This window comes from Kitasatospora sp. NPDC023176, assembly GCF_055560495.1.
The window spans coordinates 304,041-360,365 of record NZ_JBVHIP010000002.1; the positions used below are offsets into that span (position 1 = coordinate 304,041).

At 74.8% G+C, this 56,325-nt stretch carries 48 protein-coding genes (2 of these 48 running past the window's edge); 23 read left to right on the plus strand and 25 right to left on the minus strand.

What is annotated here, in order from left to right:
* A protein-coding gene (locus tag ACZ3YL_RS05520) for a MupA/Atu3671 family FMN-dependent luciferase-like monooxygenase (protein ID WP_465655604.1) crosses the window boundary here: on the minus strand, nt 1-7,506 show its 5' portion. It extends 5,727 nt beyond the left edge of the window; 7,506 of the gene's 13,233 nt are visible here — the first part of the coding sequence; its start codon is at nt 7,504-7,506; its stop codon lies off the left edge, out of view.
* 201 nt (nt 7,507-7,707) lie between these two features.
* Complete coding sequence (locus ACZ3YL_RS05525; RefSeq protein ID WP_465655606.1) at nt 7,708-8,988, minus strand: MFS transporter; 1,281 nt, start codon at nt 8,986-8,988, stop codon at nt 7,708-7,710.
* 259 nt (nt 8,989-9,247) lie between these two features.
* On the opposite strand from ACZ3YL_RS05525, the gene ACZ3YL_RS05530 reads away from it, so the two are divergent.
* Nucleotides 9,248-9,988 (plus strand): hypothetical protein, encoded by a 741-nt coding sequence (locus tag ACZ3YL_RS05530; RefSeq protein ID WP_465655608.1) that lies wholly within the window; start codon nt 9,248-9,250, stop codon nt 9,986-9,988.
* 275 nt (nt 9,989-10,263) lie between these two features.
* Here the strand turns inward: ACZ3YL_RS05530 and ACZ3YL_RS05535 are convergent, their stop codons facing one another.
* Nucleotides 10,264-11,673: a DUF4190 domain-containing protein gene (locus ACZ3YL_RS05535; protein ID WP_465655610.1), complete on the minus strand. Its 1,410-nt coding sequence runs from the start codon at nt 11,671-11,673 to the stop codon at nt 10,264-10,266.
* Nucleotides 11,674-12,076: 403 nt separating this feature from the next.
* Between ACZ3YL_RS05535 and ACZ3YL_RS05540 the strand changes: the two genes are divergently transcribed.
* Complete coding sequence (locus ACZ3YL_RS05540; RefSeq protein ID WP_465655612.1) at nt 12,077-13,189, plus strand: ABC transporter substrate-binding protein; 1,113 nt, start codon at nt 12,077-12,079, stop codon at nt 13,187-13,189.
* 40 nt (nt 13,190-13,229) lie between these two features.
* On the opposite strand, the gene ACZ3YL_RS05545 is transcribed toward ACZ3YL_RS05540, so the two are convergent.
* Nucleotides 13,230-14,489: an acetylxylan esterase family protein gene (locus ACZ3YL_RS05545; protein ID WP_465655614.1), complete on the minus strand. Its 1,260-nt coding sequence runs from the start codon at nt 14,487-14,489 to the stop codon at nt 13,230-13,232.
* Between the two features lie 257 nt (nt 14,490-14,746).
* Here ACZ3YL_RS05545 and ACZ3YL_RS05550 point away from each other — a divergent pair, with 257 nt between their 5' ends.
* The gene (locus ACZ3YL_RS05550) at nt 14,747-15,190 is read left to right on the plus strand and encodes a hypothetical protein (RefSeq protein WP_317620956.1); all 444 of its coding nucleotides are present in this window, start codon (nt 14,747-14,749) and stop codon (nt 15,188-15,190) included.
* A 32-nt stretch (nt 15,191-15,222) separates the two neighbouring features.
* Here the strand turns inward: ACZ3YL_RS05550 and ACZ3YL_RS05555 are convergent, their stop codons facing one another.
* Entirely contained in the window at nt 15,223-15,675 is a 453-nt protein-coding gene (locus tag ACZ3YL_RS05555; RefSeq protein WP_188303641.1) for a VOC family protein, read from the minus strand.
* Nucleotides 15,676-15,815: 140 nt separating this feature from the next.
* Here ACZ3YL_RS05555 and ACZ3YL_RS05560 point away from each other — a divergent pair, with 140 nt between their 5' ends.
* On the plus strand, nt 15,816-16,052 hold the full coding sequence (locus tag ACZ3YL_RS05560; RefSeq protein ID WP_465655617.1) for a hypothetical protein: 237 nt from the start codon (nt 15,816-15,818) through the stop codon (nt 16,050-16,052).
* Between the two features lie 139 nt (nt 16,053-16,191).
* Here ACZ3YL_RS05560 and ACZ3YL_RS05565 read toward each other — a convergent pair whose 3' ends face one another.
* Genes ACZ3YL_RS05565 through ACZ3YL_RS05575 form a run of 3 tightly spaced genes read right to left on the minus strand, consistent with a single transcriptional unit; the run spans nt 16,192 to nt 18,452 of the window.
* Nucleotides 16,192-16,800 carry a response regulator gene (locus ACZ3YL_RS05565; protein ID WP_465655619.1) on the minus strand — a complete coding sequence of 203 codons (609 nt, stop codon included), beginning with the start codon at nt 16,798-16,800 and terminating at the stop codon, nt 16,192-16,194.
* Nucleotides 16,797-18,020, minus strand: coding sequence for a sensor histidine kinase (locus ACZ3YL_RS05570; protein WP_465655621.1), 1,224 nt, complete (start codon nt 18,018-18,020; stop codon nt 16,797-16,799). Before ACZ3YL_RS05570 ends, ACZ3YL_RS05565 begins: the two co-directional genes overlap by 4 nt.
* A 15-nt stretch (nt 18,021-18,035) precedes the next feature.
* Nucleotides 18,036-18,452 (minus strand): hypothetical protein, encoded by a 417-nt coding sequence (locus tag ACZ3YL_RS05575; protein ID WP_465655623.1) that lies wholly within the window; start codon nt 18,450-18,452, stop codon nt 18,036-18,038.
* Nucleotides 18,453-18,697: 245 nt separating this feature from the next.
* Here ACZ3YL_RS05575 and ACZ3YL_RS05580 point away from each other — a divergent pair, with 245 nt between their 5' ends.
* Both ACZ3YL_RS05580 and ACZ3YL_RS05585 read left to right on the plus strand, forming a co-directional pair.
* Entirely contained in the window at nt 18,698-19,426 is a 729-nt protein-coding gene (locus ACZ3YL_RS05580) for an ABC transporter ATP-binding protein (protein ID WP_465655625.1), read from the plus strand.
* A complete protein-coding gene (locus tag ACZ3YL_RS05585; RefSeq protein WP_188303649.1) occupies nt 19,423-20,214 on the plus strand; it encodes an ABC transporter permease in 792 nt (263 codons plus the stop codon). Before ACZ3YL_RS05580 ends, ACZ3YL_RS05585 begins: the two co-directional genes overlap by 4 nt.
* On the opposite strand, the gene ACZ3YL_RS05590 is transcribed toward ACZ3YL_RS05585, so the two are convergent.
* On the minus strand, nt 20,173-21,132 hold the full coding sequence (locus ACZ3YL_RS05590) for a TauD/TfdA dioxygenase family protein (protein ID WP_465655628.1): 960 nt from the start codon (nt 21,130-21,132) through the stop codon (nt 20,173-20,175). The two genes, ACZ3YL_RS05585 and ACZ3YL_RS05590, sit on opposite strands and share 42 nt — an antisense overlap.
* Nucleotides 21,133-21,236: 104 nt before the next feature.
* Nucleotides 21,237-22,766, minus strand: coding sequence for an IucA/IucC family protein (locus ACZ3YL_RS05595; protein WP_465655630.1), 1,530 nt, complete (start codon nt 22,764-22,766; stop codon nt 21,237-21,239).
* Between the two features lie 70 nt (nt 22,767-22,836).
* Between ACZ3YL_RS05595 and ACZ3YL_RS05600 the strand changes: the two genes are divergently transcribed.
* Nucleotides 22,837-24,363: an IucA/IucC family protein gene (locus ACZ3YL_RS05600; protein ID WP_465655632.1), complete on the plus strand. Its 1,527-nt coding sequence runs from the start codon at nt 22,837-22,839 to the stop codon at nt 24,361-24,363.
* A gap of 100 nt (nt 24,364-24,463) precedes the next feature.
* Here the strand turns inward: ACZ3YL_RS05600 and ACZ3YL_RS05605 are convergent, their stop codons facing one another.
* Together ACZ3YL_RS05605 and ACZ3YL_RS05610 are read right to left on the minus strand one after the other, a co-directional pair.
* A complete protein-coding gene (locus ACZ3YL_RS05605) occupies nt 24,464-24,682 on the minus strand; it encodes a hypothetical protein (protein ID WP_465655634.1) in 219 nt (72 codons plus the stop codon).
* Nucleotides 24,666-25,601, minus strand: coding sequence for a class I SAM-dependent methyltransferase (locus ACZ3YL_RS05610; protein WP_223241952.1), 936 nt, complete (start codon nt 25,599-25,601; stop codon nt 24,666-24,668). Before ACZ3YL_RS05610 ends, ACZ3YL_RS05605 begins: the two co-directional genes overlap by 17 nt.
* Nucleotides 25,602-26,039: 438 nt before the next feature.
* Between ACZ3YL_RS05610 and ACZ3YL_RS05615 the strand changes: the two genes are divergently transcribed.
* The 7 genes from ACZ3YL_RS05615 (at nt 26,040) to ACZ3YL_RS05645 (ending at nt 31,817) form a co-directional block, all read left to right on the plus strand.
* Nucleotides 26,040-27,797, plus strand: coding sequence for a sensor histidine kinase (locus ACZ3YL_RS05615; protein WP_465655636.1), 1,758 nt, complete (start codon nt 26,040-26,042; stop codon nt 27,795-27,797).
* 17 nt (nt 27,798-27,814) lie between these two features.
* Complete coding sequence (locus tag ACZ3YL_RS05620) at nt 27,815-28,201, plus strand: roadblock/LC7 domain-containing protein (protein WP_188307139.1); 387 nt, start codon at nt 27,815-27,817, stop codon at nt 28,199-28,201.
* A 63-nt stretch (nt 28,202-28,264) separates the two neighbouring features.
* On the plus strand, nt 28,265-28,624 hold the full coding sequence (locus tag ACZ3YL_RS05625; protein WP_188307133.1) for a DUF742 domain-containing protein: 360 nt from the start codon (nt 28,265-28,267) through the stop codon (nt 28,622-28,624).
* Nucleotides 28,605-29,222, plus strand: a complete 618-nt coding sequence (locus ACZ3YL_RS05630; protein ID WP_188307134.1) for a GTP-binding protein — start codon at nt 28,605-28,607, stop codon at nt 29,220-29,222. Before ACZ3YL_RS05625 ends, ACZ3YL_RS05630 begins: the two co-directional genes overlap by 20 nt.
* A gap of 77 nt (nt 29,223-29,299) precedes the next feature.
* Nucleotides 29,300-30,766 carry a cytochrome P450 gene (locus ACZ3YL_RS05635; protein ID WP_188307135.1) on the plus strand — a complete coding sequence of 489 codons (1,467 nt, stop codon included), beginning with the start codon at nt 29,300-29,302 and terminating at the stop codon, nt 30,764-30,766.
* A gap of 146 nt (nt 30,767-30,912) precedes the next feature.
* Nucleotides 30,913-31,248 (plus strand): hypothetical protein, encoded by a 336-nt coding sequence (locus ACZ3YL_RS05640; RefSeq protein WP_465655640.1) that lies wholly within the window; start codon nt 30,913-30,915, stop codon nt 31,246-31,248.
* 284 nt (nt 31,249-31,532) lie between these two features.
* Nucleotides 31,533-31,817 carry a hypothetical protein gene (locus tag ACZ3YL_RS05645; protein WP_188307137.1) on the plus strand — a complete coding sequence of 95 codons (285 nt, stop codon included), beginning with the start codon at nt 31,533-31,535 and terminating at the stop codon, nt 31,815-31,817.
* Nucleotides 31,818-31,865: 48 nt separating this feature from the next.
* Here the strand turns inward: ACZ3YL_RS05645 and ACZ3YL_RS05650 are convergent, their stop codons facing one another.
* Together ACZ3YL_RS05650 and ACZ3YL_RS05655 are read right to left on the minus strand one after the other, a co-directional pair.
* Nucleotides 31,866-33,497, minus strand: a complete 1,632-nt coding sequence (locus ACZ3YL_RS05650; protein WP_465655642.1) for a purple acid phosphatase family protein — start codon at nt 33,495-33,497, stop codon at nt 31,866-31,868.
* A 179-nt stretch (nt 33,498-33,676) separates the two neighbouring features.
* The gene (locus ACZ3YL_RS05655) at nt 33,677-34,516 is read right to left on the minus strand and encodes an SDR family oxidoreductase (RefSeq protein WP_465655644.1); all 840 of its coding nucleotides are present in this window, start codon (nt 34,514-34,516) and stop codon (nt 33,677-33,679) included.
* A gap of 96 nt (nt 34,517-34,612) precedes the next feature.
* Between ACZ3YL_RS05655 and ACZ3YL_RS05660 the strand changes: the two genes are divergently transcribed.
* Nucleotides 34,613-34,984 carry a winged helix-turn-helix transcriptional regulator gene (locus tag ACZ3YL_RS05660; protein ID WP_188305293.1) on the plus strand — a complete coding sequence of 124 codons (372 nt, stop codon included), beginning with the start codon at nt 34,613-34,615 and terminating at the stop codon, nt 34,982-34,984.
* 76 nt (nt 34,985-35,060) lie between these two features.
* On the opposite strand, the gene ACZ3YL_RS05665 is transcribed toward ACZ3YL_RS05660, so the two are convergent.
* Entirely contained in the window at nt 35,061-35,702 is a 642-nt protein-coding gene (locus ACZ3YL_RS05665) for a DUF4360 domain-containing protein (protein ID WP_188305292.1), read from the minus strand.
* A gap of 259 nt (nt 35,703-35,961) precedes the next feature.
* Between ACZ3YL_RS05665 and ACZ3YL_RS05670 the strand changes: the two genes are divergently transcribed.
* Entirely contained in the window at nt 35,962-37,143 is a 1,182-nt protein-coding gene (locus ACZ3YL_RS05670) for a CapA family protein (RefSeq protein WP_465655647.1), read from the plus strand.
* Nucleotides 37,144-37,173: 30 nt separating this feature from the next.
* Here the strand turns inward: ACZ3YL_RS05670 and ACZ3YL_RS05675 are convergent, their stop codons facing one another.
* Nucleotides 37,174-38,067, minus strand: coding sequence for an NADP-dependent oxidoreductase (locus ACZ3YL_RS05675; RefSeq protein ID WP_465655649.1), 894 nt, complete (start codon nt 38,065-38,067; stop codon nt 37,174-37,176).
* 70 nt (nt 38,068-38,137) lie between these two features.
* Here ACZ3YL_RS05675 and ACZ3YL_RS05680 point away from each other — a divergent pair, with 70 nt between their 5' ends.
* A complete protein-coding gene (locus tag ACZ3YL_RS05680; protein ID WP_465655651.1) occupies nt 38,138-38,716 on the plus strand; it encodes a TetR/AcrR family transcriptional regulator in 579 nt (192 codons plus the stop codon).
* A gap of 76 nt (nt 38,717-38,792) precedes the next feature.
* On the opposite strand, the gene ACZ3YL_RS05685 is transcribed toward ACZ3YL_RS05680, so the two are convergent.
* From ACZ3YL_RS05685 to ACZ3YL_RS05695, 3 genes are all read right to left on the minus strand, one after another.
* Nucleotides 38,793-39,641, minus strand: a complete 849-nt coding sequence (locus tag ACZ3YL_RS05685; protein ID WP_411292967.1) for an SAM-dependent methyltransferase — start codon at nt 39,639-39,641, stop codon at nt 38,793-38,795.
* 62 nt (nt 39,642-39,703) lie between these two features.
* Nucleotides 39,704-41,056, minus strand: coding sequence for an MFS transporter (locus tag ACZ3YL_RS05690; RefSeq protein ID WP_465655653.1), 1,353 nt, complete (start codon nt 41,054-41,056; stop codon nt 39,704-39,706).
* A gap of 115 nt (nt 41,057-41,171) precedes the next feature.
* Nucleotides 41,172-41,702 (minus strand): hypothetical protein, encoded by a 531-nt coding sequence (locus ACZ3YL_RS05695; RefSeq protein ID WP_188305287.1) that lies wholly within the window; start codon nt 41,700-41,702, stop codon nt 41,172-41,174.
* A 180-nt stretch (nt 41,703-41,882) separates the two neighbouring features.
* On the opposite strand from ACZ3YL_RS05695, the gene ACZ3YL_RS05700 reads away from it, so the two are divergent.
* On the plus strand, nt 41,883-44,249 hold the full coding sequence (locus tag ACZ3YL_RS05700; protein ID WP_465655656.1) for an ATP-binding protein: 2,367 nt from the start codon (nt 41,883-41,885) through the stop codon (nt 44,247-44,249).
* Nucleotides 44,250-44,262: 13 nt separating this feature from the next.
* On the opposite strand, the gene ACZ3YL_RS05705 is transcribed toward ACZ3YL_RS05700, so the two are convergent.
* Entirely contained in the window at nt 44,263-45,117 is an 855-nt protein-coding gene (locus tag ACZ3YL_RS05705) for an alpha/beta fold hydrolase (protein WP_188305285.1), read from the minus strand.
* A gap of 76 nt (nt 45,118-45,193) precedes the next feature.
* Here ACZ3YL_RS05705 and ACZ3YL_RS05710 point away from each other — a divergent pair, with 76 nt between their 5' ends.
* Nucleotides 45,194-46,159, plus strand: coding sequence for an ArsR/SmtB family transcription factor (locus ACZ3YL_RS05710; protein WP_465655658.1), 966 nt, complete (start codon nt 45,194-45,196; stop codon nt 46,157-46,159).
* 42 nt (nt 46,160-46,201) lie between these two features.
* Here the strand turns inward: ACZ3YL_RS05710 and ACZ3YL_RS05715 are convergent, their stop codons facing one another.
* The gene (locus ACZ3YL_RS05715) at nt 46,202-46,984 is read right to left on the minus strand and encodes a YcnI family copper-binding membrane protein (protein ID WP_188305284.1); all 783 of its coding nucleotides are present in this window, start codon (nt 46,982-46,984) and stop codon (nt 46,202-46,204) included.
* 144 nt (nt 46,985-47,128) lie between these two features.
* Nucleotides 47,129-47,881 carry a hypothetical protein gene (locus ACZ3YL_RS05720; protein ID WP_465655661.1) on the minus strand — a complete coding sequence of 251 codons (753 nt, stop codon included), beginning with the start codon at nt 47,879-47,881 and terminating at the stop codon, nt 47,129-47,131.
* Nucleotides 47,882-48,129: 248 nt separating this feature from the next.
* Between ACZ3YL_RS05720 and ACZ3YL_RS05725 the strand changes: the two genes are divergently transcribed.
* Together ACZ3YL_RS05725 and ACZ3YL_RS05730 are read left to right on the plus strand one after the other, a co-directional pair.
* Nucleotides 48,130-50,007 (plus strand): MGDG synthase family glycosyltransferase, encoded by a 1,878-nt coding sequence (locus tag ACZ3YL_RS05725; RefSeq protein WP_465655663.1) that lies wholly within the window; start codon nt 48,130-48,132, stop codon nt 50,005-50,007.
* 8 nt (nt 50,008-50,015) lie between these two features.
* The gene (locus tag ACZ3YL_RS05730) at nt 50,016-50,849 is read left to right on the plus strand and encodes a polysaccharide deacetylase family protein (protein WP_465655665.1); all 834 of its coding nucleotides are present in this window, start codon (nt 50,016-50,018) and stop codon (nt 50,847-50,849) included.
* Here ACZ3YL_RS05730 and ACZ3YL_RS05735 read toward each other — a convergent pair.
* Entirely contained in the window at nt 50,734-51,570 is an 837-nt protein-coding gene (locus ACZ3YL_RS05735; protein WP_188307344.1) for a helix-turn-helix domain-containing protein, read from the minus strand. The two genes, ACZ3YL_RS05730 and ACZ3YL_RS05735, sit on opposite strands and share 116 nt — an antisense overlap.
* A gap of 129 nt (nt 51,571-51,699) precedes the next feature.
* Here ACZ3YL_RS05735 and ACZ3YL_RS05740 point away from each other — a divergent pair, with 129 nt between their 5' ends.
* Both ACZ3YL_RS05740 and ACZ3YL_RS05745 read left to right on the plus strand, forming a co-directional pair.
* Nucleotides 51,700-52,764, plus strand: coding sequence for an aldo/keto reductase (locus ACZ3YL_RS05740; RefSeq protein ID WP_188307343.1), 1,065 nt, complete (start codon nt 51,700-51,702; stop codon nt 52,762-52,764).
* A 196-nt stretch (nt 52,765-52,960) separates the two neighbouring features.
* Nucleotides 52,961-54,475, plus strand: a complete 1,515-nt coding sequence (locus tag ACZ3YL_RS05745; protein ID WP_223242886.1) for a tyrosinase family protein — start codon at nt 52,961-52,963, stop codon at nt 54,473-54,475.
* A 314-nt stretch (nt 54,476-54,789) separates the two neighbouring features.
* On the opposite strand, the gene ACZ3YL_RS05750 is transcribed toward ACZ3YL_RS05745, so the two are convergent.
* Entirely contained in the window at nt 54,790-55,770 is a 981-nt protein-coding gene (locus tag ACZ3YL_RS05750) for an AraC family transcriptional regulator (protein ID WP_465655667.1), read from the minus strand.
* A gap of 547 nt (nt 55,771-56,317) precedes the next feature.
* Nucleotides 56,318-56,325, minus strand: partial view of a YhjD/YihY/BrkB family envelope integrity protein gene (locus tag ACZ3YL_RS05755; protein ID WP_465655669.1) — the final stretch only. The gene runs 838 nt beyond the window's last position; only the last 8 of its 846 coding nucleotides appear in the window; its start codon lies off the right edge, out of view; it ends in the stop codon at nt 56,318-56,320.

Below are 56,325 nucleotides of genomic sequence, written 5' to 3' on the forward strand. Positions count from 1 at the left end.
GGCGGTCGCGACGGCCGGTGGCAGGGCGACGGGAGCCGCCGCCGGGACGGGCGCGGGCGGCGCCGTCCCGGTCCCGGCCAGCAGGCCGAGCTGGTCGCGCATCAGGTCGGAGAACTGGCCGAGCAGCGCGAGCTGGCGCTCGATCAGGCCGGTGCCGTCGGTCACCGGGCCGGACACGGCCGGCGGCGGGAGCGTGACCGGGGCGGCGGGTACGGGCGCGGCGGGGAGGACGGGCACGGGCGGCGCGGGGAGGACGGGCACGGCCGCCTGGGGTGCCGGGGCCGTCACCGGGGCCGCAGACGGCGAAGGGACCGCGACCGGCTGAGGGACCGCAGCCGGCTGAGGGACCGCCACCGGCTGAGGGACCGCAGCCGGCGCGGGGACCGCGACCGGCTCGGGCACGGCCGCCGGCAGCAGCCCGTCCCGGACGGCGGGCTCCAGCCGGCCGGCGATCAGCCCCGCCAGCCGGGCCGGCGTGTCCGCCGCCTCGAACAGTTCGCGCATCGAGATCCGCACCCGGAACGCGCGCTCCAGGTCCCGGATCATGTTGATCATCCCGAGCGAGTCGGCGCCCAGGTCGAAGAAGGGGTCGTCGGCGCCGACCGCCTCCTCGTCATGGCCCAGCTGCCGGGCCGTCTGTTCCAGTACCCGGCGCAGCACGGCCTCCTCGGCGAGCTGTTCGGGGCTCGCGACGGGTACCGGGGCGACGGGTACCGGGGCGACGGGCTCCGGAGCGGCCGGTGCCGGGGCGGTCTGCTGGGGCGGCGGTGCCTGGTGCATGGCGGGGTCCTCGGTGGTCGGCCGGTCGGGGGCGGTGAACCAGTGGCGGCGGCGCTGGAAGACGGTGGTCGGCAGGGGCACCCGGCGGGCCGGGCCGTCCGGCCAGTCGCGGGCGGCGGCGAAGCGCGCCCAGTCGATCGGGACGCCGTGGGACCACAGCGCGGCGGCCGCGGCGTCGAACTGCGGCTCCTGGGGTGCGCCGCGTCGGGCGCCGGCCACGAAGTGGCGGTGCGGCAGCTCCCGGCGGCCCATGCCGGTGAGCGTCGGGTGCGGGCCGAGCTCCAGGAAGAGCTCGTGGCCCTGGCCGTCCAGGGCGGCCAGCACCAGGTCGAAGCGCGCGCACTCCCTGGTCTGCCGGACGAAGTAGTCGGGCGTGGGCACCGTGCCGGGGGCCAGCACCTCGCCGCCCAGGTTGCTCACCAGCGGTACGGTCAGCGGCCGCAGGCGCAGCCGGGCGAGCTGCTCGCGGAACGGTTCGAGCACCGGGTCGAGCAGTCGGGAGTGGAACGCCCGGTCGGTGGTGAGGCGTTCGGTGCGCACGCCCTCGGCGGCCAGGGCGGTCTCCGCGGCCGCGATCTCCTCCGGCGGGCCGGCCAGCACGCACTGGCCGGCGCCGTTGACCACGGCCGGCTCCACCCCGGGCAGCCGGTCGGCGAGTGCGGCGAGCCGCTGCGGACCGGCCATCACCGCCGTCATGGCGCCGGGCCCGGTCGCCCGGTGCATCAGCCGGCCGCGCAGCGCGGTGAGGAACATCCCGTCGGCGAGGTCGAGTGCGCCGGCCGCGTGGAAGGCCGCGTACTCGCCGGCGCTGTGCCCGGCGACCGCGGCCGGGCGGAGCCCGAGTTCCTGCCAGAGCCTCAGGTAGGCCGCTTGCAGGGCGAACAGCGCGGGCTGCGCGGCCTCGGTGGTCCAGGCGTCGTCGGCGCCCTGGGGCACGGCGTCGAGCAGCAGCGGCAGCAGCGGTTCGTCCCAGGCCTCGCGGTGCAGCCGGTCGCACTCCTCCAGGACGGCCCGGAACACCGGGAAGGCGCGGTGGAGTTCGGCGGCCATGCCCCGGTACTGGGCGCCCTGGCCGGTGAAGAGCAGCACCGGCTGGACGTCGCCGCGCCGGGCCTCGCGGCGGACCGGTACGGCTCCGGTGGTGCGGCCCGCCGGGGCCGGGCCCACGTGGGCTTCCAGGCCGCGGCGCAGCTCCTGGGGGCCGGCTCCGGTGACGGCGAGGCGGTGGCGCAGCGCCCGGCGGCCGCCGCCCAGGGTGAGCGGCAGGTCGCCGGGGGCGGGCGCGGGCCCGGTGGCGAGGCGGTCGCGGAGCAGGCGGGCCAGGTCGGCCAGGCCCTGCTCGGTGCGGGCGGACAGCGGCAGCACGGTCGGAGCCTGCCGGGGGCCGGGGCCGTCGATGCCACGGGGTGCGGCCGTCGCGGGCGCCTCCTCCAGCACCAGGTGGGCGTTGGTGCCGCCGACGCCCAGCGCGCTGACCCCGGCCCGGCGCGGGGTGGGGCCGGCCGGCCAGTCGTGGCGCTGGGCGGAGAGCCGGAACGGGCTTCCGGTCAGCTCCAGCGCGGGGTTGGGGCGGCTGAAGCCGACCAGCGGCGGGATGGTGCCGTGCCGGAGCACCAGCAGGGCCTTGATCAGCCCGGCCATTCCGGCGCAGGTGTCCAGGTGGCCGATGTTGGGCTTGACCGAGCCGAGCGAGCAGAAGTCGGCGGCCTGGGTCCGGGCGCGGAACGCCTGGGCCAGCGCCCGGAACTCGATCGGGTCGCCCAGCGGGGTGCCGGTGCCGTGCGCCTCGATGTAGCCGACGCTCTCGGCCGGCACCCCGGCGAGGTCGAGGGCCCGGCCGACCACCGCCGCCTGGCCGTCCACGCTGGGCGCGGTGTAGCCGACCTTCTGCCCGCCGTCGTTGTTGACGGCCGAGGCGAGGATCACGCCGTGCACGGTGTCGCCGTCCGCCAGTGCCCGGTCCAGGCGCTTGAGCAGGACGGCCGCGACCCCGTTGCCGCCGACGGTGCCGGCGGCCGCCGCGTCGAAGGCCCGGCAGACGCCGTCGGGGGCGAGGATCGACCCCTCCTGGTAGCGGTAGCCGGCGGCCTGCGGGATGTGCAGGGCGGCGGCCCCGGCCAGGGCCAGGTCGCAGTCCCCGGCCAGCAGCGACTGCGCCGCCAGGTGCACCGCGACCAGCGAGGTGGAGCAGGCGGTCTGCACGCCGATCGCCGGGCCGGTCAGGCCCAGCCGGTAGGCGACCCGGGTGGCGGCGAAGTCGGCCTGGTTGCCGATCGCGGTCTGCAGCGCGGGCACCGGCTCGGCCGGGTCGACGGTGGCGGCCAGGGTGTGCTGGTAGTAGGTGCGCAGCGCGTACAGGGTCATCCCGGTGCCCGCGAAGACGCCGACCCGGCGGTGCGGGTCGGGCGCGTCGTAGCCGCCGTCCTCCAGGGCCTGCCGGCAGATCTCCAGCAGCAGGCGCTGCTGGGGGTCCATCAGCGCGGCCTCGGTGCCGCTGATGCCGAAGGCCTCGGCGTCGAACCGGTCGGTGTCGGGCAGCGCCCCGGTCACCGGGACGTAGTCGGGGTGGCGGTACTCCTCGGGGCGCAGGCCGGCCGCCGCCAGCTCCTCCTCGGTGAACCGGGTGGTGCTGCGGACCCCGTCGACGATGTTGCGCCAGTACTGCTCGGGGGTGTCGGCGCCGGGGAAGCGCAGGGCCAGGCCGACGATGGCCACCCGGCGGTCGTCGGGGCTGCCGGCCACGGGGGCGGCCGTGGGCGCGGCGGACACGGCGGGTGCCTCGGCCAGGTGGGCGATCAGGGCGTCCACGGTGGGGTGCCGGAACAGTTCGGTGGGCGAAGGGGGCGTCGGCAGCACCGCGCTCAGCGCGCCGTGCACCCGCATCAACTGCAGTGACCCGATGCCGAGTTCGACCAGCGGGTGGGCCGGGTCGAGCGGGGCGTCGAGGACCGCCTCGAAGGCGTCCAGGACGGTCCGGCGCAGCTCCGCGACGGCGGGGGCGGCGGCTCCGGCCGGTTCACCAGGGGCGGGCGCGGGCCGCCCCTCGGCCGGACGGCCGGCGGCCACCTCCGGGACCGGCCGTGGCGCGGTGGCCAGCAGGCGGCGGCGCGCGGCGGGAGCGCTCGGATCGGGCCCGGCGTACCAGCGGCCCGGGGGGCCGGCCAGCAGCAGCGTCGCCAGCCGGCGGCCGTGCGCGGCGCTCAGCACGGCGATGCCCCGGGCGGCGGAGGCCTGCTCGTGGTCGGTGGCGCGGTTCATGCCGACCCGGCTCCACAGGCCCCAGGCGATGCTCCAGGCCGGGGTGCCGGTCTCCCGGTGCAGCCGCTCGACCGCGCTCTCCAGGTAGCGGTTGGCGGCGGCGTACGCGGTGGAGCCGACGGCCTCCTGGAAGCCGACCATCGAGGAGAAGCCGACGAACTGGGCGCCGGGCCGCCGGCGGACGAGCTCGATCAGGTGGTCCGTACCGGTCGTCTTGGCGCGCACCGCCGCGCGCCAGCTGTCGCGGTCCGTGCCGGAGAGCAGGGCGATCCGGTAGGCGCCGGCCAGGTGGAGCACGCCGTCCAGCGGTGCCTGCCAGTCCCGTTCGGCCTCGGCGACCACCGCGGCCAGCTGCTCGCGGTCGGTCACGTCGGCGCGGCGGTAGTCGACCCGGCCGCCGTACGCGGACAGCCGGTGCAGCGCGGCGCGGCGTTCGGCCGCCTCGGCGGTCGGCGCGTCCAGGTCGGTGCGGCCGATCACCAGCAGCCGGGAGCCGTGGTCGCGCAGCAGGCCGGGCAGCAGCTCGGCGGCGATCCCGCCGAGGCCGCCGGTGACCAGGTAGCGGGCGCCGGGAGCGAGCAGCGAGCAGCCTTCGGCATCGGTCGCGGGCCCGGCCGGGCCGAGCCGGGGCACCCATGGGCGGCCCGCGCGCCAGGCGCACTCGGGCTCCGGCCGGGGCTCGGCCAGCAGGGCGAGCAGCGCGGCGGCCTGCTCGGCGGGTGGCAGTCCGGTCGCCAGGTCGATGTGCCGGGCGGCCGGCACCAGCTGCTCGGCGCCGGCGCCGGCGGTCAGCGCCGCCGTCAACGCCGGTGCCGGATCCGGGAGTTCGCCGGGCAGTACGGCGTGCAGTCCGGCGCTGACGGTGACCAGCTCGCCGGTCGGCGGCCGGTCGGCGAGGGCCCGCAGCAGGGCGAGCAGCGCTTCGTCCGGCGGTGCGGCGTCCGCGGGCCACGCCGCGCCGCCGCAGGCCGCGCCCCACAGGTGCACCACCCGCCCGGGGCGCTCCTCGCCGAGCGCCCGCAGCCACTGCCCGGGGTCGGCGGTCGGCGGCTCGTCCACCACCACGGCCCCCGGCAGGGCGGCGCGCAGCGCCTCGACGAGGGTGCCGGGCCCGGCGGGGCCGAGCAGCAGGGTCGGCCCGGTCGGGTCGCCGTCGGCCGGGGTCGTCGGGGCTGCCGGGGTCGTCGGGGCTGCCGGGGTCGTGAGGTCGGCGGGGGCCTCCGGTGCCGGGCGGGGTTCCCAGGCGATCCGGCGCACGCAGTCCGGCAGGGTACGGGAGTTGGCCTCCGCCAGGTCCAGCGCCACGATGTGCTCGTCGAGTTCGCCGTCGAGCAGGCGCCCGCGCAGGGCGGTGCGCTGGATCTTGCCGCTGGTGGTGCGTGGGAAGTCGGCCACCGGTACCGGCAGCACCAGGGCGGGGGCGGGCTGGCGGCGGGCGGCCAGCAGCCGGCGGACCTCGGCGGTCACCGGGGGTGCGGGGGCGTCCGGGTCGTTCGGCACGTAGGCGATCACCAGTTGCTCGGTGCCGGTGCGTTCGTCCGGGACCCCGAAGGCGGCGACGTGCCCGGACCGCACTCCCGCCACCGAGGCGACCACGTCCTCCAGCTCGTGGCAGAAGTGGTGCACCCCGTTGACGATGATGATCTCCTTGCGACGGCCGGTGAGCACCACCTCTCCGTCGGCCAGGAAGGCGAGGTCCCCGGTGTCGAACCAGCCGTCGCCGACGAAGGACTCGCGGTCGGCGGCCGGGTTGTTCAGGTAACCGGGCGTCACCCGGCCGGAGTTGACCTGGAGTCGGCCGACCCGGTGCTCGGGCAGGGCGCGGCCGTCCTCGCCCGCCACCCGGATCCGGGTGCCGGGTGCGGGGCGCCCCATGCTGAGGAAGGCGGTGCCGCGCTCCGGGGAGTCCGGGTCGGCGGGCGCCAGCCGGCCGGTCAGCGAGTCGGTGCGCACCAGGCGGCGGGCTCCGTCCTCGTGGTAGCGCTTGTAGGTGATGGCGGTGCAGGTCTCGGCCATGCCCCAGCCCAGCAGCACGTGCTCCGCCCGTACGCCGAACGGCCCGGTGGCGGCCAGGAACTCGTCCAGCACCGCCGCGGTGCACTGCTCTCCCGCGTTGATCAGGGACTTGACCGAGGAGAGGTCCCAGTGCCGGCCCGGACCGGCCGCCCGCACGGCCTCGGCGACCAGCCGGTAGCCGAAGTTGGGCGACCAGGAGTGCGCGCCCCGGTAGCGCTCCAGCGTGTCCAGCCAGAGCAGCGGATCGGCGAGCACCAGCTCGGTGGGCACCTGCACCTGGTCGGCGGCGAGCGCCACGTCGCGCAGGTGGAACATCAGCAGCCCGGCGACGTGGTCCAGCGGCAGCCAGTTGACGGTGACGTCCTCGGGCGCGGTGCCCTGGGCGACGGCGCCCGCCACGTACTCCAGGATGCCGCGATGGGTGATCTGCACCGCCTTGGAGCGGCCGGTGCTGCCGGACGAGAGCTGGAGGATCGCGACGTCGCCCGGGTCCGGGGCGTGCTCGGCGCCGGTGCGGGCGGGTGCCGTGCCGTCAGCGGCGGGCCGGTCGACCGCGATGACCCGCAGGCCGGGCGCCGGGTAGAGCTCCCCGAGCCGTGCCAGGCCCGCCACCGCCGGGCCGGCGGCGAGCACCGGCGGCTGCTCCAGGGTCTGCCAGGCGTGCCAGAGTTTCTCCAGGACGGGGTTGTGCTGGTCGTACGCCGGCGGGCGGGCCACCGTGACCGGCTGCACCCCGCCCAGCAGGCAGGCCCACAGGGTGGTGAAGTAGTCCTCCGGCTCCGGCAGTTGGAGGAGGACTCGGTCTCCTGGCCGCAGTCCGGCGGCGGTCAGCAGGGCGAGGGTCCCCCGGGCCCGCTCCAGCAGTCGGCGGTAGGTCAGCCTGGTCGCCCCGCCGTCGGCCCGGACCAGGTGCAGGCCGCGCCCGGGGTGCTGCTCGGCGGCGCGCAGCAGGGCCTCGGGCAGCGTCCGGGGCGCGTCCGGCGGCGGCTCGGGCAGCGGGGCACCGACCGCCTCGGTCCCGGCCTCGTCTGTTTCCGCGTCGTCCGGAGCGGCAGGCGTGTGGGCAGCCGTGGAGGCTTCCGTGGCCGCGCCGAACGGCCGCCAGTGCGCGGTGAGTTCGCGCAGGTGGCGCAGGGCGGGACCGGGCTCGGCCGGCGGCCGGGCCGCGGCGGCGGCGAGGGCGGCGCGGTCGGGCTCGCCCTCCGGAGTGCGGACGATGCCGTCCAGCAGGTGCACCTCGGTGCCCGGGTCGGCGTCCAGCAGGGCCGCGGTGGCCCGGCGGCGCAGGGCGGCGGGGTCGGTGTCGACGGCGGGCACCAGGTAGGCCAGCAGGCCGCGGCGGCCGTCGGCGCGCTCGACCGGCAGCAGTGCGCAGTCGGCGACCTCGGGACGCAGCAGCAGCCGGGCCTCCAGAGCGCGCAGCCGGGCGCGGTCGGAACCGGTGGGGCTCATCAGCGACGGCACCTTTCGGATCGGTGCGGGGCGCGCGCGGGTGGGGCGGCCCCGGGGTGCGGAGGGTGGGCGGATCGGGGTGGCCTGCGGCCTTGTGGGCGTCGGCGGATCCGGTGGCGCGGTACGTGTGGGTGCGGTCACGGGCGGTACGGCGACGGGCTGTGCGGCGGTGACGGGCGGTACGGTGCCGGGCTGTGCGTTTCAGTGCCTGCGGGAGCGGGAGCGGGTGACCAGGACCAGGAAGCCGAGCGCCAGCACGATCGGGACGGCGTGCGAGACGCCGACCACGGTCAGCGGGCTGAGCAGCGCCAGCAGGGATCCGCTCAGCAGCATGCCGGTGCCCATGCCGACGTTCTCGGCGGAGGCGAGCAACCCGAAGGCCTGCCCGCGCCGTTCGTCGGCGAGGGCCTGGATCCGGGTGGTGTACGAGATCTCGGTGAAGCCGTCGCCGAGCCCCGCGCCGATCGCCACCAGCAGGAACAGCGGGGTCGGCAGCCCGGTGAAGACCAGGATGAAGCAGCCGGACATCAGGCAGGTGCCCAGGGCGAAGGCGCGTTCGCCCGGTTCGATGCCCCGGCGCAGCAGGAGCCGGGAGACCAGTTGCTGGGCGCCGAGGTTGCCCACCGCCCAGGTGGCCCAGAACATGCCCAGCACCGCGGCGGGGTTGCCGGGGTCGTGCTGGTTGGCGAAGACGGGCAGGCTGATGTTGTGCGCGGCCGAGCCGAAGGCGTCCAGTAGCCGGATCCCGGCCATCGCACCGACCACCGGGGCGGCCCGCAGGACGATTAGGGCCTGCCACTGACTGCCGAATCGTTTCCTCGCTCCAGCGGCGTCGCCGGTGTCACCGGCGGGATCCACCGCGGACTGCTCGACCGGCTCGGGCCGGGTGCGCAGCGGCAGCCGGAACACCACGGCGGCGAACACCAGGAAGCTGGCCGCGTCGATGAGCAGGGCCGCCCGGAACCCGGCCCAGGCGACCACCACGCCCGCGGAGGCGAAACCGAGCACCATGGCGGCCGAACGGCAGCTCGCCATCAGGCTGTTGGCGCGGGCCCGGCGCTCGGAGCCGACCATCTCCGGGATGCTGGTGCGCAGCGCGACGGCGCACACCGCGGCCGCGCCGCCGAAGACCAGCGCGAGCGGGTAGAGCACCGGGATGCGTGCGGAGGGCGGCACGAGGGCGACCACCACCAGCGCCACCGCCTGGGCCAGCGCACAGCCCGTCATCAGCCGCCGCCGGTCGGTCCGGGCCACCAGCCGCCCGGCGAGCATTCCACCGGCGAAACCGCCGGTCAGCCGCAGGATCAGGTACCCCGCCGTGCCGAGCGCGTTCCCGGCCGCCTCGTACGCGAACAGGCTGAGCGCCACCAGGTCGAGCTGGCTCCCGTAGGTGGACAGGGCATCGCCCAGCGCCAGCCGGTAGAACACCCGGGGCAGCTTCTCGGCGGCCTGGCGCGGTACTTGCTGTGCGGTGTCCGGCACCGGTCCCCCAGGCACGCCGTTTCGGTCGCTTCAGTGTCACATTGCACGGCAATGTAGAAGTCACCCGACGGTAGATCAAGAGCTTGATCGTCCGCTGTCCAAAAGACCGTGTGTTCGGCCGATCCGGAACCATCATTCCGGCCAGCCTGGCGAGTTGGTGCCCGTACGCCCCGTCCCCGACCCCGGCCCGAACTGCCGCCTGAGCGGGGGCCGTGCGAACTCACATGACAGCTGCGGCCGGCTCCGCGATCATTGGCCGATGACCACCGAACCGGACCTTCTCGGCCTGAGCATCGTCTGCCCGCCGTCCGGCGAGGGCGGCACCGAGATCCGCCCGGTCGTCAACGGCCGGGATCTCCTGGCCGACCTGTCCCCACGTGGCGGGGAAGGAGGCCCCTGGTATGTGGGAGCGGGCCCCCGGTACCTGTTGCGCCGGGCCAGGCCGTTGCGTGCCGCTGCCACGCCCCACGAGGTCCGTCTCGGTGTGGCCGGGTGCGGCCTGGAGCGGTGCTGCGGTTCCCTGTACGTGACGGTCAGGCGTGCCGGGGAGCATGTCGTCTGGGCGGGCTGGCGCGATCCGGCCGATCAGGACCTCGACCTGCCGGAGTTCCGGTTCGCCGCGGATCAGTACGAGGCCGAGGTCCTGCGAGCCGAAGAGGACCGCGGCTGGGAGTGGCCGGCAGCGGTGGTCGCGACGCTGCTCGAAGCGGGGCTGAGTGAACGTGAGGACTGGCTCGCCAGGTGGGAGTGCGAGTTGGAAGCCGTCTGGGCCTCGCGCGCGGAACCCGATCGGATCGAGGTCGTCCTGCGGCATCCTCCTGGCCGGGAGGAAACGGATCTGCCCTGGGCCCAGTTCCTGATGACCCTCCCGATCTCCGCAGCCGACCCGTCGGCCCAGGCCGAGCGCCTCGAAGCGCAGCTGACGGCGGGCGATCCCCGTGCCACCGCCGAGCTCTGCGGAGGTGACAACCCCGAGCAACTGGGCTACCCGTGGCCCTAGGGTCCGCCGTTCAGGTGAACGGCGGGGAGAGGTAGGTCGGACCGCCTCTCCCCGACCTACCCCCGTCCCGGCGAACGAGCCGACCCCGGCGCCGACCGGCGCGTGGGCCCTCACGCGGGCCACTCATCGCTCGACGGCCGGGAATCCCGGACGGGTCGGTAGGTCAGGTCGACGCAGTCGCAGGGCGCTGCCGACCGGGTCGGCCTCGCACACGCCTCCTGACACCCGATGGACCCCCGAGCGGCCTCCGCCCGGGGGTCCATCGGTGTCCGGGGTCAGCTGGGAGAGCCGGTCCAGGTGACGGTCTTCATGCCCCCGGCGCCGTAGTAGGTGAACTGGACGGAGAACGGGTCGGCCGCGCTGTTCGGCAGGGCGTACGCGGACACGCCGGTGGCCTGCTCCCCCGGGGCCAGCGAGCCCTTGAGGATCTTCATCCGGCCGCTGCCGTCGATCAGCGTGGTGACGAGGCCTCCGTTGCTGTCCTTGACGGAGGGCAGCCCCGATGCGGTGAGCGAGACGTCCTTGGAGCCGGTGTTGACGACGGTGATCTTCAGCTGAATGATCTTGGAGTTCTTCGGCGCCTGGAACACGGTCTCGTCCGGGACGTACGGCTCCGGCGCGGCCGCCGCGACCTTCAGCCCGTCCGCGAAGGTGTAGGACTGGCCGAACGACAGGTGCCGGGCCTTCTCGTCGGCGGCCCGCGCCTGCTGCTCCTCCTCGATCTTCTTCTTCGCGGCGTCGAGCCGTTCCTTCGCCTTCGCCTGCCGCTCCGCGGCGGCCCGCTCCTCCTCGTCCGCCCGGGTCTGGGCGGCCCTCGCCGCCGCCTTGCGGTCCTCGTTCGCCGCGTGCACCCCCACCGCGACGAACACTCCGCCGCCCACCGAGACGAGCAGGCCGGCGACGCCCAGGATGACGCCGGCGAGCGCCATTCCCCGGTTGGTCGCCTGGCGCTTGCGCGCGTAGCCCAGGCCGATGATGCCGAAGATCAGCGCGAGCAGGGACGGCAGCCAGGACAGCCAGAAGAAGACCACCAGCAAGCCGAGGACGACGCCCACGATCCCGAGCACCATCGCCGCGGTGCCCAGGCCGTTGCGGGGCTGCGGCGCGGCTATCGGGTACTGCGGCCAGTACGGCGCACCCGGGTACCCGCCGGGGCCGCCGGCCGGGGCCGCGAACGGCGAAGGGGCTGCGGCAGGCGGGTCACCGGCCGGAGGCGCGAACGGCGAGGGGGCTCCGACCGCAGCGGGAACGCCGACCGCAGCGGGAACGCCAGCAGGGGCGGGAGCGCCGGCAGGGGCGGGCCCGGGAGCCGGGGCAGGAGCCGGGGCCTCGCCCTGCTCCTGGGTCAGCGGCGTCTCCGGCTCGGCATCGGCGGGAGCGTCGACAGCCACAGCGGACTTGACGAACGAGACGGCATCAGCAGGCACGGACTCCACGGCGGAACCCGGGGCCCCGCCCTCCTCCGGAGTCAGCGGCCTCTCCGGCCCGGCATCGGCGGGAGCGTCGACAGCCACAGCGGACTTGACGAACGAAACGGCATCAGCAGGCACGGACTCCACGGCGGAACCCGGGGCCCCGCCCTCCTCCGGAGCCTCGCTCTGCCCCGGGGTCAGCGGCGCCCCCGGATCGGCGTCGGCGGGCGCCTTCCCGGACTGCGGGCTGTCGGGCGGGACAGGAACGGTCATACGGAATCCTTCGGGAACGTCGGGACGTCGAGCGGCTTTCCGCCCCGGGCCGAGGTCCCTCCGCAGTTCCCCCCGCACCGACGGCCCGACCTCCGCGAGACGCGCACCGGTCCGGGCCGGACCCGGGCGTCGGCTTCCCGGGACGGGAGCGCGGCAGGGTCGGCGACTGATCAACATACAGGTGCCCGGCGACAGCTCCGACACCGCGGGGGCCGCCATGGCCAGGGACCGGCCGCCGTCCTTCGTCCGCGGAGTGCTCCGCCGAGAATTCGCTTGCCATCGGCCCCCGCACCGGGTGCAATGTCCGCGTGATCACGCAGGTCTGCCCGCCGCGCCGGTCGGCGCTCCGGTCGGCGCTCCGGGCCGCCCTGCCACCGGACCGTCAGGCGGGAGACGCCAGCCCATGAGTACGCCTCGACCGTCCTCCGGCGCGGAGCGGACCAGCGGGTCGTCCGTGCCGATCGGCGCGCTCGTCCCGCTGAGCCGGCCGGGCTGGGCCGAGGCGGGCCGGCACCTGCTCGCCGGGCTGGAGACGGGCGTCCGCGACGTCAACGCCGCCGGCGGGATCGCCGGCCGGCCGCTCGAACTGCTGGTCCGGGACACCGCGGCCGATCCCCAGCGGGCCGCGGACGCCGTGGACGAGCTGGCCGGTCTGGGCGTGGCCGCGATCGCCGGGGAGTACCACAGCGTCGTCGCCCGGGCCGTGGCCGCCCGGGCGGACGCCCTCGGGCTGCCGTTCCTCTGCTCCTCGGCCGTCCTCGACGCGCTCACCGACGCGCCGACGGACCGGGTCGCCCGGCTGTGCCCGGCGCAGTCCCACGGCTGGCGGATCTACGCGGACTTCCTCCTCGGCGCGGGCCACCGCCGCATCGCCGTGGCGACCCAGTCGAGCGTCTACTGGGCCGCCGGCGCCCGCATCCTGCGGGAGCACCTCGCGCCGCGCGGCGGCACGGTGGTCGAACTCGACACCGGGGCGTTCGCCCCCGCCGAGCTGTGCGAGGAACTCGTCCGGCACGGCGCGACGGCCCTGCTCCTGCTGGTCGGCCAGCCGGAGCCGGCCGTGCCGATCGTCCGGGCCGTCCGCCGTGACCAGCGCCTCGCCGAGGTCCTGATCGGTGCCCCGGCGGGGCAGCCGGAGTTCGCCGAGTGGCGGGCGCTGTTGGGCGAGGAGGGCGCGGCCGTCCCGTTCCTGCGCTACCTGCCCGAGCGGCTCGGCCCGCTCGGCGAGCGCGTGGCGACGGCCCTTCGGGAGCGGCTGGGCGAGACGCCGTCCTTCGTCGGCTTCGAGGGCTACGACACCGTCACCGTCCTCGCCGAGGTGCTGCGTGCCGCCGGTACGGACCGCGAGCGGATCACCGGGGCCTGGCCGCATGTCGACGCCGAGGGCACCCGGGGGCGGATCCGCTTCACCCGCTCGCCCGGCACCGGTGTGTGGCAGTGGGCCTGGCCGCCGGTCCAGGTCGCCGACCGGGATCCGGCGGCCCCCGACCGCTTCCGGGTCCTGCGCACCGGCTGAGCGCACCCGGCGTCCCGGGGCGTCAGCGTCCCGGCGCCGCTCAGCCCAGCGCGCTGAACCAGCGCACCACGGCCGCCGTGGCGGCGACGTTGGAGCCCAGGTGCCGGGAGCCCGCGAAGTCCGGCGTCCCGAGGTCGACGACCTCCGGGTCCGTACCGTGCGAGCGCAACGCGGCCTCGCAGTGGCCGGTGTTGGCGTCGGCGGCCTGCTCGTCCGCCTCGGCCGCGTAGAGGCGGACCGGGACGCGCGGCGCCCAGTCGCAGGTGCCGTCGGCCACCCGGAGCGCCTCGCCGAAGCGGCCGGTCGGGTGGCGCAGCATCGCGAGGCCGCGCGGGGTGAGCAGTTCGCCGATGGTGCCGGGGGTGCCGGCGAACAGTTCCGGGCCGGTGTGCGAGCCGTCGAACAGCGCCTCGACGGTGGTGTCGTACGGCGCCCGGAAGACCTCTCCGGGGGCGTCGTACAGGTGGTGCAGCCGGTTCCAGGCGACGAGCAGGTACGCGGCGTACAGCGCACTGGACTTGGGCTCCAGGGAGCCGTCGAGCAGGGCCGGCAGTTCGGCGTCCCGGAAGGCGTAGCCGCCGCTGACCGGGGCGAGGGCCCGGAGCCGGAACCACCGGTCGTCACCCGCCTGCAAGGCGCGGGCCAGCCCCATGGCCGCCGAGGCGCCCTGGGAGAAGCCGGTGACCAGGACGTCGTGGCCGAGCGTCCGGCCGGTGCCCGGGACGAAGGCGCGGGCCGCCCGGAGCATGTCCAGGGCGGCGGTCGTCTCGGACGGCACGTCCATCCAGGGGTGGGTCCCGGGGCCGGTGCCCAGGCCCAGGTAGTCGGGGGCGACGGCGGCGAACCCGGCGGAGGCGTAGCTGAGGGCGGGCCCGGTGACGAAGCCGGGCTTGGCCGTGGCGGAGGGGGCGTCGCCGCGGTAGCTGGCGGTGCCGTGGGTGAAGGAGACCGTCCGCAGCCCATGGGCGCCGCCGCGCGGCAGCACCAGCAGGCCGCTGGCGGTGATCGGCCGGCCGGCCGGGTCGACGGTCCGGTACTCCAGCCGGTAGGAGTCGACGCCGTACCGGACGGCGCCCGCGTCGTAGCGGGCGGCGGTCAGGGCCGTGGCGACGTCCTGCTCGGTGTCGAGGGTGGCCGTCAGCTGTGCGGAGACCAGCCGTCCGCGCTCGCCCCGGTGCGCTGTGCCGGCCGACGCGGCGCCGGCCGGCACGGTCGCGGTGGCCAGGGCGGCGAGCACCGCCACGGCACCGAGCCGAAGCGGCGCGGAGTGTGATCTGCCGTTCGAGTGTGGGGAGTTCATGCCCCCGACGCTACGGAGGTCCGCCGCCGGGCAGCAGTCCGGCCAGCGGGGGTATCCGTCCGGTGGTTATCCCCACCACGCCCAGGAGCACGGGCATGACAACGAACTGACAGATCGTTTTCGGTCAGGTGCATCGATCATTCGATCAGGATCTACCGGCGGACTGATCACCGCCGCTAGGGTGCGGCGCATTCCCGCTGTTACGCCCTCCCGCGCCGCCCGACGGCGCGGGGACGACCGATCGGACCGGTGTCGCCGTGACCAGGACCTTCCGCCAGCTGATGACCCGCGCGGGAAGGGCGGCCGCCACGGTCGCCGTGCTCGCCGCCGCCCTCACCGGCACGACGGCGGCCGGCACCGCCTCCGCCACCGGCGGCTGGAGCTGCTCCGGGGCCCCCGTCCCGAGCGGCTACGTCATCACCATGTACGACGCCAGCGGCTGCAACAACCACGGCGCGTGGTTCCAGCGGCCCGCCCAGAACCGCCTGTGGACCTGCTCCGGCTCCCCGATCGTCTCCGGCTACGTGCTGACGAACTACGACGTCAAGGGCTGCAGCGGCGTCGGCGCCTGGTTCCACGAGCAGGTCCGCAACGGCATCTGGACCTGCCCGTACTCGCCGATCCCGGCCGGCTACCGCAGCACCACCTACGACGCCCGCGGCTGCGCCGGCCTCGGCGCCTGGCTCACCCTCAAGGCCTGAGCCACCCGGGGGGGCTGGCCGGAGAAGCCCGGTCAGCCCCCGGCCGGACCGGCGGCCGGACCGGCGGCGACGCAGAACTCGTTGCCCTCCGGATCCGCCATCACCACATGGTGCCCGTCGACCTCCGCCAGCACCCGCCCGCCCGCCGCCACCAACCGGGCGGCCTCCGCCCCGATCCGCGCCCAGCGCTCCGCCGCACTGCCGTGGCCCGGCACCCGGATGTCGATGTGCAGCCGGTTCTTCGCGCTCTTCGGCTCGGGAACCTTGAGGATCGACAACCGGGGCCCGACCCCCTGCGGGTCGCAGAGCCAGGCGCCGTCGTCCGCCGAGTCGTCCTCCGGCAGGTCGAACTGCGCGAGCCACTCCTCCCGCGTCCGGAACGGGGCGGGCGGCGGCTCGTCCACGTACCCCAGCGCCGTCTTCCAGAATCCGGCGAGCAGCGTCGCGTCCGCGCAGTCGAGGGTCAGATCGATTCCGATGGCCATGGCAGGACGGTACTGCGCACCTGCGACAACCACCTCCGGGCGGGTTCTTACCCACCTTTCTCATCGCTCTGCCGAACGCCTGACGGACCCCCGGCAAGGTCGTGCCCACACCGACCGCAGGACGCCAGGAGGGCACAGCGATGACGACCGACACGATCACCACCAGCACCGCCACGAACCGGACCCGCCGGGGCAGGACGGCCGCCGCGGCGCTGGCGGTCCTGGCGGCGGCGCTGCCGCTCACCGCCGTCTCCCCCGCCCAGGCCGCGCCCGCCCGGCGCGCACGGCCGGCCCGCCTGGTGCCCCGATCCGGGCCGGTGCTTCCGTTCGGATGCACTGCTTGTGAGGTCGCGCGTTGGCTGGCTTCGGCTGCGTAGGCGGCCCGTTCTCCGGCGGCGGCCCGCTGCCGTCTGACGGCGACGGTGAGGTCGATGCCGAGGGTGCGGGCCGGCTTGCCCGCATCAGTGAGTCCCTGCCGACAGGGCCCGGCAGGCGGCCTCGGCCGGTCGACCCGCCCTACAGCCAGCCGCGCTCGTCGGCGGTCCGCAGGGCCTCGGAGCGGTTGCGGGAGCCGGTCTTGGCGATGGCCGCGGAGAAGTAGTTGCGGACGGTGCCCTCGGAGAGGTAGAGCTTCCCGGCGATCTCGGCGACTCCGGCGCCGGAGCGGGAGGCGTTGAGGACGTCGCGTTCGCGGGCGGTGAGCGGGGACGCACCCGCGGCGAGGGTGGCGGCGGCGAGGTCCGGGTCGACCACCCGTTCCCCGGCCGCGACCCGGCGGATGGCGTCGGCCAGCACCTCCGCCGGGGCGTCCTTGACCACGAAGCCGAGCGCGCCCGCCTCCATGGCCCGGCGCAGGTAGCCGGCCCGGCCGAAGGTGGTGAGGATCACCACCTGGCAGTCGGGCACCTCCTGGGCGAGGACGGCGGCGGCGGCCAGGCCGTCCAGTCCGGGCATCTCGATGTCGAGCAGGGCGACGTCCGGCCGGTGCTCGCGGGCGGCCTCGACCACCTGGTCGCCGCGTCCGACGGCGGCCACCACCCGGAAGTCGTCCTCCAGGTCGAGCAGGGCGCGCAGCGCGGTGCGGACCAGTTCCTGGTCCTCCGCGAGCAGCAGTCGGATCGTCATGTCGTCCCTTCGGGGCGGGTTCCGGGGCGGGAGCCGGGGCGGGGAGCGGGCGGCCGGACGGTGACCAGCAGTCGCCATCCGCGCGGGTCGAGCGGGCCGGCCTCGACCGTACCGCCCGCCGCCGCGACCCGTTCCCGCAGCCCGGTCAGTCCCTTGCCGCTGCCGACCAGGCCGCCGCCGGGGCCGCTGCCCGGGCCGTCGTCGCGGATCTCCACCGAGGTGGCGGTCAGCAGCACCGAGCAGCGGGCGGCGCGGGCGTGCCGGACGACGTTGGTGATGCCCTCGCGCAGCACCCAGCCGAAGAGTTCGCGGTGCTCCGGTCCGACCGCGTCGGCCGCCGAGGGCAGGTCGGCCACCAGCCCGGCGGCGCGCAGCAGTTCGCGGCCGCGGGCGAGTTCGCCGGTGATGGTGACCTCGCGGTAGCCGGTGACGGCGGCGCGCACGTCGGCCAGGGCCTGGCGGGAGAGCGTCTCGACGGCCGTCATCTCTGCCACCGCCTGCTCCGGGTCCTTGGCCGCCAGCCGTTGGGCGAGGCGGGACTTGACGGTGATCGCGGTGAGCGAGTGGCCGAGAAGGTCGTGGAGGTCGCGGGCGATCCGGTTGCGTTCGGCCTCGGAGGCGAGGCGCGCGACCTCGGCCCGGGCGGCGACCAGGTCCTCGTTGGTGGCGGCGATCTCGGCGAAGGCACCGCAGGTGAGCGAGGTGAACAGCAGGGCCAGCGCCTGGAATCCGCCGGGCCCGGTGTGCCAGGCGGGCACCGCCACGGGCAGCAGCAGGGCGCCGAGCGTTCCGGCGGCCACCGCCAGGACGGCGTGCCGGCGCCACAGCACCGCGACCGCGGAGACGACCACGGTGGCGAGGAAGAAGGCGTCCGTGCGGGCGGACGGCAGCGCGGCCAGGAACAGGACGGTCATCACCGCCAGCAGTGCCCTGATCCAGTGCGGCCGCTCGCACCCGAGGGAGAACGCGAGGAGCACGTAGCAGAGGCAGAACGCGACGACCACGGCGTACCCGGCGACCGCCGCCGGCCCGCTGACGTTTCCGCCCACCGCCATCGCGGTGAGCGCCGGGAAGACCAGCATGCCGGCGCCCAGCAGGATCCGCCGCCGGCCGCCCGCCCAGCGGTGGGCGGTGGCCGGCGTGCTCTCACGGTCCGGCGGGCTCGCGCGGTCCGGCGTGATCTCACGCTCCGGTGCGTTCTCGCGGTCGAGGTCGGTCACCCTTGCGTTCCTTCCTCAGGGCTGGGCGGCGAACAGCGTGCGCAGCTGGCGTCCGTTGGTCACCACGGCCACCCCCAGCAGGGCGAGGCCGCACACGCCCTGTTCGATCTTCATCCAGACCGGGAAGACGCCCGGCACGGCGATGATCGCAGCAATCGCGACCAGCATCACGCCGGAGACGATCCGCAGCCGCCGGAAGGCGCCGTGGGAGCCGCCGGCCGCGCGGACGGTGAGCAGCAGGGTGACGGCGGCCCCGGCCAGCACGAGGGTGCCGCGGATCCACACGGCGGGGGTGACCAGGTCGGTGTGGGAGCGGAGGGCGAAGGCGGCCACCATCGTGAGCGCGCTGAGCCCGAGGTAGGCGAACACGCATCGCCGTACGGTGCGGAAGGCCCGACGGGTGTCGGGGTGGTGCAGGTCGGTGGAGGTCATGGACCCATCGTGGCCGCCGGCCGGGCCCGGGCGGCAGTGTGCTGCCGCACCCCGGCACCATGACAATTGTCAGCACGGCCCGGACCCCGATGGCCGCGCCCGACGAGTCGGTTCCGCGGCCCGGACCGAACGTCATCTAGAGTCCCGTCCGTCGACCAACCGCCCCCCATCCCCCGGGCGGGCCCGTGTCCACCGGCACGGCCCCGCCCGTCCCCCACCGGCAACGGAGGCCCATGGACAGGCCCTTGGCCATCGCTGTTCGCGCCCGCGACCGTGGTCGGGGAGGGCCCGGGGCGGACGCGCCCGCGGCCTTCGCCCTGGAGCACGTGACCGTGCGCCGGGCCGGGCGGCTCCTGCTGGACGGTCTCTCCGCGCAGATCCCGGGGGCCGCGTGCACGGCGCTGGTCGGGCCGTCGGGAGCGGGCAAGTCCACGCTGCTGCGGCTGCTGAACCGGCTGGCGGAGCCGACGTCGGGGGTCGTCCGCTTCCGGGACAGGGCGCTGCCGGAGCTCGACGTGCTGGAGCTGCGCCGCCGGGTCGGGCTGGTGGGCCAGCAGCCGGTGCTGCTCACCGACCGTGTCGTCGACGACCTGCGGGTGGGCCGCCCGGACCTCGGGGAGGAGCAGGCGGCGCTGCTGATGGAGCGGATCGGCCTGCCGGCCGAGATGCTCGCGCGGGCTACCGCCGGGCTGTCCGGCGGCGAGGCCCAGCGGGTCTGCCTGGCCCGGGCGCTGGCCGTCGGTCCGGAGGTGCTGCTGCTCGACGAGCCGACCTCGGCCCTGGACGCGGCGAGTGCGCGGGCGGTGGAGCAGACGATCAGGGACCTGGTCGCGGACGGGCTCGCGGTGGTGCTGGTCAGCCACAACGCGCCGCAGGCGTGCCGGGTCGCCGACTACGTCCTGGTCCTGGGCGGCGGACGGCTGGTCGCCTCGGGGCCGGCGGACACCGTCGACTACCTCCGGCAGGGGACGTGAACTCGACCGTACCGAGCTGGGCCGGGGTCGCCGCCTCCATCGCCCTGGTGGGGCTGGCGGTCGCGGTGGCGTGGCGCCAACGCCTGCACCTGGCCCGGGACATCGCCGTCGCCGCGGTACGCGCTGGCGTCCAGCTCACCGCCGTCGGCGCGCTCCTGATCTTCGTCTTCGAGCGCACCGGTGCGGCCGGAGCCGTCGGCTGGCTCGCGCTCATGGTGGTCATCGCCGGGCGGGTGTCCGCGGGCCGCTGCGCCGGGATGCCCCGCGCGCTGCCGGTCGCCACCACCGCGGCCGCCGTCGGCACCGCCGCGACCCTCGGCGCGCTGCTCGCCCTCGGGGTCGTCACCCCCCAGGCCCGGGTGGTGATTCCGGTCGGCGGCATGGTGGTGGCCGGCGCGATGCAGGCCACCACCCTCGTCCTGGTGCGCCTGCGTGACGAGGCCCGCACCGCGCGGCCCGCCATCGAGGCCCGCCTCGCCCTCGGGCTGCCCGCCGCCGAGGCGTTCGCGCCACATCTCCGCTCGACCCTGCGCACCGCGCTCGTCCCGGCCGTCGACGCCACCAGGACCGTCGGGCTGATCAGCCTGCCCGGCGCGATGACCGGCCTGATCCTGGCCGGCGTCGACCCGTTCACCGCGATCCGCTACCAGATCGTCGTGATGTACATGATGCTCTGCGCGGCCGCGCTGTCCGCCCTCACCGCCGCCCGCCTGGCCGAACGCGCGCTGTTCGACGACGTCCACCGGCTACGGCCGTTCGCCGCCGGGGCCACCGGTGAGGGGTTCTGACGGTTTGCCGTCCACACCGGTCGGCACGTCTCCGGCGATCAGCACCCGGTGCATGGTCCGGGGGAAGTCGAGGTGTGCGGCATCGCGAGGGGCCATGTGGACGGTGGCCCGGTTGTCCCAGAAGGCGACGCTGCCCGGCTCCCAGCGGAACCGGACGGTGTATTCGGGGCGGACCGCCTGCTCCAGCAGCATGTCCAGGACCGCCCGGCTCTCCGGGCGGGAGAGGCCGATGATCTGCTCGACGTAGAAGCCGTTGACGAACAGGACGCGTTCGCCGGTTTCCGGGATGACCCGTACCAACGGGTGCGCGGTGGCCGTCTGGTGGCCGAGCAGGTGCTCGACGTAGGCGTCATGACCGGGTCGCGGCTGGTAGCCGACGCCGAGTCGGTGTTCGGCCCGCAGTCCGTCCACGAAGTCGCGCACGGGCGCCGACAGTCCCGCGTAGGCCGCCGCGAGGTTGGCCCAGGTGGTGTCACCGCCATAGGGCGGCACGGTCTCGGCCCGCAACATCGTCGCGGCCGGCGGGTCGAGGTGGTTGCTCCAGTCGGAGTGCCAGGGGTGCAGCAGGGTGTCGTTGCGCCGGTGGAGCCACTCCGCCCGCTCCATGCCGTACCGGCCGGACAGTTCCAGTCGGTCGGCGGTCGTCTCGATCTCGGGGACGTCCGGCGGGGACGCGCTGCCGCGGCGCGGCCAGGCGATCGGCCGGCCGAAGCGCCGGGCGAGTGCCACGTGCCCGGCGTGGTCCAGTCGCTGCCCCCGGAAGAAGACGACCTTCCAGCGCAGCAGCGCCGCTCGGATCGCCGCGATCACGGCATCATCGAGATCGTCCGTCAGATCGACGCCGGTGATCTCCGCTCCGATGTGTCCCGCTACCGGTCGCACCTCAACTCCGGTAGCACGAAAGTCTTTTCCTACCACCGCAGCCCCTGTGTCCTCGATCGATCGCCTCGTGCGCGGCCCCGCGTGGCAAGGTTCCCCGCCCGGGGCGGTTCGAACCTCCGCCGCGCGGCGCGGGCGGTCCGCTACGGCCGACGCCGGGTGGCGGCCAAGGGGTTGGGGACGGGCACGAACCGCGGCTCGGTGCCGTCGGCGTCGATCCAGCGGGAGAGCAGGTTGGCCTTGGCCGGCAGCGTGGCCGCGGCCAGGAGCGCCGCGGTCTCCGGGAGGCCGAGTTCCTTGTCGCAGCGCTCGAACCCCTGCCGCGCGACCGGCCACAGCGCGCCCGCCACCCCGGGGAAGCGGTGCGCGAGGGTGGCGGCGATCTCGCTGAGGTTGTTGACGAGCAGGCAGTACACCAGGCGCCGCCAGGCCGCCTCGCGAGGCGTCTCGGGGACGACCTTGGCTCCCTCGGCATCACGGAGGACGACCTGGACGGGATAGCCGTCCGCGTCCACGGCGATCAGGGTGTTCTGCAGATGGCACTCGACCGCCACCCCGTGCCGGGCGTACGCCTCCAGCACCGGCGGCACGAGGTGGCCCAGGTAGGCCTCCCACCAGCGCAGCGGGTCGGCGACGCGATCGAGCGGACTGCCATCGAACCCTTCGATGAGCGCGGCGGCCAGCACCGCGGTGGCGCCCGGCACCAGGTGCCGCTCCAGACCGTCCCGGACCAGCACCGGAAGGGCCTCCTCAAGGCCGCGGACCGTACGGTAGCCCGGTTCGCTCAACCAGGCCGCCGGGCCGCCCATGGCCGCGAAGGCGGCCGTGACCAGCGGATCCGTACGGCGCCCCTGGCGCAGTTCGTGCCTCCGCATCCGCCGGACGTCGTTGGTGATCTGCACCTCCAGGCTGAACTTCAGGAACAGGTCGGCCGATCCGGGGCTCCCCGGGGCGTGGACCGTGCGGACCGAGGACGTCGCCCGGGCCCGCCAGGGGGTGGTGCCGAGCCGGACGAGCCGCCCCTCTGCGAAGGCCGCGCGCACGGCCGGCAGACGGTGGGTGAGGGCGAACTGCCAGGGGTGGGCGGGCAGCAGGCGGTAGCCGGAGGGCGCTCGGCCCAGGGAGTCGAGGGCTCGGGTGTCGCCCTCCTCGATCACCGCGTCCGCGCGGACGCCGAGCAGGATCAGCGGGAACCGGGCGTACGCCTCCGGGGCGTAGCGCAGCCAGGCGGCGGGCGGGCCGCCGCCGCTGCGGGCCTTGGGCGCCGGGTGGCAGGGGTGGCCCGCGACGAGGGCCTGCTCGGAGCGCAGCCACAGGTCATCGGGCGGGGTGCCGTGGGCGCGGGCCGCGAGGATCGCCTCCACGGCCGCGCGGCTGGCCGTCGCCTCGGCGACCAGGGCGGGGTTGGAGCGCCCGGTGGCGGCACCCATCTCCTGGGCGGCGATCTCGACGAGGTCGGCGTGGCGCAGGGGGTGCCAGGTCTCACCGGTCCACAGTTCCGGCGAGGAGGGCCGATGGCCGGCCCGCACCCGGAGCAGCCGGCCGCCGGCGCTCAGCCGGTGGACGGTGTGGCCGGTGGATGTGCTCGCCACCGTCTCGACGGCCTCGCGCAGCAGGCAGTTGAGCAGGGGAGGAACGGACAGTGCGTCAGCTGCCCGGGCGAAGTGATCCATCCGCCACCAATACCACCCTCCGGCCTTCATCATGTTCGGAACGGCTTGTCCGCTGGTGAGGGGAGAGCGCATGCCTGATGGTGCCACTGAACGGAAGCTGGCGGAGGAACTGGGCGGCATCCGTCCGGACCTGGTCGACGCCTACCTCGCCGCCCTGCCCGGGGCCCGGGCCGCGGTGCTGGCCCGGCTCTGGCGGGGGCTCGTCCACGAACCCCTGCCCTGGGTCGAGAAGCGCGTTCCCACCCGGGACGGGATCAGCCTGCTGCTGGCGGACGGGCGGCTGATGCACGGCCCGGCCTCGGACCCGTGGGCCACCGGGACGACGGTCGCCCACCTGGAACTGGACGGCCGCCGGTTCGACCGTCCGGCCCGGCTGCTGACGGAGCTGGGCGTGCCCGGCGGCCGGCGGTTCGCCGACGAACTCGACCACAGCGTCGCGTCGATGGCGCTCTCCCGTACCGCCCCCCGCCCCGGCGGGCCGCCCGCTTCGCCGTGGGGGTGGGAGCAGCGGTCACCGGACGGGCATCCCTACCACCCCGCCTGCCGGTCCCGCCCGGGCTTCTCGGCCGCCGAGCAGCTGGCGTACGCGCCGGAGCACCGGCCGGTCGTGGCGCTGCGGCTCGCGCCGGTGGCCGACGCCATGGTGCGCGGCCGGTGGCCGGCGGAGCTGCGCGACGGCGGGCTCGCGCTGATCCCGGTGCACCCCTGGCAGGCGGAGCACACCCTGGCCGGACGACCCCTGCGGCCCGGCCCGAACGCCCATCCGCTGCTCTCCCTGCGCACCCTCGACCTCGGCGGGAACCTGGGCGGAAACCTCGGGGGGAGCCTCGGGGGGAACCTCCACGTCAAGACCGCGTTGAGCGTGCAACTCACCTCCGCGGTACGCGACATCTCCGCCTATTCGGTGGAGCACGCGCTGACCACCTCCGAACTCGTCGAGCGGGCCGCGGAACGCCTCGACGGCCGACTGCACATCGCCCGGACCCTGGCAGCGGCGGGCAACGGCACCCCGGACCTGGCGGCGATGCTGCGGCAATCCCCGTACGCCTACGCCGAAGCGGGGGAACAGGTGGTGCCGGTGGCGGAGCTGCCCGGGTACTTCGCACCGCTCCCGCCCGACGAACGACGGGAGCGGATCGCCGAGTTCGCGCGGCTGGCCGTGACCGTCTGCCTGGACCTCCTCGACCTGGGCGTGGCCCTGGAGGCGCACGGGCAGAACCTCCTCGCCGTCCTCGACCGCCGGGGCCGGGCCCGGCGCCTGGTCTACCGCGACCTCGCCGACATCCGGATCAGCCCCACCCGGGTGGCCCGCCACGGACTCCGGCCACCGTCGACCGGCCGGCTCCTGGACGACGATCCCGCCCGGCTGCGCCGGAAGGTCCTCGGCTGCCTGCTCACCGGCGCCCTGGGCCCGCTGGCCGGCAGCGCGCCCGCCCTCGGCACGGTCCTCAGGGCCGCCACCCAGGACCTCCCCGCCGGCCCCGACCTGCACGCCCTCCTGAACCACCCGCTCCCGGCGAAGGCCCTCACCCTGATGCGGCTGGCTCCCGGAGCCGACCACTGGGCCCAACTGCCCAACCCGGCCCTGCACTGCTGAACCAGTGAACCTGTGGGCCCGTGTGGGGCCCGGCTTCGGCCGGCTCCCGCATTCCGCCCGGCGAACACCCCGCACCGCGACGCCCGGTAGGGAGGATGGTTCAGCGCGTCCCCGCGGCCGGCAACCGCACCAGGTGCGGCTTGGCGACGGCCCGCCCGTCCACCAGGACGGCCCTGGGCTCTTGGCCCCGCACCTCGAAGCCGCGGGAGGTGAAGGCGCTCGGTGCCTCGCGCAGGGCGGTCAGCCGGAAGGCCCGGTACGGTTCGGCGTCCGCGACGCCGTGAGCGCGCAGGGCGATCGGCTCAGCCGAGGCGGACACGGGTGCACCTGGTGACGTACGGCATGGCGATCTCGTCCCGGCCGGCCAGCCCGGGGTGGGTGGTGAGCAGCTGCTCCACGTCGGCCAGCAGACGGGTGCGCTCGGTCTCGGGCAGGGCGATGACGTAGCTGCGCGAGGCGACCATGTCGAGGAGCCCGGCCGGGGTGGTGGGGTGTTCCCAGCGGATCTCCAGCCGTTCGGGGGCGCCGAAGGGGGCCGGCAACTCCGGTGCGGTGTCGATCTGTTGACGGGTCGAGCGGTGCATCAGGGCGCCGAGTGCGGCGGCCCAGGGCTCGGTCTCGTCGCGGACGTTCCAGATCAGGGCGAGGGTGCCGCCGGGGGTGAGCACCCGGGCGATCTCGGGTACGGCCGTAGCTTGGTCGAACCAGTGCCAGGCCTGGGCGACCACCACGGCGTCCACGCTGGCGTCGGGCAGCGGGATGCGTTCGGCGGTGCCGGCCCGCACCGCCGCCTTGGGGACGGCGGCGGCGAGCCGGTCGCGCATGCCCTGGTCGGGTTCGACCGCGACCACGTCCAGTCCGGCGTCGACCAGCAGCCCGGTCAGCTTGCCCGTCCCGGCGCCCAGGTCGAGCACCCGGCGGGCCTCCCGGGGTACGGCGGAGCCGATCAGGGCCTGCGGGTAGCCGGGCCGGCCGTGCTGGTAGGCGCCGGCGGCGAGGCCGAAGGAGCGGGCGCGCAGCCGTCCGGCCCAGTGGCGGGTGGCGCCCTGCCTGGTCATTCCGCAGGCCCGGCCGATCTCCTCCCAGGTCGCGTGCCGTCCGCGCCGCAGTTCCTCGACCAGTTCGGTGCGCCGTTCCTCCAGGGCGTCGATCGTCTGCGACAGCCGGCACAGGCCGTCCAGCCCGCCGTCGCCCGCCACCTGCGCCGCCACCCGTCGTCCGGGGTCGTCCATGTCCATGGTCCGCACTCTAGGGACCGGACTCCGCTGTCGTCAACGACTGTTGCACGGAGAGGCAACACATGTTGCGCGACCCGGGCGCCCTCCCCGGCGTCCCCCGGAGGAGTGATCATCGGGAGCCGGAGGCCGGGCTTAGCACGAACTCGTTCCCGATCGTGGCGACTTGGCCCGGAAACCCTTCACATGAGCGAATCCCGGCCGGGTTGCCGGTGCGCGGGCGGCCCGGGCGAGAAGCCTGGTGACCGGGCGATGACCGAGCGGACTCCGACAGGTGTGCGAGATGTCTGGTATGTCCGGCAAGTTGCCACAAGTCGGTTGACGGACAGTATTTTTGAGTTTCAGTCAGGATGTCCTGAACTTGGCTATGCTGCAGCACCACGCCTCCGGAGCCGGTCGTCGCCCGTCCCCGTTCTGTTCCGATCGTTTGAGGATTGCCGAATGCTTCGAGCTGGATCGTCATCCGCCAGACGGCGCCCCGCGCCCCTGCTCGGCTGGCTGCTGCCCACCGCCGTGATGGCGGCGGCGGTCGCGGTCGCCGCGGTGGTGGTGTCCGCCGAAGCCCGGGCCCAGGTGCTGTGGTGCGGGGCGACGGCCACCGTGCTGGTCGCCGTGGTGGCCGCCGAATCCGCCCGCCGCGGGCGGGCCCTCGCCGAACTGCGCGACGAACACACCCGCCAGGTCGACCTGTTGAACCGCAAGCTGGCCGGACAGGAGGACGAGATCGAGCGGATGGCCGCCGGCGAGCTGCGCCGGCTGGTCGGCGGCGCCCGGTACGGCTCGTCCATCGACGTGCTGCTGCAGCCCTTCCAGCACCCCAACGCGCTGCTGTCGCAGAAGTTCCGCCGCTCGCTAGAGCTGGTGGTGCGCGGCATCGCCCAGGCCGTCGACGACGAGGTCAGCCGGCGCGACTCCGCCGAGCGCGCCTTCGTCAACCTGGCCCGCCGGGTGCAGGCGATCATCCACCGCCAGGCCAAGGACCTGCGGGAGATGGAGGACCGGCACGGCAACGATCCGGCGGTCTTCGACGACCTGCTGCGCCTGGACCACGGCAACGCCCTGGTCGGCCGCCTCGCCGACTCCATCGCCGTCCTCTCGGGTGCCCGGCCCGGCCGCCAGTGGACGCGCCCGATCGCGCTCTACAGCGTGCTGCGCGGCGGGATGTCCCGGATCCTCGAGTACCAGCGGGTCGACCTCCACCCGGTGGCCCAGATCTCGGTCACCGGACCGGCGGTCGAACCCCTGATCCACGCCGTGGCCGAGCTGCTCGACAACGCCACCCGCTACTCCCCGCCGCACACCCACGTCCACCTGAGCGCCTCGGAAGTGCAGAGCGGAATAGCGATCGAGGTCGAGGACGGCGGCCTCGGGCTCACCGACGAGGCCCGGTTCCGGGCCGAGCGCTCGATGCGCGAGGCGATGATCTCCAAGGACTTCGACGACCTCACCGAGTCCCCCCGACTGGGCTTCGCCATCCTCGGCCGGCTCTGCCAGGCGTACGGCTTCCAGGTGTCGCTGCGCCGCTCCGCGTACGGCGGCGTGCGCGCCGTCCTGGTGGTGCCGCAGGAACTGCTCACCACGGCTCCCCCGACCGGGCGGGCGCACGGCATCGGCGCCTTCTCCGGCCCGCGCCCGCTCCCGGCGAACCCGCCCCGGCACGCGGCCCCGGCCCGCCCCTGGGGCGCCCGGACCACCCCGGCCGGCACCGGCCCGGCCACCGGGCTGAACCAGACGTCCGGGCTGGGGCAGTCGGCGGGCATCGGGCCGTCCTTCGGCTCGACCAGCCCGTGGGGGCCCGGCCCGTCCGGCGCGACCGGCGGGGACGACGAGGTGATCGTCACCGAGCGCACCGCGAACGGCCTGCCCCAGCGACGCCGCAGCAACCTCACCGGCCGGGCCGTCTTCGCCACGCCCCCGCGCGGCACCACCAAGCCCAGCGGCCCGACGGCCGGGCCCGCGGCCGGACCGGCCGCCCCGGCGTCGCGCCCCAAGAAGCAGCCCGGCCTGTGGCTGGAGGCCTTCATGGAGGGCTACAAGGGCACCGGCAGCGCCGGAACCACCACCGGGTCCACCAGCACCGGGCCGAACAGCACCGCACCGAACAGCACCGGGCCGCACAGCACCAGGACCAGCAGCACCGCACCGAACAGCGCCGGACAGACCAGTAGTGATGAGACGGCAGGGAAAGGCGAGCAGTGATTCCGCACCGCAGCAACATGGACTGGATCCTCAACGACCTCGCACACAGCGTCCCGTACGTGCGCCACGTCATCGTGCTCTCCGCCGACGGCCTGCGGATCGCCCAGTACGGCGCCGACCCGGACACCGCCGACCGGCTGGCCGCCGCCTGCGCCGGCCTGCAGAGCCTGGCCGCCGCCGTCGGGCACGAGTTCCCGCACGGCAACGGCGCGATGAAGCTGGTCGTCATCGAGGTGGACGGCGGCTACTTCTACCTGATGTCGGCCGGTGACCGCGCCTACCTCGCCGTGCTCGCCGACGAGGGCGTGGACGCCGGGCTGGTCAGCCACCAGATGCGCGACCTGGTGGACCGGATCGGCGAGCACCTCTCCACCCCGCCGCGCAACCCGGAGGCGGTCGCGTGAACCGGCCCACGAGCGGACCCGACGCCCGGGCGGGCACATGAACGAGCGCAGTGAGGCAGTGACATGACCGCCGAGCAGGGCGGCTGGGACGGACCCGACCCCGATCGCCTGTACGTGATCACCCGCGGCCGCAGCGGCCCCTCCGGGCCGGGCGTCTTCGACCTGGTCACCCTGATCGTCTCCCTCGCGGAACCGACTCCTGCCATGCAGCCCGAGCACGCGGCCATCCTGCGCCTGTGCCGCTCGCCGCTGTCGGTGGCGGAGGTCTCCGCCTACCTCGAACTGCCCACGAGCGTGGTCACCGTCCTGCTGGCGGACCTGCTCGACGACGGGCGGATCGAGGCCCGCGCCGCCGTGCCCACGGCGGAACTCCCCGACCGTGCCCTGTTGGAGGCGGTGATCCATGGACTTCAGCGGCTCTGACACGGTCGTCGGACCGGCGAGCGCAGACCTGCTGCCGGACACCGTCACCACGGCGGTCAAGGTGGTGATCGTCGGCGGCTTCGGGGTCGGCAAGACCACCCTGGTCGGCGCGGTCAGCGAGATCCGCCCGCTGACCACCGAGGAGACCATGACCCAGGCCGGGGTCGGCGTCGACGACCCCACCGGGGTCGAACGCAAGACCTCCACCACCGTCGCCATGGACTTCGGCCGGATCAGCATCAGCGACAAGCTCGTGCTGTACGTCTTCGGCACCCCCGGGCAGGAGCGGTTCTGGTTCCTCTGGAACGGCCTGTTCGAGGGGGCGCTCGGCGCGGTGGTACTGGTGGACACCCGCCGGCTGGAGGTCAGCTTCGAGGTGATCGGGCGGCTGGAGGACCGCGGCGTGCCCTTCGTGGTCGCCGTCAACGGCTTCCCGGAGGCGCCCAGTTACCCGCTGGACGAGCTGCGCCAGGCGCTCGACCTGCCGTCCGAGGTGCCGATCATCGCCTGTGACGCCCGCAGCCGGGAGTCCAGCCGGGACACCCTGATGACGCTGATGCGCTACCTCTACGAACTGGCCGCGCCGCCCGCCGGCTGACCCCCGCCGCCCCTCCCCCGACCCCTTCCGATTCCGAACCCCGCGTTCCGATTCCGAACCTCGCGACCGGAGACCCCGTGACCACCCCGTTCCCCGACGACGCCGCCCCCGTCCCGCCGCCCGGCTGCCCCGCCCACGGGCGCGCGGTCGAGCCGATCGGCCCCGGCGGACTGCGCCGGCTGTACGGCCCGGAAGCCGAGGCCGACCCGGCGGGCCTGTACGAGAAGCTGCGCGCCGAACACGGCGACGTCGCTCCCGTGCTGCTGCACGGCGACCAGCGGGCCTGGCTGATCCTCGGCCACGGCGCCAACATCACCGCGATGCGCACCCCCTCGCTGTTCTCCCGCGACTCCCGGCTGTGGAGCGCCTTCCGCAACGACGAAGTCCCGCCCGACTCCCCGCTGCTGCCGGTGGTCGCCTGGCAGCCGATCTGCGTGTTCGCCGACGGCGAGGAGCACCGCCGGCTGCGCAACGCCGTGCTGGACGGCCTGAACGGCTTCGACCGGCGCGGCATCCGCCGTCACGTCCGCCGCTTCACCACCGACCTGGTCCAGGTGGTCGGGCCGACCGGCCGGGCCGAGCTGATCACCCAGTTCGCCGAGCACCTGCCGATGCTGGTGATGACCAAGCTGCTCGGCATGCCGGACGAGTACGGCCCCCAACTCGTCAACGCCGCACGGGACCTGATGAAGGGCACCGAGACGGCGATCGCCAGCAACGAGTACGTGGTGGCCAGCCTGCGACGCACCATCGCGATCAAGCACGAGTCCCCCGGCGACGACCTCACCAGCCGGCTGCTCGCCCACCCGGCCAGGCTCACCGACGACGAGGTGATGGAGCACCTGCGGGTGGTGCTGCTGGCCGCCAACGAGACGACCGTCAACCTGATCGCCGACTCGCTGAAGATGGTGCTCACCGACCCGCGCTTCCGCGCCCACCTGTCCGGCGGTCAGATGACCCTGGGCGAGGCGCTCGACCAGGTGCTCTGGGACTCCCCGCCGATGTCCCTGGTCGCCGGGCGCTGGGCGACCACCGACACCGAGCTGGGCGGCCAGCAGATCCAGGCCGGGGACCTCCTGCTGCTCGGCCTCGCCGCGGGCAACGTCGACCCGGTGATCCGGCCCGACCTCGCCACCCCGCTGTACGGCAACCGCTCCCACCTGTCCTTCGGGGCCGGGCCGCACGAGTGCCCCGGCCAGGACATCGGCCGGCACGTCGCCGAGGCCGGCATCGACATCCTGCTCACCCTGCTCCCGGACCTCCGCCTGGCCGTCCCCGAGGAGGAGCTGACCTGGAGCTCCGCCTGGATCTCGCGCCATCTCACGGCGCTGCCGGTGGAGTTCACCGCGCACGAGATCGAGCCCGACCCGGAGTCGGTCGCCGAGGCCGAGCGGGCGAAGGAGGAACGGGAGCTGGCCGCCCGCGCCCTGGAGGCGGCCCAGCGGGCGGCGGCCGCCCAGGCCGCACCCGCCTCCCCGGCCGCCGCCGTCCCGGCGCAGCGGCGCGGCTGGTGGGACGTGCTCACCGGCCTGTTCCGGCGCTGAACCCGGTCGGAGCGCCCCGATGCCCTGGGGCCCACGGCTGCGTCCGTGGGCCCCAGGGCATCGGCGAGGCTTCCGGATCCACCGCCGACTGGTCCGGATGCCGCTCTGCGCGTGCAACGTAGGGGTTCTGCGGCGACGTTGATGGGATGGACACCGTCATCGTGCTCGAACCCGACACTCCGACCAATGTCCGGCTCCTCGGCCCCGACCACGAGCCGGCCGACCCGGAGAACCCCGTGCGCCTCGCGCACACCGCCCCGGTGGGCGCCTCCGGCGTCTGCGGCCCGCTCACCCTGTGCGGCCTGGACACCTCCGACATGACCGTCGCGCCCCACCGGACCACCGACGACGGCCGGCCGTGGCCGTACTGGAACACGTGCACGACGTGCCGCGACGCCCAGAAGGGCACAGCGCCCGGCGCCACCGGTCCGGGCACCCCGGAGGGCGCGACCGCCCCGGACCCGCCCCCGACCGCCGGATGACACCCGGCAGGGCCGCCGCCGATCCCTGCTCCGGCGGCGTGCGGCACGGCGGGCCTGGCTCCGGCTCCGGCCCCTGCTCTGGCTCGCCCTCTGGCTCTGGCTCTGGCTCTGGCTCCGCGACTGTCGGAGGACGAGGAGCCCGGCGCCGGGGTCAGCTCGCGACGGACGGACGGACGGCCGTCGGCCGGCGGACGAAGCCGCGCCGTCCGCCAACGCGCGGAGTTCACCGGCGTAGGCGGCCCAGAGGTCACGGGTGGCGAAGCGGGCAGGCGGGCCAGGCGCAGGTGGCGCAGGACCTTCAGTCCCGCCGCGCCGCTGGGGACGGCCGCAAGGTCGAGGCGTTCGCCCTCCTCAGCGGCCTGACCGCCCTGTTCGTCCGGAACGAGACGGCCGCCTCGGACGCCGGCGTGCGGCACCGGGCCGGCTACCGGCGCCACGTCGCGGCCGTCGGCAACCACCCCCGCGTCTCCGCCCTGCTCGCCGCGCCCCCGGCCGGGGGCGATCCCCGTGACCAGCGCGACCGGTTCGACACCGTCCTCGTCCGCGCGCTCACCGGCGTGCTGGGCTGAGCCCCCCGGCGGCGAGAGGCGGGGGGCCGTTCCCCGTCCGCCGGGGGGTCAGCCGCGCCCGTCGGTGCGGCGCCGGTGCAGGGTGAAGGTGTCGACGGGGGTGAGGTCCCCGTACGGGCCGTCGAAGGTGTAGTAGGTGACCCGCATCGTGGTGGTGCCCCCGCGCCGGTCGCCGGGGTCGACCTCGAAGGCGGCGAAGCCGTGGGTGTGGGTGCGGTCCTGGTAGGCGGCCCAGGGGGCGTCCTCGGTGAGCCAGACCGACTCCCGGTACGGCGCGCCCGGGGCGGGCTTGTCCTCCAGACCGATGACCACCCGGCCCTGGGGCCGTTCGAACAGGTCGTCCTGGGTGGTGGCGGCGTTCCCCCCGGCGCCGATGACCATGTGGACGGTGCCGAGGCCGGTGTCGGCCACCCGGGGGTCGGTGCCGGTGGGCACCGGGGTGCGGGTGTCGTTGGGCAGGGTGCCGCGGACGGGGTGGGAGCGCTCGTAGTAGTGCTCGTGGCCGCTGACCACGAGGTCGACCCCGTAGGCGTCGAACAGCGGGCCCCAGGCCTCGCGCACGCCGAGGTCGCTGCCGGCGCCGTGCCGGGAGCTGGAGATCATCGGGTGGTGCATGCAGACCACGATCCAGTCGATCGCCCGGCTGCTCCGGGCCGTGCGCAACTCCCTTTCCAGCCAGCGCTGCTGGGCGCCGTCGGAGTAGCCGCGCAGGTAGGTTTCGCCGGAGTTCTGGATGGCCACGTCGTCGTTGGCGAGGCTGATGAACCGCACCGAGCCGACCGTGAAGGCGTACCACATGCCGCGGGTCTCCTGGTCGCGGTCGGCGGTGGAGTCGGGGAGGGTGAAGTAGGTCTGGTAGCCGGCGGCGCCGATCGGGCCGTTGCCGCCCTCGTTCTCGTGGTTGCCGGCGCAGGGCATCCAGGGGCGCAGCCGGGCCGAGCGGCTGTTGTTGATGAACCAGTCGGCCCAGGTGGCGGTGCGGCTCTGGCCGTGCCGGCCGCTGTAGGAGGCGTAGCAGAGGTCGCCGTTGACCAGGTTGAACAGCGGGCCGACGCGTTCGACGGCGGCGACGATGTCGGCGGCGTGCGGCGTGCCGACCTGGCTGCTCGTGTACACCGGGTACTTGCCCAGTGGCGAGGGCATGCCGTCCGGGAAGACCAGTCGGCGGCGCAGGTTGGGGGTGGCCTGGTCGCCGAAGCTGGTGAAGGTGAAGGGGGTGCGGCCGCGCGGGGCGGTGGTGAAGCTGCCGGTCTCGGGGTTCGCGCCGTCGTGTCCGGCGCTGTAGAGGTAGGTGGTGGCCGGGCGCAGGCCGGTGAGCCGGGCGTGGTGGACGTAGACCTCGTCCTTGCCGAGGGCGTCGCGATAGCTGCGGGTCTCGGCGTCGACCGCCGTACCGGGGCCGCCGTCGGGTGAGCCGAGGCGGACCTGCGGGCGGCGGACGGACTGCGGGCTGATCCAGGAGACGGTCATCTCGGTGGCGGGGTCGGTACCGAACTGCAGGTGCAGGCCGCTCACTCCGGGCGCGCCGATCCGGTGTGGGCGGGCCTGCAGCAGCGGGCTCGCCGGTGGGTCCGCCGCCCCGTCGTCCGCCGCGGCCGGCCCGGCGGCGGCGCCCGCGCCGACCAGGGCGGCCCCGGCCGCCGACGTGCCCTTGAGGATGGACCTGCGTGCGATCGTCATGGTGCTCCGCCTACCGAGTGGGGGTTCGGGATCCGCAGCACTTTAGCGACATGAGCATGTAAAGGCGATGGCTTTTCAACGACCCGTCAATGCACCTTGACGTCGGACGAGTTCACCCGGCCCCCGATCGGAGCGCCCGTACGGACTCCCCCGACGGCCGTACGGGCGCTCCTCACTGCTCAGCGGAACGCGGCGATGTTGCGCGCGGCCCAGTCGGCGAAGAGGCGCGGGGCGCGGCCGAGGACCTTCTGGACGTCCGGGCTGATCCGCAGTTCGGCCGGGTTCGGGGCGCCGATGATGTCCAGGGTGTCGTCGGCCAGCTCCGCCGGCATGCCCTGACTCATGGCGGACCTGGCCTCCTCGCGGGTGAGTTCGTGGAACGTCACCGGCGAGCCGAGCGCGGCGGCGATGGCCTCCGCCTGCCGGCGCGGGGTGATCACCTCCGGGCCGGTCAGCTCGTAGACGCCGCCGGTGTGCCGGTCGTCCAGCAGGCAGGCCGCCGCGACGGCGGCGATGTCCGCCGGGTCGACGACCGGCACGCCGACGTCGCCGAAGGGCGCGGCGACGAGCCGGTGTTCGCGGACGGACTCGGCCCACCACAGGGCGTTGGAGGCGAAGCCGCCCGGCCGGAGCACGGCCCACTCCAGGCCGGACTCGCGCAGGGTGTCCTCCAGAGCGCGCATCGCGATCCGGGTCGCACCGAAGGGCCTGGTCACCACGCCCTGGGTGGAGAGCAGGACGACCCGGCGGACCCCACTGGCCACGGCCTCGCCGATCAGCTCGGCCGGGTCGGCCCCGGTGGCGTGCAGGTCGCCGGACAGCAGGAGGAACAGCGCCTTCGCCCCGGCCAGCGCGGGCCTGAGCCCGGCCGGCCGGGACAGGTCTGCCGCCAGGTGGCGGACGCCGTGCGGCACCGGCGCCGCACGCCGCGACACCGCCGTCACCTGCTCGCCCGCCTCGGCCAGTGCCTGGGTCAGCGGTCGGCCGATGTTCCCGGTCGCCCCGGTCACCACGATCATGACCAGCTCCTCGTCGGATGTCGTCCTTGGGTGGTCCACACGCTAGAAGTGCGGACTAACTCTTCGTAAGGACATACCTCCGGGTAAGCTCATGACGTGACAGAAGGCTTCCAGCACAGTCGGGTTGAGACCGTGGCCCGGTATGACGTGTTTCACACCGACTGCCCCGCCCGCGACGTGGTCGACCACGTGACCAGCAGATGGGGCACCTGGGTGCTGATCTCCCTGCGCCGCAACGACCTCCGGTTCTACGAGCTGCGCGAGAGCATCCACGGCATCAGCGAGAAGATGCTCGCCCAGACCCTGCGGGCCCTGGTCCAGGACGGCCTGGTCTGGCGGAAGGTCGAGCCTTCGACGCCGCCCCAGGTCAGCTACGGGCTGACCGAGTTCGGCCGGGAGGTCGGCGAGCCGCTGACCGAGCTGTTCGACCGGATCACCCGGTGGCTACCCCCGCGCGAAGCGGCCTGAAGCCGCCTGAAGCGGCCACGGACACGTCCCGGCCCCGGCGGCCGGGGCTCCGCCGGGGCCGGGACGGGCTCAGGGGTCAGGGACACTGCTTCCAGGCGAGGTGGTACGTGGTGTTGATGCTGCCGTCCGTCGAGTCCATCGTCATGAAGCTGGTGGTGTGGGCCTGGTCGGAGGTGCCACCCGCGACCCGCAGTTCGGTGTTGATGTTGAAGTTGCGCTCCTCGCCGCAGGGGGCGAAGACCAGGGCGGCGACGTCGACGGTGTCGGTGGTCTGCCAGTTGTCATCGGTGAACCCGTCGAAGCGGTGGCTCTGGTAGGTGGTCTCCGAGTCCCCCTGGAAGTAGTAGTTGGCCCGCTCGGTGCCGCTCGCACCGTTCTCCAGGTGGGCGAAGCCGCGGTAGTCGGCGGAGGCGATGGCGTAGGTGAAGCCCTGCGGGACGTGCACCCGCAGGTCGAGCTGGCAGTTCTTCCGGAAGTCGGTCGGCTTGGAGCCCACTCCCACCTGGGCGAGGTAGCTGCTGTAGGTGACGGTGAATGCGGTGTTGTCCGGGGAGACGGCGACGGCCGCTGTTCCGGCCGGGCAGCCGGAGCCGTTGACGGTCGCGACGTCGATGACGATCCGGTCCGGCGGGGTCGGCAGCGGGCCGCCGCCGAAGGTCGAGGAGCCGAGCAGGGCGGCGGAGACGGCGGCGGCAGCCGCCAGGGTGCGGAGCAGCATGGGCTTCCCCTTCGATCGTCCGTGGAGCCGGGAGGACGGCGCGGTGCCGGTCCGGGTGCACTGCCCGCGACCCCGACTTGTTTTGACGTGGATATGTCAGCACATGGCGCGGACCGTGTACAGGGGGTGACACATGGTCACCGGATTCCGCCCGGCGGCCCCCCGGGTGACCTGCGGGCGTGGGGCGGACGGTCGCCGGATCGGCGGCCCGCATAGTCGGAGGGTTGATCACACCGTCCGATCGTGAGACGAGCCGACCATGACCCTGCCTCGCCGGCGGACCGCCGTCACGGCCCTCGCCCTGCTGCTCGCCCTCCCCGGCTGCGGCGCCCCGCAGCCGCCCGGGCCACCGGCCTCCGCCGCCCCGAGCCCGACCCCGAGCCCGACCGGCCCGCGGGCGTTCACCCTGGTCGCCACCGGCGACGTCCTCCCGCACACCGAGATCATCCAGCAGGCCAAGGAGGACGGCGGCGGCGCCGGCTACGACTTCACCGCCATGCTGGCCGCCGTCAAACCGCTGATCAGCGGCGCCGACCTGGCGATCTGCCACATGGAGACCGTCTACGGCGCCGACGGCGGCCCGTACACCGGGTACCCGGCCTTCAAGTCCCCGCCGCAGGTCGCCAAGGCGCTCAAGGACGCCGGGTACACCGCCTGCGACACCGCGTCCAACCACACCCTGGACGACGGCCCGGCCGGCATCCGCCGCACCCTGGACGCGATGGACGCCGTCGGCCTCGCCCACACCGGCTCCGCCCGCACCGCCGAGGAGGCCGGCCGGCCCGCACTGCTGCACGCGGGCGGCGCGACGGTGGCCCAACTCGCCTACACCTACGGCACCAACGGCATCCCGCTGCCGAAGGGCGAGCCCTGGGCCGTCAACCTGATCGACCGGGACCGGATCCTCGCCGACGCCCGCGCCGCCCGGGCGGACGGCGCGGACCTCGTGGTGGTCAGCATCCACTGGGGCACCGAGTGGCAGGACACCCCGAACGAGCAACAGCTCACCCTGGCCCGCGAACTGTCCGCGGCCGGCCAGGGCCCGGGCCGGCCCGACGTCGACCTGATCCTCGGCACCCACGCCCACATCCCGCAGGCCTACGAGAAGATCGGCGACACCTGGACGGTCTACGGTCTCGGCGACCAGCTCGCCGGGCACATGTTCACCTACGACGGCGCCGAGGACCCGCGCGGCAACTGGAGTTCGCTCGCCCGCTTCACCGTCAGCCCGCCCGCCGGCCCCGGGCAGCGGTGGACGGTCGGCCGGGCCGAGTTCGTCCCCCAGATCACCGACCTCGGCCCGCCCTACCGCGTGCTCGACCTGCGTGCGGCCGTCCGCCGCGACCCCGGCCGCGCCGACTGGGCCCGCGCGCTGGACCACATCCGCACGGTGGTGCTCAGCCGCGGCGCCGGAGCGGCGGGGCTCACCATGGCACAGTGACGGCCGGTCGGCGTATCACTGCCGGGCCGCTCAGACGACGATCACCCTGCGCCCGCGGGTGTGGCCGGCCCGGCTGTCGATGTGCGCGGTCGCGGCCTCGGCCAGGGGGTACGAGGCGTCGACCGGGATGTGCAGCTTTCCGCGCGCGATCAGGTCGGCGGCCTCGGCGAGCGCCGCCGGTACGCTCCCGGCCACACCGGAGAAGCGGACGCCGAGTTCGGGCGCGGCGAGGTCGGCGATGGAGACCACCTTCCGCGGATCGCCGGTCAGGTCGACGAGTTCGCGGATCACTCCGGAGCCGGCCAGGTCGAGGGCGGCGTCGACCCGGCCGAGCCGGCGCACCCGCTCCACCCAGCCCGCGCCGTACGTCGTGGCGGTGGCGCCCAGGCCGCGCAGGTAGTCCTGGTTCCCGGCCCCGGCCGTACCGATCACCGCGATGCCGCGCTCGCGGGCGATCTGCAGCACCGCCGATCCGACCCCACCGGACGCGCCGCTGACCAGCAGGGTCTGCCCGGGGAGCACCCCGACCTCGCCGATGACGCGCAGCGCCGTCTCCACCACGGAGGGGTATCCCGCCGCCTCCTCGAAGCTCAGCCCCTCGGGCATCCGGGCCCAGGCGGAGAGCACGGCGAACTCGGCGTAGGTGTCGGCGCCTTCGCCGAACACGTGGTCGCCGATCGCGACGCCCGCGACCCCCTCGCCCACCTCGTCCACCACCCCGGCGGCGTCCAGCCCGACGCCGGCGGGCAGCCGGAGCGGATGGGCTCCCAGCACCTGGCCCTCGCGGAGCCTCCAGTCCACGGGGTTCACCCCGGCCGCCCGTACGGCGACGCGGATCCGGCCGGGGCCCGCGTGGGGCTCCTCTGCATCGATGAGTTGCAGGACGTCCGGGCCGCCGAACTCGGCGAAGCTCACTTTCTTCATGCCGTCGACCGTAACACTAACGGTTAGTGTTTTGGAACAGTTGCATTTTCCTCCCTGGTAGCATCACCGCATGACCGAGCCGACCGGCCGCCGTGAGCGCAAGAAGGCCGCGACCCGTCAGAAGATCGCCGACACCGCCCTGCGGCTCTTCCTGGAACGCGGATACGACGAGGTGGGCATCCGCGAGGTGGCCGCCGAGGCCGACGTCGCCGTCACCACGGTCTTCTCCCACTTCGCCTCGAAAGAGGCCCTGGTGTTCGAACGGGACCAGGACTTCGAGCAGCGCCTCACCAGGGCGGTCACCGACCGCTCGCCCGGCGAGGCGCTCATCCCCGCACTGCGCCGCGAGATCCACGCCATGGTGCGGCACTGCACCGCGGAGGGTGCCGACCCGATCTGGCGCCTGATCGACGGGTCACCCGCCCTGCGGGAGTACGAGGAGTCGATGAGGCTGCGTCACGCGGAGTCGCTGGCCGCGGCAATCGCCGCCCGGCCCGCCCCGGCCCGGTCCGCGACGGCCTGCCGGGCGATCGCCAGGTTCGTGGTCGGCGCCTTCTCGCTGGCGCGCGAGGCGGCGGACCCGGAGGCCGCGGTGGACGAGGTCTTCCGGATGATCGAGGCCGCCTGGGACGCCACGGGCGGGGCCTGAGAACAACCGGGGCCCGTGGCCCGTGGTCCGCGTCCAGTTGGACGGGCCACGGGCCACGGGCCCCGGCGGCGGAGCGCTACGGCTTGCGGGCGAGGCCTCCGTACACCGAGACCTCATCGTCGGCCTGGGCCGTGGGCTCGCCCAGCTCCGGGTGCCAGCGGTTGATCAGCACCACGCCCGGTTCGTCCAGCTCCAGCCCGGCGAAGAAACGTTCCACCCCGGCGAGCGGACGCGCATGGACCTCTATCCCCGCCTCCGCGTAACGCCGGACGCCCGCCTTGGTCGCCTCCGGCGCGTTGTCCGCCGTACCGGCGGTCAGGGCGAGGAAGCTGCCGGCCGGCAGGGCGTCCAGCAGCTTGCGGACGGGCGGGTGCGCGGCCTCGTCGGAGAGGAAGTGCACGACGTTGATCAGCGTCAGCGCGACCGGCTGGGTCAGGTCCAGGGTGGCGGCCACCGCCGGATCGGCCAGGAACCGCTCCGGATCGCGCAGGTCGCCCTCGACGTAGGCGGTGCGCCCCTGCGGGGTGCTGCTGAGCAGGGCGCGCGAATGGGCCAGCACGATCGGGTCGTTGTCCACGTACACCACCCGGCAGGCCGGGTCCACCGACTGGGCGATCTCGTGCAGGTTCGGCGCCGTGGGGATGCCGGTGCCGACGTCCAGGAACTGGCGGATGCCGTGCTGCTCCGCCAGCCGGCGGACCATCCGGTGCATCACCGCACGGGCCGCGGTGGCGCCGGCCCGGGCGGCGGGCAGGTCCGCGAGCACCCGGTCACCGACCTCGCGGTCCGCCGGGAAGTTGGTCTTCCCGCCGAGCAGGTAGTCGTAGACCCGCGCGGAGTGCGCCCGGTCGGTCCGCAGGTCCACCTGCGGCAGTTCCTCGAAGTCCACGTCGATCAGCCAGCTGTCCGGCCCGTTGCCGTCCACAGTCGCCCCTCCCCGTTCCGGACTTTGGTCCGGACCACTCAACCACAGGACGTGAACGTCCGTCAGGCGGTTCCCGGCGTCGGCTGAACCTCGCCTTCCGCCTCCCGCAGGGCCGCGGTGAACGAGGGCACCCGCATCGCCGTCAGCAGGCCCAGCACCGGCCCCGCCGTGCAGACCGTGACGTAGAACGGGATCAGCCCCAGGGCGTCGCGGTCGGCCAGCCACTGGGCCAGCAGCGGGAAGGTGCCGCCGAACGCGGCGATGGTGGCCGCGTTGACCACGCCGAGGCCCACCGCCCGCACCTCGGTCGGGAACAGCAGGCCGGTGAACACGTTGAGGGTGCCGAGCACCGTCGCCACCATCATCCCCAGCAGCAGGGCCACCAGTTGGAACGGCAGCCAGCCCCCGCGCAGCCCGGCCAGCAGGATCCCCACCAGCGGGACGGGCAGCCCGAAGCCGATCCGGGCCACCGGCAGCAGGCCGAAGCGGTCGGCGGCCGCGCCGGTGAGCAGCATGGTGACCAGCACGACGGCCAGCACGATCGTCATGAAGGAGGCCGCCCGCTCCTTGTCGATGACGTGGTAGGCGGCGGCGTACTGCGGCAGGTAGGTCAGCGCGAAGTAGTAACCGACCGTGCCGCCGAGGGTGTTGAGGAAGACGGTGAGCACCGCCCAGCGGTGCTCGCGCAGCGTGCGCAGGTAGGACGGGCGCTCGCCCGGCCGCACCCGGGCCCGGGCGCGGTGGAACTCGGCGCTCTCCGGCGCCGCCCGGCGCACCCACACCGCGCCCAGCCCGAGCAGCGCGGCGACCACGAAGCCCCAGCGCCAGCCGCCGTTCTCCAGGCCGGACTTGCCGAGGGTGTGGATCAGTGTGGTGAGCACCCCGAAGGACAGCAGCGAGCCCAGGATGATCCCGCCGTAGGAGACCGAGCTGAACGCGAAGCGGTGCCGGGGCGGGGCGGTCTCGGTCACGTACGCGGCAACGCTCGGCGCCTCTCCGCCGAAGGCCAGCCCCTGCACCACCCGCACCACCACGGCCAGCACCGCCGCCCAGACGCCGATGGTCCGCTGCCCCGGCAGCGCGGCCAGGCCCAGGCTGGCGACGGCGATGACGGCCATGCCGAGGCTGAGCGCGAAGCGCCGCCCCCGGGTGTCGCTGAGCCGGCCTATCAGATAGGAGCCGATCGGCCGGGCCCCGAAGCCGACCGCGAAGGTGGCGTACGCGGCGAGCACCCCGCTGACCCCGCTCTTGCCGTGCCCGAAGAGGTCGGCGGCGAAGTAGGGCGCGAGCACGGCGTAGATGTTCCAGTCGAAGGACTCGACCACCGATCCCACCGTCGCCGCCGCCAACTCCCGCCGCCGGCCCCCGTCCTGCACCCCGTCGCGAGCCGGGGCGGTATCGATGCGATCTGTCATGGCGTCAGCATGACACCGTTCGACCAGCGGAGGAATCGGGTTCGGCGCACGGCTCGGAGGGTCCCGCCCGAGCCGCGGCACCCCCGTGACCGCGGCTCGCCGCCGGACCCGCCGGTCAGTTGTGCACGTCCACGCACGTACCGGTGTACCCCCCGCCGTTGGCGTTGCCGAAGGCGCACCACCGGCCGCCGGCCACGTAGGAGTTCGGCGCGTAGGTCACGTTGTACCAGTTGCCGCCGACCGCGTAGAACGTCGACTCCGCCACCACGACCCCGGCCGGGCTCTTGACCTGGATGTCGGCCGAGGTGCTCGAACCGTAGTGGGTGCTGTTGGTCATCTCGTTCACGAAGAAGCCGCTTCCGTCGACGCTGAAGCAGACCTGCGGGTCGATGCCTTGGCACCCCCCGCCCGAGGCGGGCTGCGGCGGCTCGCTCGACCGGTCGACGGTGAGCACCCCGTCCGCCGTCCGGACCTCCTCGACCAGGACGGCTCCGGCACGGGCCGGCCCGCCCGACGACGGGGTGGCCGCCGAGGCCCCGACGGCACCGGCGCTGCCGAGCGTCGCGACGGCGACCACCCCCGCCACCGCCCCGACCAGGCCCCTGGTCGGACGCGTCGGACGCGGAACGGGCCTGGGCGCGTTCATGGGTTCCTCCTCGGTGTGATCACGTCGGGCGTTCATCCTCCCGGCCGCGCGGCGGCGCCGACCACGACGTTGACCCGACGTTGACCTGACACTTGGGCCGTGGGGGGCTACTCTCGTTCGCGATCCGGGTCGGACGGGCAGGGCGACGGCACGGGTTCGCACGGGATCCAGGGGGCATGGGTGGGGGCTGCTGTTTTCGCCGCGCTGTTGCGGGAGGGACGCCTGTCGGCGGGGTGGAGCCAGGACGAACTCGCGGACCGCTCCGGGGTGTCGGCCCGGTCGATCAGCGCCCTGGAGGCGGGCGGGCGCCGGCCCCGGATGTCCTCGGTGGTCCGGCTCGCCGAGGCGCTCGGCCTCGACCCGGGCACCCGCGCCCGCTGGCTGACGGCCGTCCGGGACGCCGGCCCGGGAACAACGGACCCCGGAACACCGGACGCCCCGGTGGACGCGCCCGTGCAGGCCCCGCCCGTCCCGCGCCCCGCCCCCGGCACCGCGAGCCCCCAGCAACTGCCGATGGCCATCCGGCACTTCACCGGCCGCACCCGGGAACTGCGGCTGCTCGACGAGTTGCTGGCCGACGTCGCCCCCGGCGGCGGCACCGACGCCGTGCCCGGCTGCGGCGCCGTGGTGATCTCGGCGATCGCCGGCACCGCCGGCGTGGGCAAGACCACCCTGGCCGTGCACTTCGCCCACCGGGTCGCCGACCGCTTCCCCGACGGCCAGCTGTTCGCCAACCTGCGCGGCTTCGACCCGGCCCGGGCGCCGGTCGACGCCGCCGACGTGGCCCGCAGCTTCCTGGACGCGCTCGGCGTCCCGGCGCCGCGCGTCCCCGCCGACCCGGACGGCCAACTGGCGCTGCTGCGCAGCCGGCTGGCCGGCACCCGGACCCTGATCGTCCTCGACAACGTCCGCGAGGCGGAGCAGGTCCGCCCGCTGCTGCCCGGCTCCGACACCTGCCTGGTCGTGGTCACCAGCCGCAACCGACTGCCCGGACTGGTCGCCCTGGACGGCGCCGTCCCGCTGCCCCTGGACGTGCTCTCCCCCGCCGAGGCGCGTGAACTCCTCGCCCGCCGCCTGGGCACCGCCGTCGTCGCGGGGCAGCAGGAGGCGGCCGACGAGCTGATCGAGCTGTGCGCCCGGCTGCCGCTGGCACTGAACATCGCCGCCGCCCGGGCCGCCGACCACCCCGGCACCCCGCTCGACGTCTGGGCCCGCGAACTGCGCGACTCCCGGGTGCGCCTGGACCTCCTCTCGGCCGGCGACAGCCACGCCGACGTCCGGGTGGTGCTCTCCTGGTCGTACCGGGCGCTGTCCCCGCGCGCCGCCCGGCTGTTCCGGCTGCTCGGCCTGCACCCCGGCCCGCACATCAGCGCGGCGGCGGCCGCGAGCCTCGCGGGCCTGCCGCTGCCCGAGACCCGCGCCCTGCTGGAGGACCTGCACCGGGCCCACCTGATCACCGCGCCGGAGCGGGACCGGTACACCTTCCACGACCTGCTGCGCGCCTACGCCGCCGAACAGGCCGCCGCCCTCGACTCCCCGCCGGACCAGGCCGACACGACCCTGCGGATGCTCGACCACTACCTCCACACCGCGCACCGGGCGGCCTGCCTCGCCTACGCGGACGACGCCGCCTGGCAGCCGCTCGGCCTCGCGCCGCCCGCCGCCGGGGTGGCGCCCGAGGACCTCGCCGACCGGCGGCAGGCGCTCACCTGGTACCGGGAGGAGCAGCCGGTGCTGGAGCGGATCGTCGACACCGCGCACCGGGCCCGGTGCGACGTCCACGCCTGGCAGCTGGTCGGCGCCCAGGTGCCGTACCTGCTCAAGTCGGGCCTGTGGCAGCAGTGGCAGCGGGCCAGTGAGACCGCGTTGGCCGCCGCCGAACGCACCGGGGACCTCGGCCGGCAGGCCCACGCCCACCGCTGGCTCGGCCAGGTGCACCGCTCCCAGGACCGCCAGCCCGAGGCCCAGCGCGAACTGCGCCTGGCCCTCGACCTGTTCGACACCCTCGGCGACCGGCCGCGCCAGGGCCGGACCCGGCTGGACCTCGCCATCGCCCACGGGGAGGAACAGGCCAACGCCGAGGCCGTCGCCGAGTCCCGCCGGGCCCTGGAGCTGTTCCGGGCCATCGACGACCCCTCCGGGCAGGCCCTCGCCCTCAACAGCATCGGCTGGTACCTCGCCCAGCAGGGCGAGCTGCGGCAGGCGCTCCCCTACTGCCGGCAGGCCCTGGAACTGGCCCGCGCCACCGGCAACCTGCCCGGCCAGTCGTCCATCTGGGACAGCATCGGCTTCGTCCACCACCACCTCGGCGAGTACCACGAGGCGCTCCCGGCCTACCGGGAGTCGCTGCGCCTGCGGCAGCGGATCGGCGACTACTTCCTCCAGGCCGAGATCCACACCCACCTCGGCGACACCCACCTCGCCCTCGGCGACACCGGGGCCGCCCGGGCCGCCTGGACCAGCGGCCTCGCCATCCTGGAGGACCTCCAGCACCGGGACGCCGACGCCGTCCGGGCCCGGCTGAACAGCTGCCCCGGCCCGGGCTGACGACTGCCCGCCGTCAGCCGGCCGCGGCGAGGAAGCCTTCGACGGCGGCGCTGAACGCCCCCGGGTCGTCCAGCCACGGGTAGTGGCCGGCGCCCGGCTGGACGGTGAGCACCGCCCCGGGGAAGAGCGGGGCGGCGTCGGCGGCGGCCCGGGCGGTGGGCCACAGGTCCAGTTCGCCGACCAGCAGCAGGGTCGGGCAGGGCAGCGCGGCCAGGCGGCGCCGGAGGTCCCCGGCGTCGGGCGCGTAGTCCCGGTAGTAGTGCTCGCTGACGGTCAGCGCGCGCTGGGCGGCGTCGGCGGCGGCGTGGGCGCGGGCGGTCTCGTCCCAGCGGCCGTACATCAGCGGCTCGAAGGCGAACCGGTACGGCGCGGCCTCGGCGAAGCTGTTCGCGGTCACCATCCGCCGGTGCGCCGCCACCGCCTCGGCGTGCCAGGGCTCGCCGGCCCGGGCCGCGATCACCTCCCGCACTCCGGTGTCGGAGGGCAGGCCGACGCCGGCGAACGACGGGTCGACCAGGGTCAGGCTGGTCAGCCGGTCGGGGTGGGCGGCGGCGTGGAGCATGGCCAGGCTGCCGCCGGCGGAGTGGCCGAGCAGGTCGACGCGGTCGAGGCCGAGGTGGCGGCGCAGCGCCTCGACGTCGGCCACCAGGCGGTCCACCCGGTAGCTGGCCGGGTCGACGGGCGTCGCGGAGGCGCCGGTGCCCCGGATGTCGGGCAGGATCAGGGTGCGGTGGGCGGACAGGCCGCCGAGGTCGCCGAGGTACTCGGCGGCGCGGCCGGGGCCGCCGGGGAGGCAGAGCAGCGGCGGGCCGTCGCCCACGGTGCGGAAGGCCAGCTCGGTGCCGTCGTACGAGGTGAAGAACTCCATGGCGGACAGCCTGCGGGGTGGTGGCCGGGCTCGGCTATCGTTCAGCCACGGCTAAACGATCGGGGGCGGGACGAGCGTGGCGGTGGAGATCCGGCTGTCGGCGGCCGAGGTGGCCCGGGTGCGGCTCGCGGTGTCACCACTGGCGGAGACGGTGCTCGGGGTACGGGCGGCGCTCGGGGTCGGCGGGCACCAGGTGCACCGGCCGTGGGTGCGCGAGGCGGAACCGGTGCTGGCGGCGGAGCCGGACCTTCCCCTGCTGCGGGCGCTGCTCGAGGGCTGCCTGCCGGCCTTCCTGTTCCCGGTGCCGGACCGGCGCCTGCCGGCGTACGACGCCGAGTCGGCCGGCCTGCGGGCGACGGACCCGGGGTACGTCGCGGCCGAGTGCGCGGCCGCCCTGGGCTCCCGGGCCGGGGAACTCCCGGCGCCCGCGGAACTGCTGGAGCGGACCGCCGACGCGCTGACCCGCTGCCACGAACGGCTGGTCGCCCCGCACTGGGGGCGGATGCGGGCGGTACTGGAGAAGGACCTCGGTCAGCGGGCGATGGCCCTGGTGGACGGCGGAGTGGAGGCCGTCTTCGCCCAACTGCACGCCGATGTGACCTGGCGGGAGGGCCAGTTGGTGGTGCACGGGCGCCGCCGTACGGGCACCGCGTGGACGGTCGAGGCGGGCGGGCACGGGCTGGTGCTGATGCCCTCGGTCTTCGGCTGGCCGGACGTCATCGTCGACTACTCCCCGCGCACCGCCGCCTCCATCCGCTACCCGGCCGCCGGCGTGGGCCTGCTCTGGGAACAGCCCCGGCCGACCTCGGCCGGCCTCGCCGCCGTCCTCGGCCGCACCCGGGCCGCGCTGCTCGCCGAACTCGCCGAGCCGCTGAGCACCCCCGAGCTCGCCACCCGCCTCGGCGTCACCCCCAGCGCCGTCTCCCAGCACCTCGGCGCGCTGCGCGGGGCCGGCCTGGTGAGCACCCACCGCAGCGGCCGTACGGCGGTACACCTGCGCACGCGCACGGGTACGGCGCTCACCACCGGACCGCCGGGCTGACCGGGGGCCGGTACGGGTTCCCTGCCGTACCGGCCCCGGGGGCTACGCGGAGGTGCCCGTACGGTTGCGGCGGCCGAGCAGGAAGCCCGCCACCGCGCCGAGGACGCCGACCACGATGCCGGCGATGCCCAGGCCCCGGGCGGTCGAGTCGCCGCTGCTCGCGGTCGCGGTGGCGGTCCCGGTGGCCGTCGGCGTGGCCTGCGCGCTGCTCCTCGGTGCCGGGTCCGGCTTGGTGCCGGGGGCGGCACTCGCGGAGGCGGTACTGTCCCCGTCATCGGCGGTCGCGGCCGTGAGGTGCAGCACCGGGGCGGGGTTCTTGGGCTCGGGCTGGCCGGCCTGGGGCTCCTCGATCCAGCGCACCACAGTGCCGTCGCTGTAGGTCTGGAGGGCCTTGAAGACGACCGTGTCGGTGCCCTCGGGCAGCGCGCCGAGGTCGACGGGGAAGTCCTGGTAGTGGCCGGGGGCGATCTGGCCGCCGGTCCAGACGATCTGCGAGACCACGTCGGTGACGTCCCCGTCGTCGGTGTGGATCGGGGTGGCGAGCTTGGTCGTCGTGATCTTGTCGGTCCAGCCGGGCACCGGCGCGACCATCGCCGAGGGGACGGGGTGGTCGGCGGGGAAGTCGATCTCCACCGTGACCGTGCTCTTGGTGTCGTCCTCGTCCGGCACCCGGAACGCGAAGGTCTGGTCGGTGGCGTTCCTGGGCACGCTGGACGGATCGATGACGACGTGCGCGGAGGCGGTCGTGGCGGCGGCCAGCACGGTGGCGGCGGCCACGGCGGCGACGGCGGCCAGGTGGGTCACACGGGTCGGGGCGGTCTTCATGGCGTGGGTGATCTCCGAAGCTGGGCACGCGGGTTCACGCTCACGGGCGGCGGACGCGCCGGTGGACCGGCGCCGCCGTGCGGGCGGGTCGCGTGCGGTTGTGATCAGGGACGGCGGAACGGCCCCGCGACCGGGAGGCCCCGGTCACACGGCCGCGTACCGGGGCGGACCGCGCCTGATCACCACGTGCCGCAGCACCGCCCGCCGCGGCCGACCCGGTCGGCCGGTCCACCAGGCCCGGTACCCGGCAGCCGCGCCCGGCCGGCCGCCGAGCCCGGCCCGCAGCGAGGCGAACAGGGCCAGCACCCAGCGGAGTTGAGCCGCGCAGGCCCGGCCGGTGGCCGCGGCGCTCTCGCCCGCGAGCCGGACCAGCGCCCACACCGCCGCCTCGCCGCGCCGCAACCACCATCCGGCGGCGACGGTCGCGGCCAGGTGCGCCAGGACCATCGCGGGGCTGAGCCCGGCGTACGAGGCGTGGCACCAGAAGCCGACGTGGGCGGCCGCGACGGCGCCGTGCTGAACCGACCCGGCCGCCGTGCTGTGCGCGGGCGGACCGGCCATTCCCGGCATGCCGGCCATGTCACCGCCCATCGACGGCCGGCGCGACGACCCGGCCGCGCCGAACAGGAGGTGCAGGCCCGCCTGTCCGCCCGCCAGGGCGCCGGTGATCGCCCGGGCCGAGCGCTCCCGGCGCGCGCCGAGCACCGCGCCCGCCCCGGCCAGCGCCCACCCGAGCAGCAGCGCGCCCGGCGGGATCCGGTCTCCGGAGGCGAGTTCGTGCCCGGCGGCGGCCAGCACGACGCAGACCGTCGCGAAGGGCAGGGCCCGCAGCACGCGAAGGTCGAGGGCGGCGGCGCGTAGCGGTATCGGTACGCGCCCGGCATCGAGGTCGGACATGGCGACGCCATCATGGCAGTCGCCGCGGCGGAAAGGCCGCGGGTGGTTCTGAACTTAAGCGGATCTTCAGCAAGGCCCTGCCATTCTGACCGTCCCGTCCGGGGGAAGCCCGGGCGCCGCCGAGGATCGGACCGCGCGCCGTGACCGAGCTCATCGATCTCGCGCCACCGGGCGTGGCACCGCCACGGCCGACCCGACACGGCTTCCCACCCACTCCTGCCCCGTCATCGCCAGAGGATCGGCCGACCGTGTCGCAGCTCCCGCACCTCCACGAGGCATCGGCGCACCACGCCGACCCGTCCAGTCCGCCCGGCCCCGCCACCGGGCGCGTCGTCATCGTCTCCGCGAGCGTGGGCGCCGGGCATGACGGGGCCGCGGCCCAACTCGCGCTGCGTCTGGGCGCCTTGGGCTTCGAGGTCGACCGCCATGACTTCCTGGACCTGGTCCCCGCCGGGCTCGGCCGGCTGGTCTCCAGCAGCTACCGGCTGCTGCTGACCCTCGCCCCCACCGCCTACCAGCGGATCTACTCCAGCACCGAGAACGCCGGGCGCCCGGGCCCGTTGATCCGGCTGGTCCAGCGCAGCACCCACCGCCGGCTGCTGCGCAGCCTTCCGGCGGACACCCGCGCGGTGGTGGCCACCTACCCGATCGCCGGGCAGGTGCTCGGCCACCTGCGGCGCCGGGGGCGCCTGACGGTGCCCGCCGCGGTCTACCTGACCGACTTCTCCGTCCACCCGCTGTGGGTGGCGCCCGGCGCCGACCTGCACCTGGCGGCCCATCCCGTTCCGGCCGAGCAGGCCCGCGAGCACGGCGCCGAGCGGGTGGAGGTCGCCGGGCCGGTGGTCGACCCGCGGTTCACCCCGGCCACCGCCGCCCAGCGGGCGGCCGCCCGCGAGCGCTTCGGCCTGCCGCCGGACACGCCGCTGGCGCTGCTGGTGGCCGGCTCCTGGGGAGTCGGCGAGGTGGCGAAGGTGGCCGCCGAGGTCCGCGACACCGGGGCGGTCGTACCGGTGGTGGCGTGCGGGAAGAACCGGGCCCTCGTGGAGCAGTTGCGGGCGGAGGGCATCGAGCACGTCTTCGGCTGGGTCGACGACGTCCCCGGTCTGATGCACGCCTGCGACGTGCTGGTGCAGAACGCCGGGGGCCTGACCTCCCTGGAGGCCTTCGCCTGCGGCCTGCCGGCCGTCAGCTACCGCTGCATACCGGGCCACGGCCGGACCAACGCCGCCGCCCTCGACCAGGCGGGCCTCGCCCCCTGGATCCAGGACCCGGCCGACCTCGGGCCGGTTCTGGCCGCGATGGTCGACGGCCCCACCGGGCGGCGGTACCGGGCGGCGGGGCTGGCCCTGCACCGCGACGCCGCCGGCCCGGCAAACGCCGTCGCGGCCGTCGCCGAGGAGGCCGCGGCAGCAACAGCCGCCGCGGCAGCAGCTGCTGACGCCACACCCGCGACGCCCGTACCCGGACAGCCGGCCCCCGCCCCGCGCCGCCCCGTCCGCCGGCTGGGCGTCGCTCTCGCCGCGCTCGCCGCGACCGTCTGGCTGGCCACCGGCGGCACCCAACTGGCCGTCGCCTACGGCGGGTTGGACACCCTCGACGCCGAGCACACCGGCCGGACCTACCTCGTGGTGCACCCGCCCGGCGGCGAAGCCCTCCCCCCGGCCACCCTCAAGGCACTGTCGGCCGCGGGCGCCGCCGTCGCCGTCGACACCGCCCAGGCCGCCGCCGACCCCGCCGAGGTCCGCCGCCTCGCCGGGGCCGGACTCACCCTGGTCAATGCCGGCTACGGCCCGCCGTACGAGACCGGGATCGTCACCGGCCGCAGCTCCCTCGACGCCGGGGCCACCGCGCTGCGCTCGGCCACCGGCGCGGCCAGCGACTTCTTCCTCTCCAGCCGCCACCTGGACGCCCTGGACCTCGGCCTGGCCGCCTTCCACCACGAGCACCTGGTCGTCCCCGACGCCCGGATCGCCTGCGGCAGCCCCACCACCCCCGAGCTGAAGCCCGGCCAGATCGTCCTGCTCGAATGCGGCAAGGCCCAGCCGGCGGACCTCGCCGACACCCTGAAGCGCCTGCTCACCTCCCACCGGCCGCCGCGCCTCGGCGCGCTCATCACCCTTTCCTGAGGCCCGCCATGAAGCCCCGCACCCTGCTGCGCCTCGGCGCCACCGCCGCTGCCGCCGTCACCGCCGCCCACGCGGCCCCCGTGCTCTCCACCTACGGGCCGCTGCGCAACCGCCTGCTGCCCCGCCTCGCCGGGACGGGCCGCCCCGACCACATCGCCCTCACCTTCGACGACGGCCCGGACCCGTACTCCACGCCCTCCTTCCTGACGCTCCTGCAGAAGTACGACGTACGGGCCACCTTCTTCCTGCTCGGCTCGATGGCCGAGCGGACGCCCGCCCTGGTGCGGGAGATCGCCGACGCCGGCCACGAGATCGCCGTCCACGGCTGGGCGCACCGCCCGCTGCTGCTGCGCGGCCCCCTGGCCACCCACCAGGACCTGCGCCGCGCCCGCGACACCATCGCGGAGCTGAGCGGCCGCGCACCGCAGTGGTTCCGGCCCCCGTACGGCGTCATGAGCACCGCCGCCCACCTGTCCGCCCGCCGCCTCGGCCTCACCCCCGTGCTGTGGACGAGCTGGGGCGAGGACTGGACCAGCCGCGCCACCCCCGACACCGTCCACCGCACCGTCACCGCCGACCTGTACGGCGGTGGCACGGTGCTGCTGCACGACTCCGACTGCACCTCCGCCCCCGCCGCCTGGCGGTCCGCCCTCGGCGCCCTGCCCCAGCTCCTCGACCACTGCGCCGCCCAGGGCTGGCAGGTCGGCCCGCTGCGCGAGCACGGCGTCACCGCGCGCACAGCCGGTCCAGTGCCGTCCGGCTCGCCTCGTCCGCGGGGCGGTAGACCAGCACCCGCTGGTCCGGGTCCTGAAGCGGCACCAGCACCTCGAACCGCACGGTGATCTCCCCGGCCTCGGGGTGCCGCAGCACCTTGCTGCCGCGGCCGTTGACCCGGACGTCCCGCTCCGCCCACAGGCGTGCGAACTCCTCATCACCAGAAGCGAGTTCGGCGATCAGGCCGGTCAGCGCCCGGTCCTCCGGGTGCGCCGCCCAGGCGGCCCGCAGATGGGCGACGCCGTCCCGCACGGTGTGCTCGCGGTCGGCGTAGAACCCGAGCATCGCCGGGTGCGCCAGGCACAGCCACATCGCGTTGCGCCGCGCGGGCGGCAGGGTGTCGAAGTCCGGTAGCAGTGCGGCCATTTCACCGTTCCAGGCCAGGATGTCGAAGCGGTGGTTCAGCACCATCGCGGGCTGCGGCGACAGGTCGGCGACCAGCCTGGCCAGCTCCGGCGGTGCGGTGGCGGCGGGCTGGTCGGCGGTGCGCGGGCGACGCTGACGGGACAGGTCGAACAGGTAGCCGCGCTCGTCCGGGCTCAGCCGCAGCGCCCGGGCGAGCGCGTCCACCACCTCCGCCGAGGGGCGCGGGCCCCGGCCCTGTTCCAGCCGCACGAGGTAGTCGGCGCTGATTCCGGCCAGTTCGGCGACCTCCTCCCGGCGCAGGCCAGGGGTGCGCCGGAACTGCCGCCGCGAGGGCAGTTCGAGGTCTCGCGGGTCGAGGCGTTCGCGTCGGCTCCGCAGGAAGGCGGCCAGCTCCTGGGTCGCGTCCACGGTAGAGGTCATCATGCCCGGTCCAACAGCGAGGCTGGGACGGGCGTTCCCAGGAACGGCCGTCCCTTACCCCCGACCCGCCGGGGTCGCAGGCTGGTTCCCGACGCCGGACGACCGGCGGCCGACGAACCACAGGAGGACCTGATGTCGCTCACCCTCGACACCTACCGGCTGCTGGGCCGCTCCGGACTGCGGGTCTCACCCCTGGCCCTGGGCGCGGCCACCTTCGGCACCGAATGGGGCTGGGGCGCCGAACGGGACGAGGCACGCAAGCTGTTCGACCACTACGTCGAGCGCGGCGGCAACTTCATCGACACCGCCGACACCTACACCGACGGCAGCTCCGAGCGCCTGCTCGGCGAGTTCGCCCACGGCGACCGCGAGCGGCTGGTGCTGGCCACCAAGTACTCGACGCTGCGCCGCCCCGGCGACCCGAACTCCGGGGGCGCCCACCGCAAGGCCCTCACCGCGTCGGTGGAGGCCAGCCTGCGCCGGCTGCGCACCGACTACCTCGACCTGCTCTACCTGCACGTGTGGGACTCCACCACCCCGGTCGAGGAGGTCCTGCGCGGCATGGACGACCTGGTCCGGCTCGGCAAGGTGCTGTACGTGGCGATCTCCAGCGCCCCGGCCTGGCAGGTGTCCCGGATGCAGACGATCGCCGACCTGCGCGGCTGGTCACCGCTGGTCGCGCTGCAGATCGAGTACAACCTGGTCGAACGCACCGGGGAGCGTGACCTGATTCCGATGGCCCGGGAGATGGGCCTGGGCGTGGTCCCCTTCTCCCCGCTGGCCGGCGGGGTGCTCACCGGCAAGTACCGCCGCGAGGAACCGGGGGCGCCGGAGACCGGCTCCGGCGACAGCGCCCGACGGGCCGCCAACCAAGCCCTGGGCGCCGTCACCGACCGCAACCTGGCCATCGCCGAGGCCGTACGGGAGGTCGCGCAGGACGTGGGCCGCACCCCCGCCCAGGTCGCCCTGGCCTGGACCCTGCAGAACCCGGCCGTGACGGCGCCGATCATCGGCGCCCGCACCCCCGCGCAGCTGCTGGAGAACCTCGGCGCCCTGGACGTCGACCTCGCCGACTCCCACCTGGCCCGCCTCGCCGAGGCCAGCGCCTTCCCGCTCGGCTACCCGCACGACCTGCTAGCCGGTGACCACATCCGCAAGGTCACCAGGGGCGACCTGAGGTTCGACACCCACCGGTAGGGTGCGCCGCCGCCCACGGCACCCGAATGGCCTCACCCGCGTCTGACCGTCCGCAGGAATTCGGCTCCCGCACGACGATTCTCCGGGCACGGGCCCGTGTCGATCGTATGGAGGCCTTTGCCGCACCGCATACTCGCAACCGCAAATGCTCCCTATACGACCGAACTCCCCCTGCCCCGAGCCCAGCGGAGGACCCATGAGCACACCCCCGGCCAGCCCGAACGGTGATCCGATCGTCGCGGCGCCGACGTACCTCGCGGACATCAGCACCTACTTCCGCCCCGACGACATCGCGCACATGGCCGCCAAGGGCATCGAGCTCGGCACGTACGACGGGGTCAAGCAGAACGCGTTCTCGATCCTCGCCCACACCTCGCCGCCGAACGCGGACATGCCGCCGGACGCGGCGGGGAAGTGGAGCGCCAACCGCTGGCAGACGTTCAAGAACTGGATCCTCGCCGGGTACCCGATCGGTACGGCGCCGACCCCGGTCGTTCCGCCACCGGCCGGGGCGGCGGCCACCCGGCTGCGCAAGGACGTCACGACCCTCACCGACGCCGAATTCGCCCTCCTGACAACGGCGTTCAACGGCGTCATGGCCCGCGACACCACAGCACCGGACGGCTACTTCACCCTGGCCGGGCAGCACGGTCTCCCGAAGGCCTGGTGCCTGCACCACGAGGACCGCTTCAACCCGTGGCACCGCGTGTACCTGCGGGAGTTCGAGGACGCGCTGCGCTCCGTCCCGGGCTGCCAGGACGTGACGCTCCCCTACTGGGACATCTCGACCCCGCTGCCGGACCGGTTGCAGCACCCGCCGTTCGACCAGTACGTCCTGCCGGCCGACCCCGGCGCCACCGTGCATCCGCCCGTGACCAAGTTCTTCCCGTACACGACCAAGCGCTACTCGGCGGCCGAGATCACCCAGAACATCCAGGACTACTCGGTCCTGGAGGAGATCGCGACCTCGATGGTCCAGTCACTCTGGGGCGCGTACAACACCAACGGTTACCAGGACTTCTCGATCCAGGCCCACGACAACGGCCACGGATCGACCGGGGAGACGATGGGCATCCAGGAGGTGTCCGCCTTCGACCCCGTCTTCTGGTTCTTCCACTGCAACATCGACCGGCTCTGGCTGAGCTGGCAGACCCGCGCCGCCGCCACCACCCTCGACGGATTCCGCACCAGACTGGCCGGGCAGGACGACACCTGGCTCAAAGCGCCCCTCCCGCCGTTCACTTCGACCCCCGACCAGACCATCGCCACCGACATCTCGTACGACCGGCTTGACCTCCCCAGCGCCATGGAGGGCGGTATGGCCGGCGCCATGGAGAACCTGACCGGAAGCATCGACGCCGCCCGCACCTTCTCCTTCCGGAGCAGCGACCCGGTCTCGGTACGGGTGAAGGGGATCAACCGGCTGAACATTCCGGGGTCCTTCATCGTGACCCTGCTCGCCGACGGCGAGCCGATCGCCAAGCGGTTCTTCTTCCAGCCGAACGACCCCCAGCGCTGTGAGACGTGCAGGCAACACGGCATCATCAACCTCGACTTCCGGATGCCGCAGGACCGGCTCGTCGACCGGACACTCTCCGTGCGGATCGACGTCCCCGGCCACTCCGGGGAGATCGGCACGGCCTTCCCGCTCTCGCAGGCGGGCAACCCCACCGTCAACGCGCGGCTGCTGGTGGGGGAAGCCCAGCCGTAGCGTCTCGCGGCCGGACCCGAGCCGCGCCGCCGGTCACCCGAGGGGGATCCGGCGGCGCGGCTCTTCTGCGGACAGACGAAGCGGGCCGGCTGGAAGCTGGTGAGGCCGAGCTGCCGGACGCCGTTGGTCTGGCCGGTCCTCCCGCCGGTCAGGCCACCGTCCGGACGGACGGTACACGGTCGGGACGGGGCACCCCGGCTCAATTCAGCTGCCCCGTCCCGGTGCCCGGCCGCTCGCACCGCGCCCGGCGTCGCGCGGGCGGGGCGGCCTCCCCCGTGATACCCGCCCAGTGTGCGGCAGCCCGGCGGGCGCGGCTATCCGGTTCGCTCGCTTCCGAACGCGTTTTCCGGACAGCCTCCGGTCAGGACCTCGGAGGGCAGCCGCCCGTAGGCCTTCCGGTACTCCTGGGAGAAGCGGCCCAGGTGGGCGAAGCCCCAGCGCAGTGCGACCTGGGTGACCGTCGCGGCGGATCCACCGCGGGCGGCGGCGAGCAGGTCATGGTGGGCGTGGTCCAGCCGGACGCGGCGCAGATGGGCGAGCGGTGTGGTGCCCAGGTGGATGCGGAAGCCCCGGCGCAGGCTGGGCAGGCTCACCCTTGCGGCCTGGGCGATGTCCGCGACCGAGATCGGCTCGTGGGCGTGCTCGGCGCAGAAGGTGACGGCCCGGCGCACCGCGGCCGGTGCGGCGAGCACGGCGGGAGCGCGCCCCAGATTGTGCGGTTGGATGTCCAACAGGCCGTGCAGCAGCAGCTGTTCGTGGTGCTGCCGGGCGAGCGGCGAGCGGGCGAACAACTCCCCGCCGGCGGCCCGCGCGTAGGCGCGGGCGAGGTCCAGCCAGTCGGCCATGGCGGCGGACTTCCGCTCCAGGGCCGGGTCGAAGCGGACGGCCTCTTCGCCGGGCTCGCCCCGGCGGACGGCCACGGCCCGGTCCACGGCCTGGCGGGCGATCAGCAGGACGGTGTTCACGCAGTCCCGGCCCCAGTCCATGGCGAGGTGCTGGCCCGGCCCGGCGATGCTGAACGGCGTGGACAGCGGACGGCCGTCCACGGTCACCAGGCCGGAACCGGCCAGTGGGATCTGGAGGCTGTAGAAGTCGGTCAGCTCACCGGGGACGACGTCGACGTCCGCGCCGTAGCCCAGTTCGTAGACCGATACGTCACCCTGCCAGTGCCGGACGAATCGGCCGCCGCCGGCCGCCGGGACTTCGCGCACCCGCAGCTTGTGCGGCGCGAACTCGGCGGCCACGGTGTCATGGAGGTCCCGCACCTCGCCGCCGCTGAACAGCACCGTCGCCATGCCCGTCCCCACTCCCGGCCCGCTGCGGGGCGCAGCGGTGTGTTGGAGCCCAGTATCGGCGTCATGGCGTGAGGAGTGGGAAGTCGGTGTGGCCGACTTCCCACTCCGGGGTGGCGGTGGCGCTCGAAGTGGACTGTGGGGCGGGGTGGTTGTGGTGACGGGTGGTGACGGAGCAGTAGGCTGATCTGCGATCCGGACGAGGTCCAGATCATGAACGCGCGCTACAACATCCTCAGGGCGCAGGCCCTTGGCCCCGAAGAGTCCCTGGCCTTGACCGAGAAGATCCTGGGAGAACGATGCCGATTCCGGGCCGGGCCGGGCCGGTCGTTCGGCCGTCGCGCGCGCGATCGGGGCCGGGATCCTGCCGGTCGCCGCGCTGCTCTTCGTCCTCTGGGGTCACCCCACGGCGCTGCCGGTGTTCTGGTTCGCCGTCGTGGTCCTGATCGCCTTCGGGATCCGTGAGTTCCTCGCCCCGGACCCGGGCTCGCCGGGCTGCGCCGAGAGGCGCCGCTGGGCCCGGGCGACCCGCGGTCCGCCGCGGGGTAGCTCAGCGCT

What these genes read in the sequence shown, in the direction of transcription:
- ACZ3YL_RS05630 (WP_188307134.1), top strand. Translation starts at nt 28,605, where the DNA reads ATGGACTTCAGCGGCTCTGACACGGTCGTCGGACCGGCGAGCGCAGAC.
- ACZ3YL_RS05680 (WP_465655651.1), top strand. Translation starts at nt 38,138, where the DNA reads ATGACCGAGCCGACCGGCCGCCGTGAGCGCAAGAAGGCCGCGACCCGT.
- ACZ3YL_RS05705 (WP_188305285.1), bottom strand. Translation starts at nt 45,117, where the DNA reads ATGGAGTTCTTCACCTCGTACGACGGCACCGAGCTGGCCTTCCGCACC.
- ACZ3YL_RS05695 (WP_188305287.1), bottom strand. Translation starts at nt 41,702, where the DNA reads ATGAACGCGCCCAGGCCCGTTCCGCGTCCGACGCGTCCGACCAGGGGC.
- ACZ3YL_RS05740 (WP_188307343.1), top strand. Translation starts at nt 51,700, where the DNA reads ATGTCGCTCACCCTCGACACCTACCGGCTGCTGGGCCGCTCCGGACTG.
- ACZ3YL_RS05560 (WP_465655617.1), top strand. Translation starts at nt 15,816, where the DNA reads ATGACGACCGACACGATCACCACCAGCACCGCCACGAACCGGACCCGC.
- ACZ3YL_RS05615 (WP_465655636.1), top strand. Translation starts at nt 26,040, where the DNA reads ATGCTTCGAGCTGGATCGTCATCCGCCAGACGGCGCCCCGCGCCCCTG.
- ACZ3YL_RS05565 (WP_465655619.1), bottom strand. Translation starts at nt 16,800, where the DNA reads ATGACGATCCGACTGCTGCTCGCGGAGGACCAGGAACTGGTCCGCACC.
- ACZ3YL_RS05530 (WP_465655608.1), top strand. Translation starts at nt 9,248, where the DNA reads ATGACCACCGAACCGGACCTTCTCGGCCTGAGCATCGTCTGCCCGCCG.
- ACZ3YL_RS05625 (WP_188307133.1), top strand. Translation starts at nt 28,265, where the DNA reads ATGACCGCCGAGCAGGGCGGCTGGGACGGACCCGACCCCGATCGCCTG.
- ACZ3YL_RS05620 (WP_188307139.1), top strand. Translation starts at nt 27,815, where the DNA reads ATGGACTGGATCCTCAACGACCTCGCACACAGCGTCCCGTACGTGCGC.
- ACZ3YL_RS05600 (WP_465655632.1), top strand. Translation starts at nt 22,837, where the DNA reads ATGCCTGATGGTGCCACTGAACGGAAGCTGGCGGAGGAACTGGGCGGC.
- ACZ3YL_RS05535 (WP_465655610.1), bottom strand. Translation starts at nt 11,673, where the DNA reads ATGACCGTTCCTGTCCCGCCCGACAGCCCGCAGTCCGGGAAGGCGCCC.
- ACZ3YL_RS05670 (WP_465655647.1), top strand. Translation starts at nt 35,962, where the DNA reads ATGACCCTGCCTCGCCGGCGGACCGCCGTCACGGCCCTCGCCCTGCTG.
- ACZ3YL_RS05675 (WP_465655649.1), bottom strand. Translation starts at nt 38,067, where the DNA reads ATGAAGAAAGTGAGCTTCGCCGAGTTCGGCGGCCCGGACGTCCTGCAA.
- ACZ3YL_RS05610 (WP_223241952.1), bottom strand. Translation starts at nt 25,601, where the DNA reads ATGGACATGGACGACCCCGGACGACGGGTGGCGGCGCAGGTGGCGGGC.
- ACZ3YL_RS05690 (WP_465655653.1), bottom strand. Translation starts at nt 41,056, where the DNA reads ATGACAGATCGCATCGATACCGCCCCGGCTCGCGACGGGGTGCAGGAC.
- ACZ3YL_RS05715 (WP_188305284.1), bottom strand. Translation starts at nt 46,984, where the DNA reads ATGAAGACCGCCCCGACCCGTGTGACCCACCTGGCCGCCGTCGCCGCC.
- ACZ3YL_RS05595 (WP_465655630.1), bottom strand. Translation starts at nt 22,766, where the DNA reads ATGGATCACTTCGCCCGGGCAGCTGACGCACTGTCCGTTCCTCCCCTG.
- ACZ3YL_RS05730 (WP_465655665.1), top strand. Translation starts at nt 50,016, where the DNA reads ATGAAGCCCCGCACCCTGCTGCGCCTCGGCGCCACCGCCGCTGCCGCC.
- ACZ3YL_RS05720 (WP_465655661.1), bottom strand. Translation starts at nt 47,881, where the DNA reads ATGTCCGACCTCGATGCCGGGCGCGTACCGATACCGCTACGCGCCGCC.
- ACZ3YL_RS05750 (WP_465655667.1), bottom strand. Translation starts at nt 55,770, where the DNA reads ATGGCGACGGTGCTGTTCAGCGGCGGCGAGGTGCGGGACCTCCATGAC.
- ACZ3YL_RS05735 (WP_188307344.1), bottom strand. Translation starts at nt 51,570, where the DNA reads ATGATGACCTCTACCGTGGACGCGACCCAGGAGCTGGCCGCCTTCCTG.
- ACZ3YL_RS05640 (WP_465655640.1), top strand. Translation starts at nt 30,913, where the DNA reads ATGGACACCGTCATCGTGCTCGAACCCGACACTCCGACCAATGTCCGG.
- ACZ3YL_RS05655 (WP_465655644.1), bottom strand. Translation starts at nt 34,516, where the DNA reads ATGATCGTGGTGACCGGGGCGACCGGGAACATCGGCCGACCGCTGACC.
- ACZ3YL_RS05540 (WP_465655612.1), top strand. Translation starts at nt 12,077, where the DNA reads ATGAGTACGCCTCGACCGTCCTCCGGCGCGGAGCGGACCAGCGGGTCG.
- ACZ3YL_RS05555 (WP_188303641.1), bottom strand. Translation starts at nt 15,675, where the DNA reads ATGGCCATCGGAATCGATCTGACCCTCGACTGCGCGGACGCGACGCTG.
- ACZ3YL_RS05650 (WP_465655642.1), bottom strand. Translation starts at nt 33,497, where the DNA reads ATGACGATCGCACGCAGGTCCATCCTCAAGGGCACGTCGGCGGCCGGG.
- ACZ3YL_RS05665 (WP_188305292.1), bottom strand. Translation starts at nt 35,702, where the DNA reads ATGCTGCTCCGCACCCTGGCGGCTGCCGCCGCCGTCTCCGCCGCCCTG.
- ACZ3YL_RS05745 (WP_223242886.1), top strand. Translation starts at nt 52,961, where the DNA reads ATGAGCACACCCCCGGCCAGCCCGAACGGTGATCCGATCGTCGCGGCG.
- ACZ3YL_RS05545 (WP_465655614.1), bottom strand. Translation starts at nt 14,489, where the DNA reads ATGAACTCCCCACACTCGAACGGCAGATCACACTCCGCGCCGCTTCGG.
- ACZ3YL_RS05575 (WP_465655623.1), bottom strand. Translation starts at nt 18,452, where the DNA reads ATGACCTCCACCGACCTGCACCACCCCGACACCCGTCGGGCCTTCCGC.